This window comes from Rhodobacteraceae bacterium M382, from assembly GCA_025141015.1.
In the GTDB taxonomy this organism is placed as follows: Bacteria; Pseudomonadota; Alphaproteobacteria; order Rhodobacterales; family Rhodobacteraceae; genus Aliisedimentitalea; species Aliisedimentitalea scapharcae.
The window spans coordinates 4,378,771-4,436,441 of record CP081098.1; the positions used below are offsets into that span (position 1 = coordinate 4,378,771).

Consider the following 57,671-nt stretch of genomic DNA (forward strand, 5'->3'; position numbering starts at 1 on the left):
CCGACGCGGTCAACGCCTGGCTGCCCGCCACACCTCAGGACTCTGGCCCGCTTGACTCTGGCCCGCTTGACTCTGACGCCCAATCGGCGTAACGCCTGCCCAAACATCCGGAAGTGAGAAACCTTCCGGTCCCTGACATGCGTTCAGGGATCGCCCCCCACCAGCGAGTTTCGCCCGTGGGGGCAAAACTGTATGGTTTGCCTCCACAGTCCAAATTGGGCGGGGCGGCAATTGTGAATTGAACCCCTGCTTCCTACATTGGAAGCGCCCCAGATGAACCGGCGAAGGAGCCCGCAGGCATGTTTGAAAATCTATCCGAACGCCTCTCCGGCGTCTTTGATCGCCTGACCAAACAGGGCGCCCTCTCCGAAGAAGACGTCAAAACCGCCCTGCGCGAAGTCCGCGTTGCCCTGCTCGAGGCCGACGTCTCGCTGCCGGTGGCACGCGAATTCATCAAAAAGGTCCAGGATCAGGCCACCGGCCAATCGGTCACCAAATCGGTCACCCCCGGCCAGCAGGTCGTCAAGATCGTGCATGACGCGCTGGTCGACACGCTGCGCGGCGACGAAGACCCCGGCAAGCTGAAAATCGACAACCCACCCGCGCCGATCCTGATGGTCGGCCTGCAGGGCGGCGGTAAAACCACCACCACCGGCAAACTCGCCAAACGGCTCAAGGATCGCGACGGCAAAAAGGTCCTGATGGCTTCGCTCGACATCTACCGCCCCGCCGCGATGGACCAGCTGGCCGTGCTCGGTGCCCAGATCGGCGTCGATACCCTGCCCATCGTCAAGGGCCAGAAACCTGTCGACATCGCCAAACGCGCCAAACAGCAGGCCGCGCTGGGTGGCTATGACGTTTATATGCTCGACACCGCCGGGCGCCTGCACATCGACGAAATCCTGATGCAGGAGGTCGAAGACGTCCGCAATGTGGTCGACCCGCGCGAAACCCTGCTGGTGGTCGATGGCCTGACCGGTCAGGTCGCGGTCGAGGTCGCCCAGGAATTTGATGACAAGATCGGCATCTCCGGCGTGGTCCTGACCCGGATGGACGGCGACGGGCGCGGCGGTGCTGCGCTGTCGATGCGCGCCGTCACCGGCAAACCCATCCGCTTTGTCGGTCTGGGCGAAAAGATGGACGCCATCGAAACCTTTGAGCCCGATCGCATCGCCGGTCGGATTCTGGGCATGGGCGACATCGTGGCGCTGGTCGAAAAGGCCCAGGACACCATCGAGGCCGAACAGGCCGAACGCATGATGAAGCGCATGATGAAGGGTCATTTCAATATGAATGACCTGAAAATGCAGCTCGATCAGATGCTCAAGATGGGCGGCATGGAAGGCATGATGTCGATGATGCCCGGCATGGGCAAAATGGCCAAACAGGTGCAGGACGCCGGCATGGACGACAAGGTCATCCAACGTCAGATCGCCCTGATCCAATCCATGACCAAAAAGGAACGCGCCAACCCCGCGTTGCTCCAGGCATCGCGCAAAAAACGCATCGCCGCCGGTGCGGGCCAACAGGTCAGCGACCTGAACAAATTGCTGAAAATGCACCGCCAGATGTCCGACGTGATGAAAAAGATGGGCAAGATGGGCAAAGGCAAGATGCTGAAACAGGCCATGTCCGGCATGTTCGGCGGCAAGGGCGGCCCCTCGCCCGAAGAGATGGCCGCAGGCATGGACCCCAAGGCGCTGGAGGCCGCGGCCAAGGCGATGGGCGGCGGACGCGGTATGCCCGGCGGCCTGCCCGGTTTGGGCGGCGGCATGGGTCTGCCCGGTGGTCTCAGCGGGTTCGGGAAAAAGAAATAATTCCATGCTGACTCTCGACATCCCCACCCTCAAAACCGACCGTCTGGTGCTGCGCGCACCGGTTGCAACGGATTTTGAAACCGTGGCCGCATTTTTTGCGGATGCGGATCGGTCGTGGGGATTCGGCGGACCGTTGGACCGCAACAACGCCTGGCGCTGGTTCGCCAGCCTGATCGGCCATTGGGCGCTGCACGGCTTTGGCTTCTGGATGGTCGACACCCGCGACGGTGACCCGGTTGGCTTTGTCGGTCTCTGGGCCCCCGAAGGTTGGCCCGAGCCGGAACTGGGCTGGGTCATGTTCGAAGGCGCCGAAGGCAAAGGGTACGCCCGCGAGGCCGCGATTGAGGCCCGCCGCTATGCCTATGAGGTGCTGGAATTCGACACGCTCTCCAGCAACATCTTTCCGGGCAACGCCCGCTCCGTCGCGCTGGCCGAACGTCTGGGTGCCTGGCACGAACGCACCTATGAAAATGTCAGCCACGGGACCGAAATGGTGTACCGCCACCCGGCCCCGGCTGACCTGACAACAGGTGCCGCATGACATTGGACATCAACATCCCCCGGCTGGAAACCGAACGCCTGATCCTGCGCGCCCCCTGCGAGGCCGATCTGGACGCCGAAGCCGCCTTCTTTGCCTCCGACGCCTCCAAATTCGTCGGCGGCCCGAAACGGCGCGACGAAACATGGCGGTCCATCGCCATGCTGCTGGGCCATTGGGTGATGCGCGGCTATGGCTTCTGGGCGCTGGATGACAAGGAAACCGGCACGTTCCTCGGTCACGTCGGCCTGTGGGGGCCCGAAGGCTGGCCCGAATCGGAAATCGGCTGGACCCTGATGAACGGCGCCACCGGCAAAGGTTACGCAACCGAAGCGGCGCTGGCCGCGCGCGCCTATGCCTATGACATTCTGGGCTGGCCCACCGCGATCAGCCTGATTGATCCGGCCAACACCCCCAGCCAACGGGTGGCCGAACGCCTCGGCGCGACATTCGAATCTGAATACGAACACCCGGCCTTTGGCACCACCCATGTGTGGCGCCATCCGGGACCTGACGCTGTGGTCAACGGCGGCATGGAGGCCTATGCCTGATGCCCAAGAATATCCCCGTCATCGAAACCAAACGTCTGGTCCTGCGTGGCCCCGAAGCCGAGGATTACCCGGATTTCAAGGCCACGTTCAGCTCTTACCGCTCGCGTTTTATGGGCGGGCCTCTGAACACCTATGAGGCCTGGATGCTCTATGCCGCCGAAATCGGCCACTGGCAGGTGCGCGGCTTTGGCATGTGGATGATCCACGACAAGGTGACGGATGAAACCTATGGCATGGCCGGGGGCTGGATGCCTGCGGCCTGGCCCGAACGTGAAATCGCCTGGATCATCTGGCCCGATGCCGCCGGTCACGGCTATGCGCTCGAGGCGACCCATGCGGCACGCAATTATTTCTACACCCAGATGGGTTGGGAGACAGCGGTCAGCTATCTCGACCCCAAGAACCTGGATTCGATCCGGTTGGCCGAACGGCTGGGTGCAAAAAAGGACAATGACGCCCAGACCATCGACGGCAACGACGCGGTCTATCGCCATCCCTCGCCCGCGCAGCTGACCGATTCTCAGCTGTCGCATGGCATCGACATGGAAATCAGCCACTACGCCGATCCGCTGTTCAAACCGAAAGGCTGGGCCATTGACTGAATGGACTGATATGTTCCGCCGTTTTTCGGGTGTTGATGCTGCGTCGCGGCGGTGCACGGGTGGTGCACGCGTGGTGCACGCATGTCACCCCCCGGTTTTTTTCGTTTTCCGCCCGTTCAACGCCGCAGTGCAGAGGCCCGCATGACTGATCCCGTGACCCGCGCAGCCGAGCTGCTGAAAGAACACCGCGAAAGCATCGACCGGCTCGATGCCATCCTGGTTTATACGCTGGGCGAGCGGTTCAAACACACCCAGGCCGTGGGCCGCCTCAAGGCGGAACATGACCTGCCCCCCTCCGACCCGAGCCGCGAAGCGACACAGATCGCGCGGCTCGAAGATCTGGCCAATCGGGCCGATCTGGACCCCGAATTCGCCAAGAATTTTCTGAATTTCATCATTCAGGAAGTCATCCAACACCACAAGAAACACCAAGAATAACAGGCCCTTGCCTGCTTACGCCATCTAAAGGAGATACACCCATGGCTATGAAAATTCGTCTCGCCCGCGGCGGCTCGAAAAAGCGTCCCTTCTATCGCATCGTGGCGGCCGACAGCCGCATGCCGCGCGACGGCCGCTTCATCGAAAAGCTGGGCACCTACAACCCGCTGCTGCCCAAAGACAGCGAAGAGCGCGTAAAAATGAACGCAGAACGCGTTCAGTACTGGCTGAGCCAGGGTGCCCAGCCCACCGACCGTATCGCTCGTATGCTCGAAGCAGCCGGCCTGCGCGAAAAGACCGAGCGTTCGAACCCGAAAAAAGGCACCCCAGGCAAGAAAGCCCAGGAGCGCGCCGAAGAGAAAGCTGCCAAGGCAGCAGACGCTTCTGCCGACGCGGAATAAGATTGGGATGACGCGGAACGCTGAATTCGATGATGAATTCCGCGATCAGCTTGATCTGCTGATGCGGCTCCGGCGCGATGTGCGCCGGTTCCGCACGGATCCGGTGGACGAGGCGGTGCTGACGCGCTGCCTCGACGCCTTTCGACTGGCCCCTTCGGTGGGGTTGAGCGAACCCTGGCGCGTGATCCGCGTGACCAGCGATACCGCCCGCGCGGCGGCGCTCGAGAATTTTGAAGCGGCCAATGCACAGGCGCTTACCGGATATTCTGGTGACAGGGCAGCGCGTTACAGCCGGCTAAAGCTATCCGGCATGCGCGAAGCTCCGGTGCAACTGGCGATCTACTGCGACGATGCCACCGCCAAGGGCCATGGGTTGGGCGCTGCCACCATGCCGGAAATGCGGCGCTATTCCGTGGTCACGGCCATCACCCTGTTCTGGCTGGCCCTGCGGGCCGAAGGCCTCGGGCTGGGGTGGGTGTCTGTTCTGGATCCCGACCAACTGAACGCCGATCTGGATGTACCAACTGCCTGGCAACTCATTGGCTATTTCTGTCTGGGTCATCCGGAAGACACGGCATTGACGCCCGAACTGGAAACCAAGGGCTGGGAAGACCGCCTGCCCGCGGTGCCGATCGAAACGCGGTAAACCCTGTCAGATCTTCCATCGAAACCTTGGCCTTTTGGTCAGGGACTTGTTTTACTGATCTTGCGAAAGATCACCGTATCGGGCACCCCTTTCTTTGGATTGACCCGAGTTCTGCGACGGAGATGAAACCATGAGTGACCTTATTTGTGTTGGCGCCGTGAGCGGATCTTATGGTGTGCGTGGCGAAGTGCGCATCAAGAGTTTCTGTGCCATCCCGGACGAAATCGAAACCTATTCCCCCCTGACCAACGAAGACGGCAGCCAAAGCTATTCGCTGCATCTGATCCGCGCGGTCAAAGGCGGGTTCACTGCCCGTCTGGGCGGAGTCGAAACCAAGGAACAGGGCGACGCGATCAAGGGATTGCGCCTGTTTGCGCGACGCGATCAGCTCCCCTCTCTGCCGGATGATGAATACTATCACGCCGATCTGATCGGCGTGGATGTGTATGACACCGGTGGCGCGCTGATCGGACAGGTAAAACAGGTGCTCAACCACGGCGCCTCGGATCTGTTGGATATTCAGGGCCCGGGCCTGAAGGAAGCGGTCCTGCTGCCGTTCACTTTGGCTGCGGTCCCCACTGTGGATCTGGACCAACGCCGCATTGTCATTGACCCGCCTGACGGGGTTTTCTGATGCGTCGGATTGTCGTTCATCCTGGATTTCACAAGACGGCGACAACCACGGTTCAAACTGCATTGGCTGCACAGGCCGACCTGTTGTCGCCCCATGTTCAACTGGTGTTTCGCGACGACATCCTGTCTGCTGCCCGTTCGGCCCAAGCCTATTCCAAGGACAAAGACCCCCTGACCCTGGCGGTTTTTCTGATGGAATTTGCCAGCGTCCTCGAAGCCTGTGACCCGGATGACCCCCGCCCTATGTTGATCTCGACCGAGGATCTGTGCGGATTTCTGGTCGGCCGCCATGGGGTCCGGGACTATTCTGCGGCACCGGCGCTGATGCAGGCGATATGCACCGCGATAACCGAAGTCATGGGGCCCTCTGTTGAATTGCTGTTTTATCTCTCCACGCGGCGCAGCGGTTGGCTGGACAGTTGTTATTGGCAATTGTTGCGCGCCGGGCGTCTGACGATCCCCCTGGACGCATTCGTGAAGCAATATGGCGCGGCCGCAGATTTATCCGGCCAGGTCGAAGCCATCCGACAGGCCATTCACCCGATTACAATTCGCGAAACCGCATTGGAGGACATGACAGGTCCGCTGGGTCCGCTGGGTCCGGTTTTTGATCTGCTCGGGCTGCCTGCACATGTGGTAGAGGCACTTACGCTCCCCGTCCGGAGCAATGTACAGGGCTCGCCTGATCTGCGCGATGAATTGCTCTCCATCAACCAGAGCACGATCAGCGACAGGGAGGCCGAGAGGCTACGCCGCCAGCTCCTGCGCAAAAGCTGGACCCGGCTGCCCAAAAGCTGACGTTTCCTTTTGCCCCGGCACGCGATAAGAGGCGAATATGTCCGACGATACGCCCCATACACCCGCACACGCACCCGCCAAATCCCATGGCCGCAAGGCAATCCGCCCCACGTTTCAACCGCGTGAGCTGATGACGCCGACGCCAGATCTGGTGGGCGTGTGGAAGGCCAAGATCATCACACTGTTCCCAACCGCCTTTCCCGGCGTGCTGGGAGAAAGCCTGACAGGCAAAGCGCTGCAACAGGGGTTGTGGCAGTTGGAGACCGTGGATCTGAGGGAATTCGGCGTGGGCAAGCATCGCAATGTCGATGACACCCCTGCCGGTGGTGGTGCGGGCATGGTTCTGCGTCCAGATGTTTTGGGCGATGCCATCGAGCACACGATGGCAGGTGTGCAGGGCCATTGGCCCATCATCTACCTGTCACCGCGCGGCCGCCCGATGGATCAAAAGATGATGCAGGGCCTGGCGCGCTGTGACGGCGTGACGCTGTTGTGTGGCCGGTTCGAAGGGGTCGATGAGCGGGTGCTGGAACATTATGGCATTCAGGAAGTTTCCTTGGGCGATTTTGTAATGACCGGCGGTGAAATCGCCGCACAGGCGCTGATCGACGCTACCGTGCGACTGATTCCGGGCGTATTGGGCAACCAGGCTTCGACCGAAGAGGAAAGCTTTTCCTCCGGTTTGCTGGAACATCCGCAATACACCCGTCCCGCAGAGTGGAAGGGACGCCCGATCCCCGATGTGCTGATGTCCGGGCACCACGGCAAGGTCGCTGAATGGCGTCACGAGATGAGCGAAAAGATCACCCGGGAAAGGCGCCCAGACTTGTGGGATGTCCATAGCAGGAAGAAGCCCGACTAGGCCGCCCGGGTTCCCATTACGCTGACTTTCTGCATCCAGGCGTCGACGTCTTTGTCTTTTGGATGGCTGGCCTGTGCAAAATGCATCACCTTGACTGGTTTGAAGCCGACAAACCCAAGGATTTGTCTTTTCAGCTGCCAATACAGCGGACGGTTCAACAAGAACCGAAAATACCACCACGGGCTGTCCGAGGTCAGGATGACATGGGCGCTGCGCCCCGATAACAGCGGTTTCGGCAACCCTGTGCCCCTGGGATCAAACGTTCGCCCGGGCAAAAACGTCCTGTCGATCAACCCTTTGAGTTTCGCTGGCAACCCACCCCACCACATGGGGCTGGTCATGACGAAATGCTCGCACCACTCCAGAGAGTCCAGAAACGATTCAAGATCCGGTTCGAGCGGCTTTTGGTTTTTATACCCCCCAAACCCATAGTCGGGATCAAAATCCAGATCATGGAGCGCCACGATTCTGGCGTCATGTCCATTTTGTTTGGCCGCATCAAAATAGGTGCGCGCCAGCTGATGGGAAATCGAAGAGCGGGCTGGGTGCCCATCCAGAATCAGAATGCGTTTTCGTGTCATCACGTTCTCCATAATTGACCACGGTCATTTTAAATACCAGAATTTGACCGTGGTCAATTATACTTTTTGACCCCGGTCACATTTTGTGTAAAAACCCTCGCATGCCCGAAACACTCCAATCCCGCACGCTCAAAACCCGCGCCCGTTTGGTTGCGGCAGCCGAAGAGGTGATTTCCGAAACCGGCTATGGCGCACTGCGTGTCGAAGAGGTCGTGCGCCGCGCTGGTGTGGCCAAAGGAACATTCTTTGCCCATTTCCCCGACAAAGACGCGCTGATGGATCGTCTGATCGGGGCGCGGGTCGACGGAATTCTGGATGATCTGGCGGGACAGGACGCTCCGGGATCCCTCCAAAACCTGATTTCGGTGCTGACCCCTCTGATGCGGTTCATGGCGCATGAACGATATGTTTTTGATGTGATATTGCGCCATTCAGGGGCAGCCCAAAAGGATGACATCGGCCCTATCGCCATGACATTTGGCCGCTTTATCGAGATCCTCACACCGTGGCTGTGCGGTTCGGTCTTTCGAACAGATGCGTCGCCTGAAATCCTCGCCGAAGGTGTTCAGGCCTTTCTGATCAACACCATCGCCTTGCACTTTTGTGCGCTGCACAATGACAGACCAGCGTCCGCGCATTTGGAACGCTATCTTTCGCTGTGGCTGATGCCGCAATCGCCCCTTGATCTAAACGGCTGACCTGCCTATACACCGCCTGTCCGGGACTCGTCTGAGTCGTCTGGGCCTGTTTCGTTTTGACATACGCCCGGTTTTCTTCGACCGGTTGGTCAACGTGAACAGCAATGGAAAGCAACGACGGCTAATCTCTGGCGGGCGCGACACGCGGACCCGATGAAGGCTCAGAGCTCTTGGACGGCGAAAACCTTTGCGGAACAACCGCAAGCAGTTAGGAGATGATCAGATGAACCTGATCGCAGAACTGGAGGCGGAACAGATTGCCGCCCTGGGGCATAACATCCCCGATTTCAAAGCTGGCGATACCATTCGCGTCGGCTTTAAGGTGACCGAAGGCTCGCGCTCGCGTGTGCAGAACTATGAAGGTGTCTGCATCAGCCGTAAAAACGGCAGCGGCATTGCCGGTTCGTTCACCGTTCGCAAGATTTCCTTTGGCGAAGGCGTAGAACGTGTGTTCCCGCTGCATTCGACCAATATCGACAGCATCACCGTCGTTCGTCGCGGTCGTGTTCGTCGTGCCAAGCTGTACTATCTGCGTGCACGTCGTGGTAAATCCGCACGTATCGCCGAAGACGCACACTACAAGCCCAAGAAAGCCTGAGGAGCGGTATCATGAAAAAAGACACCCATCCCGAATATCACGTCATCAACGTCAAGATGACCGACGGCACCATGCTGGAAATGCGCTCCACCTGGGGCAAAGAAGGCGACACCATGGCGCTGGACATCGACCCATCCGTGCACCCCGCATGGACCGGTGGCGGTGCGCGCCTGATGGACACCGGTGGCCGTGTGTCCAAGTTCAAGAAAAAATACGAAGGCCTGGGCTTCTAAGCTTCCCAAGCCGGACCAAAACACCAAAGGCTGCCTTGGTTCGAGGCAGCCTTTTTTGATTTCTCTTCTCCCTCCTCTGCGTGGCCTTGCCACGAGAAAGCCGCTCCGTCGTGAAACAAGCCCTTGCCGATGCGCTGCAACAGCGTGGTTATGAAACCCTGACTCCGGTGCAGACCGCCGTGACCGACCCAGATCTGACCGAACGCGATCTGTTGGTGTCGGCACAGACCGGATCGGGCAAGACAGTCGGGTTTGGCCTGGCATTGGCACCGACGTTGCTGGAAGGTGAAAAATTCGAAGCTGCGGACGCGCCGCTGGCCTTGATCATCGCACCAACGCGGGAATTGGCCTTGCAGGTCAAACGCGAATTGTCCTGGCTCTTTGCCAATGCGGGCGCAACGCTCGCATCCTGCGTCGGCGGCATGGACATGCGCGACGAACGCCGGGCGCTGGCGCGTGGGGCGCATATCGTCGTCGCCACGCCGGGCCGTTTGCGTGACCACATCATGCGCGGCACCATCGACCTGAGCCAGGTGCGCGGTGTCGTTCTGGACGAAGCTGACGAAATGCTGGACCTGGGGTTCCGCGAAGATCTGGAGTTCATTCTGGGCGAAGCCCCGGAAACCCGCCGGACCCTGATGTTTTCTGCCACCGTGCCCAAAGGTATCGCGGCGCTGGCGCAGAGCTATCAGAAGGACGCACAGCGTGTCACCACAGTGGCGGAAAAGGAACAGCACGCCGACATCGAATACAGGCTGATGCATGTCGGCCATCAGGACGCTGAAAACGCAATCATCAATGTACTGCGCTACTACGAAGCGCCCAACGCCATCGTTTTTGCCAACACCCGCGCCATGGTGAACCGGCTGACTACCCGACTGTCCAACCGCGGATTTTCGGTCGTTGCGCTGTCCGGTGAATTGAGCCAGACGGAACGGACCCATGCACTGCAGGCCATGCGTGATGGCCGTGCCCGTGTCTGTGTGGCCACAGATGTCGCGGCGCGTGGCATCGATTTGCCGGGGCTGGATCTGGTGATCCACGCCGAGCTGCCCAACAATCATGAAACCTTGTTGCACCGGTCCGGCCGGACAGGACGCGCCGGGCGCAAGGGTGTCAGCGCGCTGATCGCCCCCCCCAAGATGCGCTCGAAGGCGACGCGTCTGTTGCGGTGGGCCAAGTTGGACGCGCAATTCGGCGAAGCACCATCTGCGGATGATGTCCGTGCCCGCGATCAAGAGCGTATGTTGCAAGACGCCACCTGGCACGACGCCGTGACCGACGCCGAAACGCCGGTTGTTCAGGGCCTGTTGGATCAGTTTACGCCCGAACAGATCGCCGCCGCCTATTTGCGTCTGTATCACGCCCAACGCTCGGCCCCCGAAGAGCTGAGCGCAGCGGATTCCCGCCCGGAGCGTTCGGACAACAGGGCCGCATTTGGTCCCAGCGTCTGGTTTTCGATTGCGGGTGGACGCGACGCCGGAGCCGAACCGCGTCGGTATCTGCCCATGCTGTGCAAGGCCGGCAACACCGATCGCGATGTGTTTGGTGCCATCCGGGTGCAGGACACCGAAACCTTTGTAGAAATCAAGGAAACCGCAGTCGCGGCATTCCTGGAAGCCATTGGCGACAAGGGTGAAATAGAACCAGGAGCAGTCCTGAAGCGTCTGGACAAGGCCCCTGACCTGGGACAGGGCGGTCGCGCCAAATTCGGCAACAAGCCCAAACCCCGCGGTGACAAACCCAAGGCATACGGTGACAAACCCAAATCGTATGGCGACAAACCCAAGGCATACGGCGACAAGCCCAAACCCTATGGTGGCAAACCCAAACTCCATGGCGCGAAAGAACACCGCAAGGGCGAAGGTTGGTCGGAGAAACCCGATTACAATTCGGACAAGCCACGCTCTGCTGCCAAGAAAAGCGCGCCAAAGCCACGGACAGAGCAACCTGTCGAAGAGCCCAAGATGACCGTTACCCAGTTGAAACGGCCAACGCTCAAGGGGCCACAGCCGCCAAAAGGCAAGCCAAGCAGCAAGAAGAACAAAGCACGCAAGACCAGCGGCGGCGCACCCAAAGGCGGTGATGCCCGCCCAAAACGGCCCCCATCCAAGCCGCGCAAAAGTTAAAAAACAATCATGCATGGCCCGACATCCATCGGGCCGTGCGTCTTTCGTCATCCAAACGCTTTTCTTGAAGCGCGACACAACATATAGTCGCGTCAACTAAATCGTGCGGGTTTCGCATTGGCAGGGGAACGCAGGCAATGGCGCATATCATAGTCGTCGGCAACGAAAAGGGCGGCGCAGGGAAATCGACGGTGTCCATGCATGTCGCAACCACATTGGTTCGTCTGGGACACAAGGTCAGCGCGCTGGATCTGGACCTGCGTCAAAGATCGCTGGGCCGCTATCTGGAGAACCGGCAGGACTTTGCCACCAAGGCGGGATTGAACCTGCCGATGGTGGAATGCCACGATCTGCCCGAAATCGACGCATCCATTTTGCAACCCGGCGAAAACATCTATGACCATCGACTGTCCGCTGCGGTGGCCACGTTGGAGCCAGACAATGATTTTATCCTGATTGATTGCCCCGGATCACACACGCGGCTTAGCCAGGTGGCGCATTCGCTGGCCGACACCCTGATCACGCCGCTCAACGACAGCTTTGTTGATTTCGATTTGTTGGCGCATACCGATCAAATGGGCGAAAAGATCGTCGGACCATCGGTCTATTCGGAAATGGTGTGGAATGCCCGCCAGCTGCGGGCCCAGGCCGGGCTGAAGCCAATCGACTGGATCGTCGTGCGCAACCGTGTCGGTACCCAACGTATGGTCAACAAGGAAAAGATGGAACGCGCCATCACCATGCTGTCCAAACGCATCGGGTTCCGGGTCGCGCCCGGATTTTCCGAACGGGTGATTTTCCGCGAATTGTTCCCCCGTGGATTGACCCTGCTGGATCTCAAGGACATCGGGGTCAAGCAGCTGAACATTTCGAACATCGCTGCGCGTCAGGAATTGCGGGACATGATGAAAGCCCTGAACCTGCCCGGCGTCGAAATCGAGATCTGAGCCGCCGCCGGGGGTGTCACCCTTCGAAGATCGTGAACAATTCGATGGGCGCAGCGACGCCACGCAGCATATATCGCCCCAATGACACCAGATCATGGGAGGCAGGTTGCGCGGCGCGATGCACGTGTTCTGAAATGATAATGCTTTGCCCAACGGACCGGTGCATCCCCGAAATCCGCGAGGTCAGGTTCACAGTCGGCCCGATGACGGTGAAATCCAGGCGGTTTTCGGCACCAATATTGCCATAGAGAATCTCGCCAGCGTGCAACGCGAGGGTAAAGCCGGTGGTGGTCAACCCCTGGGCCTCGCGCGTCCGGTTCAGGTCACGGATTTTCACCTGAAGTTCGGATGCCGCATTCAACGCGGCAGTGGCATCCTCTTCGATGCTGCCCAGATCAAACATGGTCAACATGCCGTCGCCCATGAATTTGAGAATATTGCCGCCGTGGTTCTGGATTGTTGCAACCGCCAAGGCGAAATAATCGTTCAACATCTCGATCAGCTCGGTGCCCGGAATGCTCTCGGCAAGGCTGGTAAAATCCTTGAGGTCAAAATAGCAGATCACCGCATCAATCCGCTGCGAAGAGCCGCGCTGGATTTCGCCAGAGAGCACCCGTTTTCCCGCGTCCCGCCCCAGATAGACCCGTAACAGGTCGGCAGCCATCTGCCGATTTGACGATGACTTTAACGCCAGCCCCAAATACGGAAGGCTCCCGCGGATGATGTTCAGGTCGTCATCCTCAAACCCGCCCAACCGGTCAGTTGTCCAGGAAATCAAAACCCCTTCGGGCGCATGATTGGGGTCGATTTCACGGTCGTCCGGCTTTTCAAACCACAATCCGGTGGCGAAATACTCTGTTGCGCCCTGACCGCGCAGATCCTCGAGCAGCGGAAAAACACTGAAATCCTCGTTCACATCCAACCCGGCGCGAAACTCATCAAGGCCATTTGTCAGAATTTGATAAAATGGGCTGCGCACCCATTCGTCAAGGGGGGAGTCGCGGTGTTCGTAATGTTCATGCGACAGGCCATCCGCCCTGGTCCAACTAAACCCAAGGCCGCCGAATTTCGGATGAAACGCACGTTGTGCCAGATGCAGGCGCCACAGGGGCACCCCCATATCCTCGAGACGCTGGCAGTATCCCTGCAACATCTCTTGTTGGCCCGCACCTTGAAGCCCCTGTTGCATGAGCCAGGAGATCAGCGGCATTGCCCGGCCGGCCGATTCCAATGTCAGTGTTGGTTCAGCAACCATCCTCGGCCCCTTTGCGCATGTTACGATTGATATGGGTCTGGATTCGGAAATTTCGAGAGCCAGAGCAACAGTTTATTCCATCCCCGCGAGGCGTCTCAACATCATCCGCAGCAGGGCAACTTCGCCTTTGGTAAACTGGGCTGCCAGTTTCACATCATAGTCTTCGGCCACAGCCCGCAGATCGCGATAGGCGGTTTCTCCGGCCGAAGTCAGCGCCAAATGTTCGGACCGGCGGTCATATTCATCCCTGGTCCGTGATACGAATCGCTTTTGCGTCAGCTTGTGGACAGCTCTTGAGATCTTGGTTTTATGGATTTTTGCCCGATCACCAATTTCTTTGGCCGTCATCTGACCATAGATTCCCAGATGAAACAGGACCCGCCATTCGGTGCGCAACATCCCATAGCGATCCTTGTAAACCTGTTGAAAGGCAAGCGAACTTTCTTCGGCTGCCTGGTTCAGTAAAAACGGCAGAAATTCACGCAAGGCAAAGTCATCTTTTTGGGTCATTGTGATCTCCTTCCCCTTGTTAGTTACAAAATCAACTATTACCGAAGCAAGCAGTAAGTAAAAGGAACGCGCGAAATGAAACCTCAAATTGCCCCGCATCGGATGGTACAGGCCCCATCACTTGCCGGTCCGAATGAAGGATACATGCCCGGGTTCGGCAATGATTTCGAAACCGAGGCTCTGCCCGGTGCCCTGCCCCAAGGTATGAACAGCCCACAAAAATGCGACTATGGTTTGTATGGCGAACAGTTGAGCGGCACCGCTTTTACCGCTGACCCACCAGAACGGACCTGGTGCTATCGCATCCGCCCATCGGTCAAACATTCACATCGATACACCAAGATCGACCTGCCCCTGTGGACATCCGCGCCCTGCGTCGATCCGGATGTCATCAGCCTGGGCCAGTATCGCTGGGATCCGGTTGCCCATTCCGACGATGGCCAAACCTGGCTGACCGGTATGCGCACCATGACCACCGCAGGGGACGTGAACACCCAGGTCGGCATGGCCAGCCATGTATATCTGGTCACCGAGTCGATGGTAGACGATTACTTTTTCTCCGCTGATTCCGAACTGCTGGTCGTCCCACAGGAAGGCCGCCTGCGCTTTGCGACCGAGCTGGGGATCATTGATTTGGAGCCACAGGAAATCGCCATCATTCCGCGTGGTCTCGTGTATCGCGTCGAAGTTCTGGACGGCCCCTGTCGTGGGTTTGTCTGTGAAAACTACGGTCAGAAATTCGAACTGCCAGGTCGCGGGCCGATTGGGGCCAACTGCATGGCCAATCCGCGTGATTTCAAAGCCCCGGTGGCGGCGTTTGAAGACCGGGAGGTCCCATCGACTGTCACCGTCAAGTGGTGTGGCCAGTTCCATCGCACGGATATTGGTCAGTCGCCTTTGGATGTGGTGGCATGGCACGGCAACTATGCACCCGTGAAATATGACCTCAAAACGTACTGCCCTGTGGGTGCGATCCTGTTCGACCACCCGGATCCATCGATCTTTACCGTGTTGACGGCGCCATCGGGTGTACCGGGCACGGCAAATATCGATTTTGTTCTGTTCCGGGACCGCTGGATGGTGGCTGAAAACACCTTCCGCCCACCGTGGTACCACAAGAACATCATGTCCGAACTGATGGGCAACATCTACGGCCAGTATGACGCCAAACCACAGGGCTTTGTTCCAGGTGGCATGAGCCTGCACAACATGATGCTCCCACATGGACCTGACAAGAATGCGTTCGAGGGCGCGTCGAATTCAAACCTGGGGCCGGAAAAGCTGGAAAACACCATGTCGTTCATGTTCGAAACCCGCTTCCCGCAACATCTCACCGCATTTGCAGCCAATGAAGCACCGCTGCAAGATGACTATATCGATTGCTGGGCCGACATCGAAAAGAAATTCGATGGTACACCCGGATTGAAATAAGGCCAACGGTGCGTGCAAGCACGCACCCTACGGCGCATCGACACAATGTAGGGTGTGTGCTTGCACGCACCTCCCGACAAAGGAAAACCAATGCCCTTGATGACAAGCTGGGTGACATCGGCAAATGATGCCAACCACCCGTTCCCGCTGAACAACCTGCCGTATGGCGTGTTTTCAACCGATAGCGACGATGCCCGTTGCGGGGTCGCCATCGGTGACTTGATCCTTGACATGCAGGCCGCTGAAGACGCCGGGTTGATCACGCTTGCAGACTATGCCCTGTTCGAGCTGCCCATCTGGAACGACCTGATGGACGAAGGGCCTGCCGTTTGGGCCGCCCTGCGTGATCGCCTGATTGCTCTGCTCTCCGATGGGGCCGCCGAACGCGACAAGGTCGAACCGTTGCTGGTTCCAATGGCCGATGTCACGCTGCACATGCCTTTTGGTGTCAGCGAATACACCGACTTTTATGCCGGCAAGCAGCACGCCCAGAACATGGGGGCCATCCTGCGCGGCTCTCCGGATCTGCCCGCCAACTGGCTGCATATTCCGATCGGTTACAATGGGCGCGCCTCGTCAGTTGTGGTTTCGGGCACCCCGATCCACCGCCCCAATGGCCAGACCAAGGCACCGGACGCAGATATGCCGTCCTTTGGCCCCTCCAAGCGGCTCGACATCGAGCTGGAAATGGGCGCGATTGTCGGCACCGGTTCGGAATTTGGCCAGCCCGTGACGGTGGATCAGGCCGATGCCATGATCTTTGGCTATGTGTTGCTGAACGACTGGTCAGCACGCGACATTCAGGGCTGGGAATACCAGCCGCTCGGCCCGTTTCAGGGCAAGGCGTTTGGCACCTCGATCAGCCCATGGATCGTGACCGCCGCCGCGCTGGAGAGCTTCCGCGCGCCCACCCCGCCGCGGGACAAGGAATTGCTGCCTTATCTGAACGGCAGCAAAGACGGCCTGTATGACATCGAGCTCGAAGTTTTGATGCAACCAAACGGCGCTGACAGTGCGTCGGTTATCTCGAAAACCAACTACAACCGCATGTATTACTCGGCGGCCGAACAGCTGTGCCATCACGCGATTGGTGGCTGCGAGATGAACGCCGGCGACCTGCTGGGATCGGGCACGATTTCTGGCCCTGTGCGCGAGGAATACGGCTCTCTTATGGAGCTCAGCTGGGCCGGGCGCGAACCCTTCACGCTCGACACCGGGGAAACCCGCGGCTTTATCGAAGACGGAGACACGCTGACCCTGCGCGGCAATGCCCGCGGCGATGGGTTCACTATTGGATTTGGCGATTGCGTGGGCACCATCCTGCCCGCCGTGACATGGCCCGCAGAATAAGGATCTGACAAATGGCAAAAGCATTCGCGTCCCAAGGGGACATGACAGAAAAGAAAATCACCTTCGACGAAATCGGAGACGGCCTCTATGCGTTCACGGCCGAAGGCGACCCAAATTCGGGCGTAATCATCGGTGACGACAGCGTCATGATCGTCGAAGCCCAGGCCACACCGCGTTTGGCCAACAAAGTCATCGAGTGCGTGCGTTCGGTTACCGACAAACCGATCAGCCATGTGGTCCTGACCCACTATCACGCTGTCCGCGTGTTGGGGGCCTCGGCGTTCGATGCGCAGCAGATCATCATGGGCGACACCGCCCGTGCAATGGTTGTCGAACGCGGCCAGGAAGATTGGGACAGCGAATTCCAACGGTTTCCCCGCCTGTTCGAAGGTCACGAAAGCATCCCAGGCCTGACATGGCCGACCACGACCTTCTCCGAAGACATGACCGTCTATCTCGGCAACCGCCGTGTGGACCTGATGCATCTGGGTCGTGCCCATACAGCAGGTGACATCGTCATTCATGTGCCGGATCAGAACGTCATGTTCACCGGTGACATCGTCGAAGACCATTCCGCCTGTTATTGCGGTGATGGACATTTTGGCGACTGGGGCAGCACATTGGACAACATAGCGGCCTTTGACGTGGACGCGATTGCGCCCGGTCGCGGTGGTGCATTGATCGGCAAAGAGGCTGTGAACCGCGCCATCGAAAGCACCCGTGACTTTGTCGAAAGCACCTATCGCCCGGCTGCCAAAGTGGCCGCCCGCGGTGGATCGCTGAAAGAAGCCTGGGACGCGGTGCGCGCCGAATGCGACCCCAAGTTCGCCGATTATGCGATCTATGAACACTGTCTGCCATTCAACGTGGCGCGCGCCTATGACGAAGCACGCGGGATCGACACACCGCGGATCTGGACTGCCCAGCGCGATCTGGACATGTGGGCCGCCCTGCAAGGCTGACCCAAAACGGCCGCCCGGGGCACCTTGATCCAGATCGTGTTGCCCCGGTCCAATCGATGAGACCATGAAACCATCCTCCCGGCGCAGACCCGTGCCGGGACACAGAGAAGATGTGCCCATGGCACAGCCCGAATTCAGGAGGAGAACAGATGAACAAGATTTTTGAAGTTCCCCTGTATCCGTATGAACGCCATGCGGATCAGGATGCATCATCCCCAGCACGTCACAAGGTGATCGTCGTCGGCGCCGGCCCCATCGGCCTGGGCGCGGCAATTGATCTGGCCCAGCAGGGTGTCGAAGTGCTGGTGCTGGACGACAATGACAAGGTCAGCTTTGGCTCGCGCGCTGTGTGTTATGCCAAACGCCCGCTGGAAATCCTGGACCGTCTGGGTTGTGGCCAGCCGATGGTCGACAAGGGTGTGAAATGGAACATCGGCAAGGTCTTCTTTGATGACCGGCAGGTCTATGATTTCAACCTGCTGCCCGAAGAGGGCCACCAGCGTCCCGCCTTTATCAATCTGCAGCAATATTATTTCGAAGAATACATGGTAAACCGGGTCCGCGAATTGCAGGCCGAAGGGGCACCCATCGAAATTCGGGGCCGCAACAAGGTCGAAGCCATTGGCACCCATGATGATCACGTCAAGGTCGAAGTGGAAACCCCTGAAGGGTCCTATACCGTCGAAGCCGATTGGCTGATCGCCTGTGATGGGGCCGGATCCCCGATCCGCGCAATGATGGGCAAGGATTTTGTCGGCCGCGTGTTCGAGGACAACTTTCTGATCGCCGACGTGATCATGGAGGCCGAATTCCCAACCGAACGTTGGTTCTGGTTTGACCCGCCGTTCAACCGGGGTCAGTCCGCTCTTTTGCACAAGCAACCCGATGGGGTCTGGCGTATTGACCTGCAATTGGGCTGGGACATCGACAAGGAACGCGAAAAGCGGCCCGAAAACGTGATCCCGCGGCTCAAAGCGATGTTGGGCGAAGAGGTCGAGTTCGAACTGGAGTGGGTGTCGATTTATACCTTCCAGTGCCGCCGGATGGAGCAGTTCCGTCATGGTCGGGTGGTCTTCGCTGGCGATGCCGCGCATCAGGTCTCCCCCTTTGGTGCCCGTGGCGCAAATTCGGGCCTGCAGGACACCGACAACCTGTGTTGGAAACTGAAACTGGTGATGGACGGCAAGGCGCCCGAAAGCCTGTTGGACAGCTATGATTACGAACGTGTGTACGGCGCGGACGAGAACATTCTGAATTCATCGCGGTCGACCGATTTCATTACGCCAAAATCCGATATGTCCCGCGTCCTGCGCGACGCGGTTCTGGACCTGAGCGAACAGTATGAATTCGCCCGCCCATTGGTGAATTCGGGCCGTTTGTCGGTGCCTTGCACCTATGACGGGTCGCCATTGAATTCGGCCGATGCGTTGGATGGTCCCGCCCGCACCCGGCCAGGATCACCTTGCCCGGACGTCCCGTTGGGGGATGAGTTCCTGTTGCCGAAACTTGCTGACAAATTCACTCTGCTGACCATCGACGCCGATGCCCCCGATCTGATCGAAGAGGACGGCATCGAAGTCACCCGCCTGGCATTGTCGGTAAAGGACGACCCGACGTTGGCGCTCAAGGCGCGGTACCTGGGGGACAATGACAGCGGTGTCTATCTGATCCGCCCGGACCAGCACGTCGCCGCCCGTCGACCCAGCTTTGATGAAAACCAGTTCCGGCACGCGATCCGCCGGGCAACAGGCAAGGAGTAACACCCATGTCCGATCTAAACCTGACCCCAAACATCAACGGCGCAGATGATTTCTATGCCGAACTTTTGTCTGCCCACGAAGGTCTGGAGAAAACCGACAGTGACGCGCTGAACGCCCGGCTGATCCTGGTGTTGGCCAATCACATTGGTGATCGCACCGTGCTGACCCAGGCGCTGAAGGCTGCCGCTCTGAAAGAGGAATGATGAACATGAAAATCGAACAAATCCATCACGTTGCCTATCGCTGCAAGGATGCCAAGGAAACCGTTGAATGGTATGGCAAGATGCTGAACATGGATTTCATCCTGGCAATTGCCGAGGACCATGTCCCATCAACCCATGAACCCGACCCCTATATGCATCTGTTCCTGGATGCGGGGAACGGCAACGTGCTGGCGTTCTTTGAACTGCCGACCAAGCCGGAAATGGGGCGCGACCCCAACACACCGATCTGGGTGCAGCACATCGCATTCAAGGTCAAGGACCGCGCAACGCTGATCGAATTCAAAGAGCATCTGGAGGCCAATGGCGTCGATGTTCTGGGCGTGACCGACCATTCGATCTTCCATTCGATCTATTTCTTTGATCCCAATGGCCACCGTGTCGAGCTGGCCTGCCCGGATCCAGAGGAAGAAGCCATGCTGAAACGCATGGACGAGGTGAAGTGGGACATGCTGAATGAATGGTCCGTGACCAAAAAAGCGCCCAAACACGCCGACTGGTTGCACGCCAAGGAACTCAACAAGGACGCCTGATCCTGCTATCCTTTGCACATAGTCGCACTAAACTGATGACAACCGGCTCCTGCGAGCCGGTTGTTTGCCAACGGACAGGGGCACGAGATGACCGACACCATTCTATTTGATTATTGGCGCTCGTCCGCGAGCTATCGACTGCGCATTGCGCTGAATTTGGCCGGGATTGAATACAGGGCCATTTCGATTGATCTGACAAAGGGCGAACAGCGGTCTGGCGATCATCTGGCACGCAATCCACAGGGATTTGTGCCGGTCCTGGAGATTGACGGGCTGCAACTGACCCAATCCCTGGCCATTCTAGACTATCTTGACCAGACCCGTAATCTGGGGCTTGTGCCAACTGGTCCCGCAGAGAGAGCCAAGGTTCAGGCGCTGGCGCACTCTATTGCCGTGGATGTTCACCCGGTTTGCAACCTGCAAGTCGCCAAATATGCCACAGGGTTAAGCGGCGGTGCCGAAGGGATGCCCGGCGATTGGATGAAACATTTCATTCGCCCCGGATTGCAGGCCTTCGAAACCCTTCTGGCACAGTTTGACCAGTCGCCCTATTGTACCGGCGACAGACCGGGATTGGCCGATATCTGCCTGATGCCGCAACTTTACAACGCTCGGCGTTGGGGCGTCGAAATTTCAGACTTATCCCGTTTGCTGGGCGTAGAGGCGGCCTGTGCCGAACACCCGGCTTTTGTTGCGGCTTATCCGGATGCCGTGCAACCCGCGTGATCTGTGACCACGCCTAGGGCTGGCTCAGGGCCGCGATCAACTCTTCGAGCAGCTTGCGCCGCCGACGGGACGCCGAAAAACTGTCCGGCCAGGTCAGCCAATACCCTTCGGCGCAGGGCAGTGGCGGAACATCAATCAGGGTCAGCTGATCGGTTGCCAGAAAATGCCGGGCCAGCACACGGGAGCCCAGAACAATGCCTTGGCCCAACCGCGCCGCGCGCAAGGCATGCCCCATGGAATCCACGTTCAGCCCGCTGAAATGGGGCACCGGAAGGTTTAAGGCACGTGCCCATTCCTGCCATCCGGGGCGTTCGCCCCGAAGTTCGATCGCCGGGCGGAGTTTCCAGTCGTCCGGATCCCAGTGGGTGGGCATCATGGGTTGCAATACTTCGGGGTGCAACAGATGCGCCTGCCGCCCAGGCCAGGGTCCGCGACCATAGCGCAATTGCAAAGCTGTGCTTTCATCCGCAAAAGCCGACCGCAGTGGCACCGAATTGGTGACAAAACGCAGGTCCGGATAGGCGGCCAAGAACGGCACCACCCGTGGCAGAACAAGCGTATCCAGATGCGATGACAGGGCGGCCAACCGAATTTCACGGGGGCTTTTTCCAAACAGGTCAACCGTACCCTGTTCCAAGGTTCTGAGCGTCTCCTGGACCAGCGGCAAATAGCTTTCGCCATCTACGGTCAGGGTCACTCCACGGGCCCCACGCGAAAACAGCGGCCGTCCCAACCAGCTTTCCAAATTGCGGATTCGTTGGCTGACGGCGGCCTGCGTCGCCCCTTGTTCCTGGGCTGCTGCGGTGAAATTCCCGTGTCGGCCAGCTGCCTCGAACACACGCAACCAGTCGAGAGGAGGCAGCCCAGATTGCTTACGCGATTGAGGCATTAGTTTTTCCTGGCCTATTTACCAAAAAGAATTAATTCTTTTAATGTCATTTCACGGGTAGATGCGCAACCAGAACCAGGCAAATCGGAGACCCAGTCATGTCCAGTTCCGTTCACGTCGATGCTTCAGGCACCTTCCTCACCCTTGTTGATGGCACGTCCCGCCCCTTGCGGTTTCATGCCGTCTGGCTGCGTGACAATGCATTGGATGACCAGACCCGCGCGCCGGGAAACGGTCAGCGTTTGATCACCATCGGAGACATCCCCGCAGATACCCGCATTGCCACGGCTTCGGTCGCGGCAGAGACCCTGAGCGTGACCTTTGCGCCTGAAGACAAAACCGTTGCCTTCCCCATCAGCTGGTTGGTCAACAATGCCTATGACCGGGACCAAACCGCACCGTTGGGCTGGCTGGCCGGGAACGTGACAACCTGGGACGGCACCCGGACCGCACCCAGCTTTGACTGGACGGCGGTACAATCCAATTCTTCGGCAAAGCGAGACTGGCTGGCCGCGATTGCGGAATTGGGTTTTGCCAAGCTGACCGCAGGCCCCACAACCGAGGGTGCGCTGATCCAGGTCGCTGACCAATTCGGTTATGTGCGCGAAACCAACTATGGCCGCCACTTTGAAGTTCGCACCGAAGTGAACCCTACGAATCTGGCCTATACTGGATTGGGTCTGCAGGCCCATACTGACAATCCCTATCGTGACCCTGTTCCGTCCCTGCAGATCCTGTATTGCCTGGAAAACTCCGCCGAGGGTGGCGAGAGTATTGTCGTTGATGGCTTTCGCGTCGCCGAACGTCTGCGCGCAGACAATCCCAAAGGATTTGCCCTGTTGTCCGGATATCCGGCCCGGTTCGAATACAAGGGAACGGATGGCGTGTGGCTGCGGTCACGACGCCCGATGATCGAATTGTCGCCGGATGGGCAGCTGATTGGCATCCGGTTCAACAATCGGTCTTCGGCCCCTTTTGTAGACATCCCCTTTGACCAGATGGAAGCCTATTACGCGGCGTACCGCCAAATGGGGTCCTACATCGACGACCCGGACATGGGCGTGGCATTCAAGCTGGAACCGGGCGAGAGCTTTATCGTCGACAACACACGGGTGCTCCATGCCCGCAAAGGCTACTCTGGCGCGGGATCGCGTTGGCTGCAAGGATGCTATGCTGACAAGGATGGCCTGTTGTCGACCCTGACCGTCCTGTCTGAATTCAAGGAAGCTGCAGAATGAACGCGCCTGATTTTTCGACCCTGACCCAGACGAACATTGTCGCCTTTCTCGGGGATATCTTTGAGCGGCGCGGCGGTGAAGAATACCTGGGTGAACCCGTGACCATGGCCGAACACATGCTGCAGGGCGCAGCCATCGCAGAACAGAATGGCCAGGACGAAATCATCATCGTCTCGGCGCTGTTGCACGACATCGGCCATTTCACATCGGAATTTGGCACCTTCACCATGAACGACACCGAAGACCGGTACCACGAAGAGGCCGGTGCCAAGGTTCTGGAACAGTTCTTCCCGACCGTCGTCACCGATTGCGTGCGCTACCATGTGGCCGCAAAGCGGTATCTGTGCGCGACAAAGCCGGAATATTTCAACCGCCTGTCCGATGCCTCGATCCACTCTCTGAACCTTCAGGGCGGGCCCATGACACCCGAAGAGGTGGAGGTTTTTCAACAGAACCCCAATCTCAAGCAAATCATTGCAGTGCGCTATCTGGATGAGGCCGGAAAACGCGCGGATATGGACACGCCGGACTATTGGCATTTTGCACCGATGGTCCAACGCATCGTTGACCAGCATTTCGCCTAACGGGCAGGTTTCCCCGGCACGACAAACCCGTGCCGGGGAAAAGCGTCAGGCGACTTCGACACTCTGCTCTACGGACAGTTTTTCGATGTCCCCGGACTCTCCCACGGTGATCATTTCGCCGTGGGTCAGCTGTTCGAGACCGGAACAGGCCACCAGCATCATGACCTTCTTTTCACGAGCAACGATTGCCATGTGGCTGAGCCACCCACCAACCTGACTGAGCACGGCTCCAGACCGTTGCACCCATGGCAACCATGCTGGATGGACCATCTGACAGACCAGAATGTCTCCGTCCTCGAAACCTTCAAACAGCGCTTCGGGGTCGCCGTCGTCCTGGTCGACCCAGAACACCTTGCCGGACTTTTGGCCTTCGCCGGACACGCAGGTTCCCGACAACGCCGACTCCGCATGGGCCGTGGATTTGAGACCCATCGACAAAAGTTCGCAATCGCGCAAGGTCAGCGAGGCCGCTTTGGGAGCAAGTTTCCTTTTGATCTCGGCCTCTGCCTTTCTGAGTTCTGCCATTGCCACAAGGTCCGCCGTGTCGCTCCAGTCTGCCTGGGTGATCTCCCCCAGGCGCAATTGGAAAATCAGATCGGACAACTTGCTGACCTCCCCCAGGGCCAGAAATGCCCGGCGCAGCTCTGCATAGATTCGCAAGGCTTCGTGTTTTGCCTGTTCCTTCAGATCCTGCAAGGCAATCGCCAGATCGATGGTTTTCTCCAAGTCCGCAGGAAGGTTCGCCGGAACCTGTGGGTCCGGCCCCAGAGTGTGGACAGAGGTGTTGAGCAACGGCCACAACAATTCAGTCGCCTCCCCATAGCGCGGGCTGCTCAATTCATAGTCGAACAGGGCCCGGTGCCCCATCAGGCGCAGCGCCTGGGCCTTGCCCTGCGTGGCACCCAATGCGGCACACCGTGCCATAATGCTGCTGGGCGCATGCGGAAGTTCGGCCTGCATGAGATGGCTGTTCAGACTCAGATCTCCGGTTGCGGCTGTCCGGGCTTCGGTCATGGTGAAACCAGCCAGGATATTGATCTTTTCCGCTTCGACATAAATGTCATGCACCAACAGATCATGAAGCTCGGCAATGCTGTGCACGATCCGATCCACAGGCAACTTGGCGTAATCCACCGCCTGATAGAACGACAGCGCCTCCGCCAACCGCGGGATTGTATTCTGCCGAAACTCCTGCGGATAGGTTGATGCCTTCTTGCGCAGCTTGCGTGCTTGGGACTCTGTCAAATGCAGGGTCATGCTTTCTTTCAGCTTGGCATCAACAAATGTCTTGCCAAACAGGTGGACCAGATGTCCGTCGCCACCTTCGGGCAGCTTATAGGGGACACCCAGGTCGCGGCACGCCAGATCAACGCTGCCACCCGGAGCCCACAAGGTCGCCATGACGGAATAGGACAACGGTGTCGGGCGCGGCAGAACTTCGGACATTTCATCCTGTTCCAGAATTGCGGCCCCCGGGGTCGAACCTGCAAAGCGTGTCAGGATTCGCGCCCATTCCCGGACCCGGACCTGTTCAAGAGCCGAACCCGCGGACAAGGTGGTAATGTCACGGCTTTGAACAATTTGAAACCGCCCATTGGCATAAGCCCATTCGATATCCTGCGGCCCCCCAAAGATCTTCTCGATACGCTCACCCAACGCCAGCAAGGGCCCAAGATCAATTTCACCAGGGTCACCGTCGAGCAACTCTCTGGTATAGCGACCAAATCGCAGGCTGATCGGGGTCACGCGACCGGAAACCAGATCCTCACCGCACCCCGCAACCATTTCGACCATACACATGCCCGGTGCCAATGGGTCCTGGGTGAACAGCACTCCGGCATATTCTGCGTCTACCATCTGCTGGACCAGAACATTGCCATCCGCTGCGCCTTCGCCCTCATAACTCAATGCCCGGGCAGACTGGAACGAAGCGATGACATGATCCAGAGCATCAGCCATACCATCCTCTTGCACATCCAGAACACTCTCGAAGACACCGGCGAAACTTTGGCTCGCCCCATCTTCGTTGGCCGCAGAACTGCGCACTGCGCAGGGATGCCCACCAGCAAGAGACCACACCCTGTTGGAAAACCGACGCCGATCTGCGCCAGTCAGGGCGCTGAAATCGGTCAACGCAGACTGCCGCAACACGACGCCGTTGGGCACCTGGATGCCAGCCTTGGTCAGCACCGATAGGCGATACGCCTTGTTACCGGCACCAATCAATGCCTCGGTGTCGCTCAGCGGGATCAAGCCGCGCGGCAGCCGGGTTCGGAAAACCTGATGCACAAGCCCCCGCCCCAATGTCAGCGCACGCGCCAGATGCCCGGTAACATAGGCCCGCTGAAGCAGGAGCAGCACCAAGGCAGAACACAGATACAGACCGGCCGCTGCATTCAATCCAAAGACCAGAAAGAACAGCCCAGCGCCGCCAAAAATCGCCCATAGCCATGCCTGACGGCGGGTTTTGGCGATCGCCCAGCACAAATACACAACAGCCAAACCTGTGAACAACAAAGGCACTGCATAGCTGGAGTCAGGTACCCCCAATTCGTCCAGCCACAAGAACGAAGCCTGTGTCCGTTCCCCCGCCTGCTGCGCAGCGGAGACCCCCAACATAGTCACCGGCAGGAACAACAGAGCTATCAGGTTACGCCCCGGCGTCAGTCCTTTGTCCTTGTAGAAGGCCTGAATGGCCCGGGCTTTGCGCACAGGATCGTTTCGCAGCCGGTCCTTGATGTCGGACATCTCGTCTGATGATGCCGATGTGATCATCTGGTCCTTCTCGGCTTTGAGCGCGACGGGAAGGATAAGAAGGCGCGTGATCACCGACAGACCTATGAGCGCCAGGATCAGATGGCTTTTGTCCCCAACCCAGACCAGCGCCGAAGCCAGATAATCAATCGCCCGAGACCACAGGGTCTTTTGCTGATCTGCGAGCCAGTTTTGCACATGCTGTTTTGGTGCCGGGGGAATAAAATAGTCCCAGGGCGTGGTATAGCGTCCCCTGAAGTCCAACCCGGCACGGGTCAACTCCAGCCCCAATACCTGGGCCATAAAGCAACTTCGCCGGTCATAACACGCGGCCACCGTCGGCAAATCGCTGCGCAAGGCAGCAATTCTGGACTGTAGTTCGCTGGTTGGCAAAGCCCGGATCGGAATATTGACCGCACCTGGCAGATGCCCGGCCTCAAAATCCCCCGGGTACCTTGTATCCACCACCTGCACGTCTCCCTGTTCCAGAAGACCCTTGAATTTGCTGGTGCTAATCAACACCGATTTGTTTGGGTATTCCGGGATGGCACGCAGATCTGACAGGCTTTCGACCTCGGCATCCGAAAATGGTCTCCCCTCGACGATCCATTTTTCAATCCCTCCGGCAATAAACCTACAGTCAATACCCTGTGCTGCCAGCGCCTCGCATGTTTCCGAGCTTCGATTCCCGTTGTGGCAGAACAGAACTACACTTTGTCCCGGCTCCAGCGGTGTGCTCTGGAGAAAATCCGGGAACCGAACATGGGTCGACCCCGGCAGGGTTCCCATCTCGTTCTCGCCGGCTTCACGAATATCATAGAACAAAGAGGTCGATTCTCCCGCAGGCGTGCTCAACAATTGCGCTGCCCTGTCTGTCGAAATTGCCAAGGGGTGCTCAACCTGAGCCGAAAACCGCTTTTCCTTAAGCGTCTCGTCTTGGATCTTGGTTCCGGAAAAGCTCGCCGGTCGTACCAGTGTCGCCTGCAATCTGTCCTGTTCAGATTGTTGAGCCGTTTGATATTGCCAGACGTTCAAACCGATCAACCCTGCGATCATCACGGCGAGCGCCCATTTGACAGAGCTGGGCACTCGTCTCGTCTTGTTGGAAGACCGAGGCTTTATCCCCAATCGACCAAACAGCATGGCGCCGACACCCGATACCGTTGCGATTGCAACTGTAAGGATCTGGGAGAGAGACGAAACTGAACCGATAACAAGTTCCGGGGATGGGATCGCCGCAACAGGCGTCGACAGGAAGACCGAAAACAACCCTCCAAAGAGCACAAACAGCACTGAGTGCAACACGGTGCGGCTGACAGATTTGATCACGTTATGTTCCGCCTATACTTAAAGTTGTGCCTCAACTTTTATTTCAATCTCATTAAAAAACTCGGAAAATCCTACGGAATGGTTAACGCCACCAAGGAATCTTCGCCTGAGTCAAATCAGGTAAAACCCGGGTGGGTTAACGAAATATTTTGATCCCATCAGGCACAGTTGGTGAACGCGCGCCCTTATGCGGTGCCAGCTTTGAACCACGGAGGGATCCGCAATGCGTAACAAAACCGCGACTTTCACACGGGGCAGTGGGTTGAGCATCACCTTCGCCCGCCTGCTCCATCTCGCGATCTTACTCTCGGTTTTGATGTTTCCGAACCTGGGTCGGGCGGAACTCAATTTGGTTTTTGGGACTTACGCCGCGGACAAGCCGACCGAAACTGTCCGCAAATACGGCCCCTTTCTGGCGTTTTTGTCGGATCAGCTCACCACGCGATTGGGTCAGCCGGTAAATATAAAGATGAAAATCGACAAGGATTACGATGCCGCTATCGAGAATCTGGCAAACGGATCTGTCGATTTTGCGCGATTTGGTCCCGCATCCTATATCAAGGTCAAGAACCTGAACCCGGACGTTCAGATCATTGCCATCGAAGCCAGGAACGGGACCAAACGGTTCAATGGCGTCATTGCCGTTCGCACCGACAGCGAATTTGAAACCCTGGCTGATCTGAAAGGCCAAAGCTTTGCGTTTGGCGACGAACTGTCCACGATCGGACGATACCTCGCACAAAGCCATCTCCTGAATGCGGGAATCTCAGGTAATGACCTGAGTTCCTACACTTTTCTGGGGCGCCATGACATCGTGGGAGAGGCCGTCGGTGCCGGGAAGTTTTCGGCTGGCGCCCTGAAGGAAAGCACCTTCCTAAAGCTCGTCGCCAAGGGTGTCCCGATCCGTGCTCTTTTCAGGTTTGAAAACGTCACCAAGCCTTGGCTTGCGGCAGCTGGACTATCCAATGAGATTTCGACGCATATTGAAGAAATCATGGTTGATCCGCAAAACGCCGACCATGTCATGAAGGTCGCCAAACACGGTTTTTTGCAGGGCAGCGATGCCGACTATGACTTTGTTCGTCGCGCGATCGAACACTCCACTTCCTTTTAAGACAGCAAATACGGACGACAACGATGAAGCGTGCAAGCATCCTGGTTCAAATCGTTGGATCGCTGCTTATCGCAGCAATTGGTGTTGCCGTTGCGGTTGGACTGATTGAGCGCAGGATCGAAACCCAACGGCTCGAGGCCCAATTGACCTCACAAGCTGACCTGACGGTGTCACTGCTCAGCGGCTTGATGCTCGAAGCGATACTCGTCGAAGATACCCCGGTCCTGGAAACCGCGATGCAGGAGGCTGTCACACGAAACATCAATCTTGTTTCCATCTCCCTGCTGAACACCAGCGGGAAAGTCGTCGCTTCTGCACAAAGTCATATCGAAAGAACCCCCGAAAGTGTCGCAGAATTCAGGCGCCACATCGAGTTGGAGGGAATGAACTTTGGCACAATGATTGTCGAATGGTCGACACGCAAAGGCGAAGAAATGATCCGCCAGAATGTTACACAGGCGTTGTTGACGACCCTTGTAACCGTAGCAACACTGTCCCTGGTTTTTTTGTCTCTCACTCATGTTTTGGCCATGCGCCCGTTGCACTTGATCCACGAACGGATGTCACATGCAATTGCAGGAGCCATCCCCCCGACAAAAACGCTCCCCTGGTTCGCCTCTCATGAATTTCAGGCGTTGAACATGTCTGTTGGCGTCCTTGAAGATACATTTGCGGAAAGAGATGAGCGTGAACATGCGCTAATGTTGGCCCGCAAGACTGCTGATTCAGCAAACAGAGCGAAATCCGACTTCCTCGCCAATATGAGCCACGAAATTCGAACGCCAATGAATGGCGTCATCGGTATGGCGGAACTGATGCTTGAAACAGATCTGAATGAAGATCAGCAAATGTATGCCGAAACGATTTTCAAATCCGGCTCTGCGCTTCTCGCGATCATAAATGATATTCTCAATTTTTCCAAAATTGAGGCAGGAAAGCTCAAGCTGGAAAAGGCACCGTTCAATTTACAAACCGCCATCGAGGATGTTGTCACCCTTCTGTCCCCAAAAGGAGCTGAAAAGGGTGTTGAAATCACAATGCGCTATGACCCAACGCTTCCAATTGCCTTTCTGGGAGACGTTGGGCGCATACGTCAGATTCTGACGAATATCGCGGGGAATGCAGTGAAATTCACCCTTGAGGGATATGTCTTCATCGACGTCTCGGGGGAACAAACCGGTGAAGCCTACGACATCAAAATAAACATTGTCGATACAGGCATCGGCATCCACAAAGATATGATCCGGCAAATCTTCGGTGAATTCGAACAGGTGGAATCCACTGCTACCAGAACATTTGAGGGAACAGGTCTGGGACTCGCGATATCTACTCGTCTCACTGCGCTGATGGGCGGGAGTATTTCGGTCAAATCAGAACCCAATGTTGGCTCGGAATTTACGCTCACTCTTCCTCTGATCCCCTGTGCGATCCCCGTGTCACCTCCCTGTGATACAGGGGTAGATTTGAAGGGCAGACGTATATTGGTTATCGATGATTTGTCTCTGAACCGTCAAATTCTTTTTGAACGGCTTTCCTCGTGGGACATGCGGCCGACTTTGGCGTCTTCCGGCAATGACGCCTTACGCTTGATTGACGAGTGCTCACCTGAAGAGCCTTTTGAAATTATTATCCAGGATTATCAAATGCCCGGCCTTGATGGCTTGGGTCTTGCCAAGAAACTTCGTCAGATTGAAGCACTGAAGAGCGCTCCGCTGATTATCCTGTCGTCCACCGACACCACGTTGGATCTGGTCACGAAAAAGGAACTTGGCATTGACGAAATGGTCTTGAAGCCAATCAGATCAAATCACTTGATGTCGGTTTTGAAAAGAAGCTTACTTCCCCCCAAAGGACCAAAGAGTGATACAGCCCCCCTCCCGCCGAAGGACAATTTGGACCTTTCAAATTTGAGCATTTTGGTGGCCGATGACAACAGAACCAACCAGATCGTTGTAGAAAAGATGCTGAAATCGACTCTGGCATCTGTATCATTTGCTGAAAATGGACGGGTGGCAGTGGACCAATTCGAAAGATTATCACCCAATATCATCCTGATGGATATGTCCATGCCAGACATGGACGGGATTGAGGCCACAAGATCCATTCGAGAGATAGAAAAGAACTTGAGCTTGGAGAGATGCCCCATTGTGGCCTTGACGGCCAACGCGATGCCTGCAGATCAAAAGAAATGTCTACAAGCCGGCATGGATGACTTCCTGAGCAAACCGGTCAGAAAAACGGAAATACTGGAAAAGATTGCAAAATGGCATCGCCAATAGCCAAGTCTCCGGACAGTTTCTTTGCTCCAGCAGATCTTGTTCACATCTGTCACGGTTAGAATTGAATAAAAAGTATGCCGGGAGGCTCGACAATAGGGAAGATGCACTGCCGCAGCTGACCCTCTGCCGCAACCAAACCTGGCCACCTCACACATTGGCCGGATTGATGTCCCACCATTCGGGACGGCGGCGCGGCGACCTGCTGCGATATCCGAATACTCCACACAAAATCGTCTTCAGCCCGGTCAAGCAAGCATCACATCTGTCGTGTTTTGTGAGAGTGTTCGAGGGTCAACATGTCGTGGTCGGTCTCGATGTTCACAAGACGACTTATTCGGTTACGTTGTTGTCAAACATAGGTGGGCCGGTGATGAGTTTCACCTGTCCATCGGGAGAAACCGGGCTGGCACATCAACGTCTTGACCCGGGCTGAACTCTGAGCATGTCGGTTAGGCTTCCGGTCCAACCGGCTGTGCATTGGCCCGAGTGCTTGCGCACACAGGCCGGTCGCTGCAGCCGTGCGGATTCCACATGGACATGCCGCTGTGGCGACGAATGAAAGCTGGGTGCGGTCAAGCGAGAAATCTATTTGCGCATGGCCTCTTGTGGTCTATCGCCCTCCCCACAGTCAAACAAGAAGGGTTTCGGGCCTTGGAGCAGCGGCGCAAGCGGATTTTAGCAGACCGGACAAAGGACCTCTTTAGCCGGTATTTTTCAAAGCTGTGATCGGGCCAAAGACCATCCTGTTCGTCACTCACAAAACCGCAATCAAACTTTGGTGGCTGGCAGCGGACCCACGGCCGACGGAGGTTCGAGCGCCGCCGGAGCAAATGAACTCGGAAACCAATTACAAATGTCGGCAATCGCCCACATAAAAAAGCCCCGCCGCAAGGCGGGGCAGTTTAGTGCCACGTGACAGGCCACAGGCACCGGCGGTGTTCTTGTTTACGAGGTATTTTTGATCAGTTTCGCATTTCTGCGCGAATTTGCTGGCGCAACACGTCGATTGGTACCGTTTTACCATCACGTTTGAAGCACCAGTAGGTCCATCCGTTGCACGAAGGGGCGTTCTCCAGCGCGGCACCAACCTGGTGGATCGATCCCCTCACGTCACCTCCAATCAGCGTGCCATCCGCGCGAACCTTGGCCTTGTGCCGTTGGTTCATCGAGAACAGCTCTTCGCCAGGACGCAACATGCCGCGTTCGACCAATTGCCCAAAGGGAACGCGTGGTTCGGCCCGTTTGGACGTGCTCACCTGCAGCGCGTCTCGGTCAAATTTTCGCACTTTGGAGATCCGTTTTTTTGCAACCTTGCGGTAGCTCTCCTCGCGTTCGATACCAATGAAATCCCGTCCCAGCATCTTGGCGACGGCACCGGTTGTTCCAGTTCCAAAAAAGGGATCCAGAATGACGTCACCAGGATTCGTCGAGCCGACAAGAATCCGGTGCAACAGGCTTTCCGGTTTTTGTGTCGGATGTGCCTTGTCGCCGTTTTCATCTTTCAGGCGCTCATGCCCGGTACAGATCGGCAACACCCAATCCGAACGCATCTGAATTCCTTCGTTCAGGGATTTCAGTGCTTCGTAGTTGAATGTGTATTTGGCCCCTTCTTCTTTGGAGGCCCAGATCATCGTCTCATGCGCATTGGTAAACCGTTTGCCACGGAAATTTGGCATCGGATTTGATTTGCGCCACACGACATCATTGAGAATCCAATAGCCCTGATCCTGCAGGGCAGATCCCACCCGAAAGATGTTGTGATACGATCCGATCACCCAGATCGCGCCATTGGGTTTCAGCAGGCGACGCGCCGCCTTGAGCCATGCGCGGGTGAAATCATCATAGACCTTGAAGCTCGCAAACTGGTCCCAATGGTCGTCAACAGCATCAACCTGGCTGTTATCGGGGCGGTGCAATTGCCCTTTGAGCTGGAGGTTATACGGGGGATCCGCGAAAATCAGATCGACCGAATTCGCGGGCAGACTGTTCATCACTTCGATGCAGTCCCCGTCAAGAATCGTGTTTAATGGGAGCGCAGTTGCGCTCTGGGTCATGGTCTTTGTCATCACTCTGCCTCTAAACCGCGGCGCATTTTTGCGCTCATTTGGTTAATGACAGGATGAGTCAAAGGCGAATCAGGGTCAATTTCTTTTTTGAAACAAATGCTTACGGTTCACTCTTGATACAAGATATTGTGTATGGGCTTGAATGAACGTCTATGATGTGGGGTTACCCCCAGATTTTGCAGTGCCTCACGGTGCTGTTTGGTGGGATAACCAACGTTCTTTTCCCATCCATATCCTGGATACTGTTGCGCCAAATCCACCATCATCCGATCGCGACACATTTTGGCCACAATTGAAGCTGCCGAAATCGACACGCAACGCCCATCTCCGCCGATGACAGTTTCGGCGGGCCGCTCCAATCCCCGCGGCAGCAAATTGCCGTCAATCAACAGGAAATCCGCTGCCGGTTGCAGAGCAGCAACCGCGCGCATCATCGCCACATGCGAAGCTCTCAAGATATTGAGTTCGTCGATTTCTTCGACGCTCGCCTCGCCGATCCCAACCTTGGCGAGAGCAAGGATTTCAGCCTCCAGCGCGATCAGCCGCTTGTGCGACAGTTTTTTGGAATCGTTCAACCCATCCGGTATCGCATCGGGATCCAGAATGACCGCCGCAGCCACGACAGGGCCGGCCAATGGACCCCGCCCGACTTCATCAACCCCCGCGATGTGCAAGAATCCTTGCGCCTGCAAATGGGTTTCCATCTCGAAATTCGGTAAATTCATACCCTTCTGAAAACCAGAAAACACCTGTTCAACACAAGGGAAAAGAGGCAGGCACACCGCCCACCTCTTCCCGCCCCCTTGCAACGTGGGGCCTGCTCGAGCCCGCACTTAGCGGCGGGTGATCCGATATCCGCGTTTCTTCAAGCAACGAGCAACGTAGCCGGTGCGATGCTTGTGCCCCGTATCCACCGTGACACGACAGGCCTGGGGCAATGAACCGACATAACTGTAATTGTTCTTCAGACAACGCAAACCAAGAATCCGCGTTTCCCCAGCCCCGGGAAACGTCCTGACACAATGACGGGGCAAGTCATACCGGGCCACACGCGGCGGCAAATTCCGCGGCCCGCCATGTTTGGGTTTGTATGGGTCGACGTGGACTGGATTTCGGGTGACGACCTCTGCCTTGTCCTTGCGGCGCTTTTCAACTGCAACCCCGATGAGAGCAATCGCGGCCAGCCCCGCCAGAATTTTACCCAGGTCATCACCGGCACGGGCAGGAGCGGCCGTAAACCCGGTCACAGCAACAGATGCAGCAAGCACGATGGCAATATACCGGCGATGCAAAGCAGGGCGGTTGGATTGGGAGGAAGCAAGAGACATCGTTTTTCCTTTCAGGTGTGATCCGTTTTCTGTTCGCCCAGCCCGGTTTTTTGTTTGAACCATCGGCGAACGCGGCATGACCTGAACCTGGTGTTTCTCGGCTCCGACAGGCAATATCGGGGCCTTGTTATCGAATATCAGCTCGCTCAAATCCCTGTTGTTATTGAATAACCGCCCCAACCAGCGCAGGATACCGACATGAAACACATGCTCATGATCTCCGCCCTGGTCGGCCTTTTGGTCGGCCTGTTGCCTGCGCCTTCCTTTGCCGACGCATGCTATGCCGACTACAAGGCGAAACAGGATAATCCGTTGCGGCTCCATTACGGTGTCGCGCAATTGAATGGTTCTTGCGACAAGGGATCCGCCAAATCCGAGATCTCGCCCCGGCTGTCGGCGGCAGGATGGACATTGCTGAATGTTCTCTCCGTCTTTGGCCCCGAAGGATTGCAACAAAGGAAGGCCAATGCCGGAACCTACTATCTCCGTTTCTGAAACACGCAGATCCGGCACCCGTATTGTCGCCTATGGAATGGCCGCGATCGTCGCCATTCTGATTGTGGCTGGAACGGTCCTGTTGGCAACCTTGCCCGATGCCAATGCGTTCAACGCCCGCGTTGAGCGGCTGTTCATTGAAAGCGATCTGACGACCCAGGCCGAAATCAAGCTGCTCGAAATTCTGGCACAATCCGGCACGGCATTTTCAGACACGCTGGTCAGCTATCGGATGGTGATCTTTGTTCTGTTGATATTCGCCACCGCCATGTTGGTTGCGGCCTTGGTGTTTTTGGTAATGTTGGTCACGATGAACCGTCGCATGGCGCAAATCGAACGATCCGGCATCCAAGTCACTGAACTTCTGATCAGCCGTGAAGAAAACACCGTCTATCTGAATTCGATGGGATTCAAGCTGACTGCGGCTGCGATGGAGACATTGTCCGTTCTGGCCGAGGCCCGGCTGGACGACGATGTCCTGTCCGGTGTCGAAATCGAAGCGATGATCTCGGGCCGCGATACTTCGGACTGCGACGAAGCGGCGGGCGCAACTCGCATCAAACGGCTGCGCGATACCCTAGGCAATCAACTGGTCAGTGAACTTCTGGTCAAGAACATCGCCCGTCGCGGTTATGTGCTGGCGATCAACAAGAACGTGATTCAAATGATCTGAGCGGAGCGCGGATTCACTGTGCAACCGCATTGCGGGCCCTGCTCCGCAATGCCATGCCCAACGGGCGGCAGGACATCCAGGATGTCCTGCTGACGGGCGGGAGCCTCGCGGACATTCTTCGCATCACTGTTGGAATTTTGCCCTGTACTCCCCACATGATACAATACCAGGTGCCCACTGCAGGACCCGCGCGCTCATGAACATTCACAACTCATCTTCTCCTTCCCCTGGCTACGGAATTGAAATCCGATCCATGAAGGGGCGCGTGACGATCCGCCACCACGGACAGGTGCTTGCCTCCAGCACCCGAGCCAAAGTGATGTTCGAAACCAGGCTGAAACCGGCGCTCTATTTCCCACCTGACGACATTCAGGCCGACCTGACCAGCCCCACTGCCCTTCAGACCTTTTGCCCGTTCAAAGGCACCGCGGGATACCGCAATATGGTCCTGGCCGACCAGCAGATCGAAAACGCTGTTTGGATGTACGACACCCCCATGCACGAAGCCGAAGACATTCGCGGCTACATCGGTTTTATGCCCGATGCATTCACGGACGTCGATCTGGACGGCAATGATCTCACCACCCCCGATTACGGCAATATCAGTGGTCCGGTCATAGATTGGCTCCTGCGTGACGCGGCCTTCCTGCCAACTCCCGAAGACTTCACCGCCGCCCTGGCTGACAAGCTGGTAGAACACGGCGTATTTCTGTCGCGTCTGTCTGTCATGGCCTGGTCCCTGCACCCCTTGATCGCGGGTAAAAACTTCATTTGGCAGCGCAAGGCCGAAGAAATCACAACCTACGCGCCGTCTTATGAGATCTACGACCACCCCGCCTATATCAACAGCCCATTGCGTCATGTCTCGAATGGGTTGGGCGGCGTACGTCACCGGATCAACAGTGCCTCCGCACCAGAAGCGTTTCCAATCATCGACGACCTGCGCAAGGAAGGGGCAACCGATTATGTTGCCATGCCGTTGCGGTTTTCTGACGGCAGGATCAATGTTCTGACATTGACCAGCGACCACCCCGACGGGTTCTCGACTTCGAATCTGGGGCTGATTTTTGAATGTTCGTCGGTCATCGCCCGCTACTATGAAGTCTTCATGCAGCGCGAAAACGCGCAGGTATTGCTCGAAACTTATGTCGGAAAACGATCAGGCGCGCGTGTATTGGGCGGCGAAATTCGACGGGGCGACGGAGATGACATAGATGCCGCAATCATGTTCTGTGACCTGCGCATGTCGACCCGCCTGGAGGAAGAACTGGGGCGCGTTCCCTATATTCAATTGCTGAACCAATTTTTTGAAACCACATCGACTATTATTCACGATCACGGTGGCGAAGTGCTCAAATTCATTGGCGACGCGGTTCTGGCCGTCTTTCCCGCCGACACCGACCCGGGACAGGCGCGGATCAATGCCCTGACCTCGGCGCGTGAAATCGTCACCCATCTCGACCAGGCGGATCACGGCTCGGGCGGGCGACGGAGCGAATGTGCCATCGGCATTGCCTATGGGTCAGTCACCTACGGCAATGTTGGCTCGCGCGAGCGGCTGGACTTCACCGTTATCGGCAGCGCTGCCAATACAGCTGCCCGGCTAGGTGACTATGGCAAGAAAATCGACCGCCCCATCGTGGTCAGTCATGAGTTTTCAGAAATTTGCCCCGATGCAGAACCTTTGGGAGCAATAAACCTGCACAATATTTCACATCCCGTTCTGGGATTTGCCATCCCGACATCTCAGGCGGCCTAGGTTTACCAGGTCGGGCACGTTCCGCTTCATTCATCGCTACCATCAGAACTGCTGATATCGGTCGGGATGGCGCTTGCCGTAGGTGTGCTCTGGATTGACCTAACATTCGAACCCACAGATATTGCCGTCGCCTTGGGCATGTGCGGGCCCCACAAACAGGGACAGCACCTGGTCGAAATCCCAATAGCCGACTTTCACGGCCTACTGTGGATGCTTCTCGATGTGGACACCTCAGTTTCTACGCATCCAGGTTGCTGGTGCGGCGCTGGATGTCCCCCAAAAACGCGGGCGACCTTTGCCGAACGGCCACAGCACACACGACCCCGAACGCGGCTGAATAGTCGAGAACGCGTTATCCCGGTTTGCAATGCAGCAGGTGTTCCGGGATATTCACGGGCAGATCCAACAACACCTGAGCGAAGCTTTTGGCCTGAGAGTCATTGCGCAAACTTGACACCCCGCCTCCGCCCAGCGCCTCATGCAACAGGATGTTCATCGAAACCGACCCGGGCAGGTAAAACCGCTCAACCGGCCCTTTGATTTCTCCCTTGAACCTGCGCGTCACGACATGCGGCGTCAAACTCTTCCAAATCCAGGGCATATAATCAGGGTGGCGCGCGATCACACCGATATTGGCCTTGTCTCCCTTGTCCCCGGATCTTGCCCAGGCGAGCTCCTCCAACCGGCACGTCACGGTCGGACCGGCCTGACCATCCACGTCATGTGGCACGCAACGATCCATAGAGGTGTCTGTGGAAGGGCCATGGGCACGGTGCGCAGGCCGCTCCATACGGCCTTCGATCTCAATACGCTGGTCCAAAATCTCGCTATCGACCAGAAACGAAAACAACGCCACGACGGGAGACGGCTTTGGACGTCCTGCGCCGGTAAATCCGTGTAATCCGGGTGGTGTCGCCAAAGCGGCCCCTATCAATTCCTTCAAAAACAGACCCACAGCCCGCGGATCTTGGTGACGCACAGCGGCCTTTAGCGCAATCTCCTCATACGGGCCGTCTCCCGGTCGGCCGCCAAAGGTTTCTATACTGACGTCGGAATAGTCCCCTCCCCCCATCTTGCGCAGTGCTTTTTGGGCCCGGTCCAATCCGATCCGTGCAAAATTCTGCGCCTTGCGCCGGGCGTTTACGCCATTGAACTGAAACAGATATCCGGCGCGATACCCATCTAACCAAGTGACCGAAACTTTGACCTGCCCTGTCGGCGCGCGCCCCTTGGCGCCCCGTACGGCAACCCGTTCGGACCCGACCTGTTCCAACACGACTTGCGAAAAGTCACAGATCACATCGGGCAAAACATATGCCTGCGGATCGCCAATCTCGTATAACATCTGTTCGCAGACCGCTGCGGGAGACACGATACCCTGGGTACCCGCTGGTTTGGTCACAGTCATGTCACCACAGCCCTGGATCTCGACCACAGGATACCCAATTCCGGCCAAATCTCCCGCCAATTGCCAATCGGTAAAATTGCCGCCGGTCGACTGGGGCCCGCATTCCAACAGGTGCCCCGCCAATGAGCCCGCTGCCAGTTGATCATATGCATCGCTCTCCCAACCAAAGCGATGAATGCATGCAGCCAGGGTCAGCGCACTGTCGACACAGCGCCCGGTTATCACGATATCAGCTCCTGCATTCAACGCGGCAACAATGGGCCAAGCCCCCAAATAGGCATTCATTGACAAAATGCGGTCCGCACCCGGCATTGGCGCACCGGAAAACATTTCGGTTTTGTCAGCAAACTCTGCAGAGCGGCCCATCAGGTCATCGCCTTCGACAACCGCCACTTTCAACGACAGTCCCTTGTCCTTGATCAATGCTTGGACAGCCCGCGCACAGGCCTTGGGATTCACCCCCCCGGCATTGGACAAGACCCGAACACCCTGTTTGGCAATCTCGTCCAGACTGTCGGCCAGAACGCCGCCAACAAAATCCGTTGCATACCCCCGTTCCGGGTTTTTCTGTCGCGCACGGGCCAATATCGACATGGTTATTTCGGCCAGGTAGTCATATACCAGCACATCGACCCCATCGCCTGCCAGCAATTGGGGCGTGGCCATAGCCGTTTCCCCCCAAAAGCCGCAGGCCCCGCCAATTCGCAATGCTTTCGTCACATCAGGTCTCCGCTTGTCTCATGATCCACGTACAAACAGACCACACGTTCTGTTTGTACGCATCATAGATCACATCTGACAAGCACAGGTATCCCGGCACGTTGCGTCCTGCGGTTGACGTCGGATTTTTTACAAAGCAACTTCGATGGCGATCCCCTGTTCAATTGCCAGATCGACAACGGCCGACGCCACAGCCAGGTCCTGCAACCCGACACCTGTTCCGTCAAACAATGTAATATCCTTGGCCGTTTGCCGCCCGGCTTGCGTCCCATTGATCACAGCGCCAATCTCCGTGATCTGCTCTGCGTCGATCAACCCTTGGCCAACCGCGTGCTGCGCTTCACCAATCGTGATCGACTGTGCAATTTCGTCAGTAAACACCCTGGAACGGGTCAACAATGAAGCCTCCACTTCCTGTTTGCCCTTTGTATCCGTCCCCATGCACGCCAAATGCGTGCCTGGCCTGACCTGTGCATCCCGCAGGCTTGGCGCGAAGCTCGACGTGATCGAAATGATAACATCTGACTGTGCGCCCAACTCATCCAGGCTTACGGCTTCAAAGGGAAGACCGACCTCATTGGCAACATCTTCAAGGCGGCTCAACATTTCGGGATGCAGATTCCAGCCGACGATCTTTTCAAAGTCGCGCTGCTCCACTGCGGCCCGCAACTGAAACGCCGACTGATGGCCCGCACCGATCATGCCCAGAACCCGCGCATCGGCGCGAGCCAGGTGTTTGATCGACACGGCCGACGCTGCCGCTGTCCGCAAGGCCGTCAACAGGTTGCCACCGACGACGGCCTTGGCCTGACCTGTGTCCGCATCAAACAGAAACACAGTCGATTGGTGATTGGTCAGCCCCCGCGCCTCATTGCCTGGCCAATAGCCACCCGATTTCAACCCCAATGACAATCCGGTCCGATCAAAGCCGCTTTTGAAACCATATAATGCATCGGCGTGACCAATCGACTCGCGGATGACCGGAAAATTATAGGCATCTCCCCGGGCCATCGCGGCGAACACGGCCTCGACCGCATCAAAACTCTCCTGCCGCCCCAGCAACCCGGCGATTTCAGCTTCGGGTACAATCCACATGGCTCTATCCTTGTCCTGCGCAGCCGGCCAGCACTCGGGTTGATCCAAGGCACTGACCTGCAGCTTCTTTCTGGTAAAAAATACCTCCGCCGGAGGCACCGCGCGTTAGCGCGGTCAATAGGCCTTTCCGCGTGCCGAAACCGGCCACAACGTTTCGACTTTGCCGCCGCGCACCCCCACATACCAATCGTGTACGTTACAGGTCGGATCGCAATGCCCAGGCACCAGTCTCAGCTTGTCATTGACCGTCAGAACGCCTTGTGGATCACCGACAACACCATGCTCATCCGAACACTTCAGATACTCCACATCATCGCGCCCAAAAATGACAGGCAGACCACTGTCCATTGACTGTGCCTTGAGACCGGCATCCACAATTGCCTTGTCCGCCTTGGCATGGCTCATCACCGAGGTCAGGATGAACAACGCATTTTCCCATTCCCCCTGATCAATCCTCTGGCCTTGGCTGTCCAGAATTCGACCATAATCAGCATCCATGAACGCATAGGATCCGCATTGAAGTTCATTGAAGACACCGGAATTACTCTCAAAGTAATACGATCCCGTGCCGCCTCCCGATACCAGCTCAGGCTCCAACCCGGCCGTCTTCAACGCCGCGACTGCCTCTTTGACCTGGGCAATGGCGAGGTCCAGTTTGGTCTTGCGATCAGCATAGCTATCCATGTGCTGCATGGCACCTTGATAGGCCTGAACACCCTTAAATTTCAGCGCCTCCGCGGTATCAGCTGCCTGGGCAATCTGGACGACGGCCTCGGCAGTGGTCACGCCACATCGGCCCGCCCCACAGTCGATTTCGACAAAGACTTCCAATTCGGTGCCGTGCGACTTCGCCGCCGCTGACAGATCAGCAATATTGTCGATGTCATCCACGCAGACAATGATCCGTGCCCCCAGCTTGGGCAACTGCGCCAGCCGATCGATCTTGAACGGGTCGCGCACCTGGTTGGACACCAACACATCCTTGATCCCACCACGCGCGAACACTTCGGCTTCGCTGACCTTTTGACAACAAACACCCACTGCGCCGCCCAGCTTTTCCTGAAGTTTGGCCACATCTACCGATTTGTGCATCTTGCCGTGCACCCGATGGCGCATTCCGTGCTCACGCGCATAGTTGCCCATTTTGCTGATGTTGCGTTCCAACGCATCCAAATCCAGGATCAGACAGGGCGTCTGGATGTCTGCTTCGTCCATGCCGGGCAAGGCAGGAACGTCAAAACCCACTTCCAACTCGGCGATATCTACGTGTTTCATCTATCCCTCCATCCAGGGCAGCTTGCCCAAATCTACATTCCCGCCGGTCACGATCACCCCGACCCGTTTGCCCCGGAACAGCTCCGGGTGTTTCAGTACACAGGCCAAAGGCACCGCCGATGACGGCTCGGCCACGATTTTCATGCGCGCCCACATAAGGCGCATGGCATCAACGATTTCCTGTTCGGTAACTGTCAGAATGTCGGTCACATGGGTGCTGACAAAATGCCAGGTCAGTTCCTTGAGAGGCACCTTGAGCCCATCTGCCACGGTCACAGGCGCATCATCCGCTATGATATGTCCCGCCCGAAATGAACGCGCCGCATCGTCTGCCTGTTCGGGCTCTGCCGCAAATACTTCGATCTCCGGTGCGAGATTGGACAGTGTCAGGCAGGTTCCGGAAATCATCCCTCCGCCGCCAATGGGTGCGATCACCGCATCCAATCTCGCAACCTGTTCCAACAGCTCGGCGGAACAGGTTGCCTGTCCTGCAATCACGCGAGGGTCGTTATAGGGGTGTACAAAATCCGCACCAGTCCGGGCCTGGACGTCAGCGAACACCGCTTCTCGTGATGATGTGGATGGCGCGCATTCGGTTATCTCACCACCATAGCCGACAACCGCGTCCTTTTTGGCCTGAGGTGCCGTGCGCGGCATCACCACGTGACAGGGAATCCCCCGCCGACCCGCCGCATAGCTGAGGCTGAGCGCGTGGTTGCCGCTGGAATGTGTGGCAACGCCCCGCGCCGCCTCTGCGTCAGTCAGACCAAACACCGCATTGCAGGCACCGCGCACCTTGAACGCCGCCGCCTTTTGAAAGTTCTCGCACTTAAAGAACAGTTCGGCTCCGGTCAGATCATTGATAAAGGATGACGTGAGAACCGGCGTCACATGTACATGTGGCTTGATCCGTTCCCGGGCGGTTTGCATATCCTCGATTGTAGGAATGATCATTGGTGCATCCTTCATCACGCTGCGGCCCGGACCGGGTGCGCAGCGGTGGCCCGATAGACCTCTTGTGCAGCCGCAACCCCTGATCCCAATTGGATGTCCAGCCCCAGATCAGCCATGCACATTTCAGCCGTCGCAATTCCCGACAAAGCCATGACGTCGGTGAGCATCCCCAGGTGTCCAATGCGAAAGACCTTGCCAGCCACTTCGCCCAGGCCGACGCCAAAGGCGACGCCATAGGTGTCGGCCGCGTGGGTCACGATATTGGTGGCATTGAACCCATCGGGCGTGCAGATGGCGCTGACGCTGTCCGAGTAGAGATCAGCGGATGCCGCACACAAGCGCAGACCCCAAGCATGGACCGCGGCCCGGATCCCATCAGCAATCCGCCGGTGACGGGCAAAGACGTTCTCCAGTCCCTCGGCTCTCAACATGCCACAGCTTTGGTTCAGCCCATTCAACAACCCCACAGCGGGGGTGTAAGGATAGCCATTGGCTGCATAGGACTTTCCCATGTCTCGAATGTCAAAAAACGTCCGTGGCAACGTCGCCGTTTCAACCGCCTGCATGGCCTTTGGCGAGAACCCGACAATGGCCAACCCGGCTGGCAGCATGAATCCCTTTTGTGATCCTGTGACAGCGACATCAACGCCCCAGTCATCCATCCGGAAATCCATCGACGCGATCGAACTAACCCCATCGACATACAACATGGCCGGGTGGTTGGCGGCATCCAACGCAGCACGGATGGCTGCAATATCGGATTTCACCCCCGTGGCCGTTTCATTGTGTGTCGCCAGCACCACCTTGATCTCGTGGCTTGTGTCAGCCGTCAGGATTTCACAGAATCTGTCCGCCGGAATGCCTTCGCCCCATGGCGTCTCGACAACCTGCAATACGAGCCCATGCCGTTGGCACATATCAATCCATCGGTGACTGAACATACCATTGCGGGCTGCCAGCACCTTGTCACCCGGGCTGAGCGTATTGGTCAGAGCAGTTTCCCACCCCCCTGTGCCAGTCGAGGGAAAGAAGAAGATCTCAGCGGTTGCACTCTTTAAGACGTGCTTCACGCCCTTGCGCGCCGGATGAAGTATTTCGGCAAACAGCGACGACCGGTGATCCAAGGTCGGCATATCTACGGCCCGACGCAATGCTTCTGGCATATTGGTCGGTCCGGGAATGAAAACCGGGTTCTGAAAGCTCATCTTTCTGCCCTCCTGTGCAGGTGTCACACAGAACCTGACAGGTAGACTTCACAGTGGCAATTTTTTTGAAAAAGATTTTCATAATATGTAATTTTGCATTTAACTGTTTATTTTCTAAGATTTACATTTTTTCATTGATAGAAAAAATATTTCATGACAATGTTCACCATTGTAGTTCAGAACCGAAAGATGTGTTCATGTCCTCTTCTAGCCGCCAACGCGGGCGCCCCAAGGCGTTTCATGATCAATCTGAAAAAAACCGCATCCAATCCCTGGATCGGGCGCTGGATGTGCTTGAACAACTGGCCCATGGCAACGGACAGACGTTGACAGAAATAGCCACCGCGTTGGATCAGTCGCCTGCAACGATCTATCGCATCCTGACCACTTTGGAATTGCGCGGTGCCGCCGAAATGGATGCCGGTGACCAGACGTGGCATATTGGGGCTACAACCTTTCGACTGGGATCTGCATTCCTGCGCAAAACCAGCGTTGTAGAACGGGCCCGCCCCGTGATGCGCGCGCTGATGGAGGAGACAGGTGAAACCGCGAATTTGGGGATAGAAAAAGGCAGCGAAGTCTTGTTCCTTTCCCAAGTCGAGACCCACTTTTCGATCCGGGCCTTTTTCCCGCCGGGCACATTATCTCCGCTCCATGCCTCCGGGATTGGCAAGGCGCTCTTGGCTTGCGCTCCCGAAAACCGCATTGATTCACTCGTTAAACGTGGCTTGTCCAATTTCACGCCTCATACTCTGACCACAGAACATGCCTTGCGCCGGGACTTGTCGGACATCCGATCCCGCGGGTATGCCGTAGATGATGAAGAGCGCACCGAAGGCATGCGATGCATCGCGGCCCCCATATTGAATGTCTATGGTGAGGCTGTGGCTGGGATATCGGTCTCGGGACCCACACACCGGGTCACCAAGCCCATGATCGCGGATTTTGGTGCTCGGGTGCGGGATGCCGCAGAATCCTTGTCGCAATCCATCGGCGGCCCGCGTTTGGGGCTCCGAAGCCTGTCATCCGGTTAGACCCGTCAGCCCAAACTTTGGACCCGACGACATCCTGCCCGACTGTGACAGGCGATCACCGGCCGCTCCCCGGTGGGCCCTTCCTCAAATCGGCGTCCCTGAGCTGCACCCCAACTGGCCTGTCAATTCGTGCATCTACAAGACCGAATTCATGGCATGCCTTACCGAACTATAAACTCGGCATGCAACGCACCTGCAGCTTTCAAGCTCTTCAGGATGTCGATCATGTCTCGCGGAGATACCCCCAAGGCGTTCAATCCGGAGACAACCTGCGACAGGCTGGTGCTTTCTGGAACTTCTGCCAAAGCGATTCCTTCTTCCTCATCAAGCGCGACACCGGTTCTCGGCACGACAACGGTTCGTCCTTCCGCAAACGGATTGGGCTGTACGACGACTGGCGCTTCTTCGACCCGCAATGTCAGGTTTCCTTGAGAGACTGCCACCCGCGACAATTGTACATCTGCGCCCATGACAATCGTGCCGGATCGTTGATCAACCACAACTCTGGCTTTCCGCTCTGGCTGAACCAGGATGTTCTCGATCCTCCCGATGGCATGCGCCGGAGAAATTTCCCGAGTGGCATTGATATCCAATTCGACCGTCCCGGAATCCCGCATAATGGCAATGCTCCGGCCGAACTCACCATTGACCGCACGTTCAATGCGTCCAGCGGTGGTAAAATCCGGATCACGAAGCGCCAATCGCAGTGTGGTCAGAGACGAAAGGTCAAATTCGATTTCACGTTCCACCCGTGCACCAGACGGGATCACCCCGGCGGTAGGTACACCCTGGGTAATCGTCGCAGCATCCCCTTCTGCCACGGCGCCACCGGCAAGAATTGTTCCCTGGGCGACCGCGTATATTTGACCGTCTGCCGCATTCAATGGCGTCATGATCAATGTGCCGCCCAACAAACTCTTTGAATCCCCGATCGCAGAAACCGTAACGTCAATCTGACCACCCACTCTGGAAAAAGGAGGCAGCGTGGCGGTGACAAAAACAGCAGCCACATTTTTCGGCCGGAACTGTTCGCCCGTCACATTGACACCAAGACGTTCCAGAATGTTGGACATGATTTCTTCGGTAAAGGGCGCATTCCGCAGCCCGTCCCCGGTTCCGTTCAACCCGACGACCAACCCGTATCCCACCAGATCGTTGCCCCGGACGCCATCAAATTCCACAAGATCCTTGAGCCGGATCGGAGCCGCATACAGGAACGCCGGCGCGACCAACAAGAATACGAAGATGCTAAGAAATTTCATCACAAATAGCTCAACAATGACAGACGGGACGAGCGCGCCGTAACAGAATAGAGGCTTTCGAGCTGAAATTGAGTTTCCTGCAATTTGACGGCTGTCTCGTAGGGGTCCGCTGCCAGGAGCTGATTGCGTGCAAATTCCAGGCTGGTCTGTGCGGCTGTATTTCTGGTGTTTACCTCTTCGATCCGCGCCTCTGCAAATCCTAGATCAGCCCGGACTGCTGTTATGTGGCCTTCGCTGTTCATGGAATCATCTAGCGCGCTGTGGATCAGACCAGTCTGGACCGAACTGGAAAACCCCAAGTCGGCTTCCATTGCTAACACCGGCAATACCAAAGTCTGCAAGATCTCGCGAAACTCGGCGTCATCCGCTTTGATCGACATTGTGACGCTTTCATTGGCCCCGATCTGCATGGCAGCCAACGGTTGATCCGACCCTTGATACATCATGGCATCAAATCCGCTTGGGTCGGAAAACCAATCCTTCACAGCCTGGCGGATATCCGTCGTTGTGGTCAGACCGGCGACCTCGGCTTTCAGCTCAGCCAACAGGGTTTCGGTATCCTGCAAGGGCGGTTGATCCGTTGCCGTCCCCGAAAACAACCGACGACCACCGATTGACCCGTTCAATGTGGCAATTGCCTTGTCCAGGCCAGACTTGGCCTCAAGCGCCGCATGTTCTCGTGCCGAAGGTTGCGTGCTTTGTCTGGTGGTTGCCAACGTCGCTGAAAACCCGGACATCAGATCCTGTAGCTGTTCCAGATGCTGTTGTGCAGCCCCGGTAAACAGCGCCGCTTCGGACGCCGCAAGCCCATAGCTGTTGAGCAGAGATACGTTCCGTTCGATATCGGACAGATACGAAAAATCGCCCCCCGTTCGAGAACCGGCATCTGTGATCTGCCCAGTCGCCAGTTCTTCGGTCAGTGTTGATATCTGTGCCTTGAGGCTGGTGCTTTGCGTACGCAACATCAGACTGTGTGCAAGATCGCCTATTGAAGTCATGTTCATTGGTTACAGCCTCAGCAAAGTTTCCATCAGTTCATCTACGGTTTGCAACATCCGTGCGTTGGCGGCGTAAGCCTTTTCGACCAACATCAGGTTCTGCAGTTCGGCGTCCGTATCCACGCCCTGCTCCTGTTCTATCCGTTGGGTTTCAGTCAGCAGAACAGAGGCATACCCGAGCGACTGTTCTGCACGGCCATCCAACGAAGCAAAATGAGAGAGCAAACTGTTCGCCACAGCGTCTGCGCTCATGGAACCTGGCCCCAACAGCATGGACCCCATGAGACGAGGCGCATCCAGAGCAGCACCAAACGCCTGAAGCAACCGTGCCTCACCTGGATCTCCCGGGTCGCTCGCGCCCAAACCCGCGCGCAGGCGCCAGCTTTCTCCGCCTTGTGCCGGATCCACAGCCGCATTCACCGAAATCCGATTGGAAATCCCAACCTCGTTTGCAGGATCAAACGCCGCTCCATCATCTGAAAACAAACCCGCTGCCCCGACCGAAACGGTGGAATCCAGCGCTGCGTCCTGGAAACGTTCGACCAAATCCCGGGCCGCCGCGTCCAAAGCGTCCTGAGCCGACACTGCCAACTCATCTCGAATTTCGAATTGAGCAGCCAGAGTACCCCCGCGAATTGCTCCGCGCATATTGTCGGTACGAACAGGGCGTTCATTGATTTCCAGACCAGACAACAACCCGTTGTCGACCGACATATGCGGCATCGTATCCCGCGTCGCGGTGAACTTTAACTCGGCGGCTTGACCATCCAACAGGATGGCCCCTCCATCCGAATACAATGCAACCTGGCCAAAATCTCGGGCAACCACTTTGACAGGAACCATGACGTTGATGTTATCAATCAACATGTCGCGTTGATCCATCAATGCCGCGGCATCATTTCCACCGGATTGCGCGGCCGTAATTCGAACGTTCAGCTTCTGAACTTCGGCAAGGGCTGTGTTCAACTTGTCCACTTGGGTTGCGATGGATTGGTCAGCCTGTGTACGCATATTGCGCAACCCCTCGGCTGCATCCGAAAGAGACGAAGCGAGATCATGTGCCTGCGCGACTGCCTGATCCAGGCGTTGCGGTGAATGTGGCAGTGACGCCGCTTCGATGAGCGCCCCATCGAAAGCAGCAAGGCGGCTGCCGATGGAGGTCGCAGATGTCGGGTCTCCGACCAATGTTGCCATCCGGTCAAAGAACTGTGCCTGTGCCGTCGCGCCGCCAAGTTCCGCTTCAGCACCCCTTCGGGACGATACGACGGCGGGATCAACATTGCGCACCACCCCGGCGACGCGAACGCCGGGGAACAAATCGCCCTGCGACACCAGTTCGGTTGTTCGCCGCGCATACCCCGGCGTCAACGCATTGGCCAAATTGTCGGAGATGGTCAATGCAGACCGACGCGCGGCTGAAAGACCGCTCAACGCAGTATTGTATGTCGATGTGATACTCATCCCGAGCCCTCCCCGAAATCAGGCGCGAACCCGATTACCGCTTGATATTGGTGGTTTCCTGCAGCATTTCATCGACGGTCTGAATGACCTTCGCGTTCGAGGAATAGGCCCGCTGTGTCTGGATCATGGCGGTCAGTTCCCCCGCGACATCGACGGCAGACTCTTCGCGTGCGTAGGATACGATATCCCCGGTCGGTCCTTCACCCGCGTCCCAAAGGAAGAATGTCCCGCTGTCGGTCGATGGCATATAGGTCTGCTGATCCAACGCCACCATCCCGTTGGGATTGGGCATGTCGATTAGGGGCACCTTGTAGATCGTCCGGGTTATGCCTGTGTCAAAATTGGCGTGCACAAACCCGTTGGCGTCCACTTCGACACCAATCATGTTGCCCACTGGCGACCCATCCTTGGTGATGGAAACTGGTGCAAAGCTGTCGGACAGTTGGGTGATCCCGTCACTTTCCCCGATCTGACCAATGTTGATCTCCATCGGTCCACCCGCGACGTTGACCAACATGGTCCCAGAGGTCGCATCATAGGCCCCGCCCGAGACCGTCGTGACCGACGCCAATGTCCCACCCGAAGTTCGGGAGTCATCAAACGTCAGTGTATATTCACCGACAACGGTGCCTGGCGATGCCGTATCGCGCAAAGTCATAGTCCAGGTATTGGACGAACCCGTCGCGGGAATCGTTGGCGCAAATTCGACTTGAATGTTCTCGGATCGGCCCAGGTTGTCAAAATACTCGACCGATAGCTCCTGCGCCACTCCCGCGGAACCCGCTTCGGTATCAGTTGCTGGCAGGTTCACTCCCAAAGTCATGCGTGTCGTGGGCTCGCCCGAAAACTGGTTCACGTTGATCTGAATGGGTTCCAACCCATCTGACGTGTCCCGTGGAAACGGCGGAATGGTTCCATCGGCCTGCGCAGGCCACCCCATCAGCACCAGACCGGATTCCGAAGTCAGAAACCCGTCGGAATTGGTTCGAAACGATCCGGTTGTGGTCAGCAACATCTGGGGGGATCCATTCCCGCTGTTGACGTCGCTCAACGTCGCGACAGGCAGCAACCCACGTCCACGAACCGCCAAATCGGTGGCATTCGACGTGGACACCAACGACCCGCTTTCGCTGATCAGTCGCTGTGTCGTTGCACGGGTCCCGCCGGCAGAATACGACCCGCCGCTGGATGACATGACAAGTGAATGGAAATCTGTCTGAACGCGTTTGTACCCATAGGTTGACGAATTCGCGATATTGTCTGAAATCGAAGCCAATCGGGAAGCATTTGCGGACAAGCCCGAAATACCCGCGTTCAGCGAAGAAGAAATGGTCATGGACACGCCTTTCTGCTGCATCATTAAATCTTGATGCAACAGCTAGCGTGCGACCGCTTAATACGGAGCTAACAGATAAAATCCTTTGTAATTGCCAGCGCCAAAGCACTGATTCAATTGCGTAACAAAGTGATTTCGATACGATTGTTCCGGGTCGCCATCGGGTTGTTCACTGCGGGCTTGCGATCAGCATGTCCCGTCACCCGATGAATTCTTCGCGGCTGGACCCCGTTAGATTCGAGAAGCTCACGGGTCTTCCCAGCCCTGGTAGTAGACAATGCCCAAACCGGATTTTCTGCGAGAACCACAGGATGGGATTGCGTGAAACCATTGACCGCAATTGCATTGGTCACCCTTTGCGACAATTGCGCAACCACACGCGTCAGCGACTGATACAACTCAGTCGGCCTGGAGGTATCCTTGTGGAACAGCCGGGCATCATCGGTGTCAAACAATTCGATAATCAACCCTTCGTCCGTCACACGCGTCACAATGTGTTTGGCCATCTCGGTGCTGATCAGGCTTTCGCCTCCGCGCCCCTGCAGGGCCTCTTCAATGGTCTTGAGGTCCTTTTCAAGCGCGAGTTCCTGCCCCTCGCGCAACACGCCAAACTGCCCCTGAGATTGGTTCGACACTGTTGGATTGCGATCGGACGCCCCGGTCCCCATCTGGGTCTGGATGTCCTCAGCAAACGGGCTGGTTCCACCAAAGGCACCGTCCCCGCCTGCCGATGTTCGACTGATCGGTATGTCCGGCGAAAAATAGTCCGCCAGACCTTTTCTTTGTTTTTCCGTCGTTGCGTTCAACAGCCACATCAACATGAAGAATGCCATCATGGCCGTCACAAAGTCCGCATAAGCGACTTTCCACGCGCCACCATGGTGACCATCGCCACCACTGACCTTTTTCCTCTTGATGATGATGGGCGCCGCATTGCTTTGCGCGCTCATACTCCACCACCTTTATATTCACCCAGGATCAGGGATATCAGCGGTGATGTTAAACAGGGCTTAACAGATAAACTTGTCAGAAACTAAGGGGCGGCGCGGACAGGCATCAGCCGAACGGAACCAATCCGCACCGTTTGATCACGCTTTGACCAGAACATCCCCGAACTGTTCGCGCAACTTGTTCTTGAGCACTTTTCCGGTCCCCCCAAGCGGTAGTTCGGACACAAAAATCACCTTGTCCGGAACCTGCCAACTGGCGACTTTCCCGTCATATATGGCAAGAACCTCTGCCTCACTGACCTCTTCTCCGGCCGCCTTGACCGCAATAATCACAGGGCGTTCGTCCCATTTCGGGTGTTTTGCAGCAATCGCGGCCGCGTTGGCGATCTTGGGGTGGCCAACGGCGATGTCTTCCAATTCAACGGTCGATATCCATTCACCTCCGGACTTGATGATGTCCTTGGACCGATCACGGATAATCAGATACCCATCGGCGTCAATCGTGGCCACATCGCCCGTGTCAAACCAGCCATCATCAGTCAAAGCGCTGTTTTCGGACTTGAAATAGGTATCGACAATCCAATGACCCCGGATCTGTAGATTGCCCTGGGTTTCGCCATCTTCCGGCAGGGTTGTACCGGCATCATCCACCAGTCGCAGCTCGACTCCATAGGGCGGACGTCCCTGACCTTCGCGGATCGCGCTCCGTTCCGCCACGCTCAGATCATCGTGTTTCTGCAGCAACTGGTTCAATGTGCCCAACGGGCTGGTTTCCGTCATTCCCCAGGCGTGGATCAGCTCGACCCCGTATTTGTCGCGGAAGGTCGGAATCATCACGGTCGGCAACGCGGAACCACCGACAATCGTGCGTTCCAGGCTTTCGGCCTTGGACCCGGTCTCCTCCAGTCCCTGTAGAAGTCCCATCCAGATGGTCGGAACACCCAGCGACACAGTAACCTGTTCGGAATCGATCAGATTTGCCAGGCTGACCCCATCCAGATGCGGACCCGGCAGGACAACTTTGCAGCCGACAGCTGCCGCAACATAGGGTGCACCCCAGGCATTGGCGTGGAACATCGGCACAACCATCATCACGGTGTCGCGCGCAGCCAGCCCCAAGCCATCAGGTTGGTTGCCGCCCAATGTATGCAGGACATTGGTTCGGTGGGTGTATTGCACGCCTTTGGGGTGGCCTGTTGTGCCAGACGTATAACACAGGCTGGACGGCAGATTTTCGTCAATCTCGGGCCAGATGCAATCATCAGGCTCGCCCGCAAGCAGTTCATCGTAAAACAATAACCCGTCGATCTGCTGGGCCGCTGTATCATCCCGTGCCCCCATCAGGATCACATGACGCAGATTGGGTAAATGCGGCCTGAGCTTGGCCACCGCTGGAACAAAGGTCGCGTCAATAAACAACACCTTATCTTCGGCATGATTGATGATGTAAATCAGCTGTTCGGGAAACAGGCGTGGATTGATCGTGTGACAAATGAAGCCGCCGCCAGCGACGCCAAAATAGATTTCCAGATGGCGCCGATTGTTCCAGGCAATCGTCGCTGCACAATCCTGCTGCGCTAACCCCAGTCGTTTCAGCGCCGACGCCAATTTACGCGCATTCGCTTCGACTTCGCCCCAGTTGGAGTGGACCGTTTCACCAGATGTTTCGACCGACGTCACCGTCGTATCTCCATGATAGCGACCGGCATGTTCCAATAGCGAACTGATCGTCAGCTGTTTGTGCATCATCTTGCCAAGCATGTATTGTCTCTCCCCTTTGTTTTTGTGCGCCTGGTTTCTACCAAGTCAGGTTCCCCGGATCAGGTCTGCTGCCTTTTCGGCAATCATGATCGTCGGCGCATTTGTATTTCCCCCGACCAGGCGAGGCATGACTGACGCATCAACCACGCGCAGCCCATCCATTCCACGCACCCGCAATTCAGGATCGACAACGGCCATGTCGTCGCGCCCCATTTTGCAGGTTCCGACAGGATGATAGATCGTATCGGCCCGTTGTCGAATATGGGATTCGAGTTCAGTATTGTCCGGTTCCCCCTTTACGAACAGCTCTTTGTGCAACCGGGATGCCAACGGCGCGGCCTGCATGATCTGGCGCGACAGGCGCACTCCTTTGACAAGGGTGTCCAGATCTCTTGGGTCGGACAAGTAGTTCGGGTCGATTTGCGGCGATGCCTGCGGGTCCGCCGAGCTTAGACCCACACGCCCGCGGGAGTGTGGGTAAAGCACACAGGTGTGACAGCTGATCCCGTGGCCCAGATGCAGCTTGCGCGCATGGTCATCTACGATTCCGATGACGAAATGCAGCTGGATATCGGGACGTGCCAGATCGGGTGACGTTTTCAAAAATGCTGCCCCTTCGGCAAACGGGGTCGCCATCAACCCGGTACCATTGCGACGCCAGGTCAGTAGGTGACGGATCATCTGCAGCCCAGCGCCTGGTGTCAGGCCAAAGGTGTCTTTGTCTCTGCTCTTGTAGGCCAGGATGAAATCCAGGTGATCCTGCAGGTTCTGCCCAACACCTGGCAGATCATGAACCATGTCGATTCCGTGCGGCGTGATATCTTCGGGCCGCCCGACACCGGACAATTGCAGCAGCTGTGGCGAATTGAACGCACCGCCACACAGGATCACTTCGCCGGTGGCTTCCACTTGTGCCTCTCGGCCGTTGTGTCGATAGGCGACACCTGTCGCGCGTTTGCCATCAAACAGGATACGGGTCGCATGGGCCCGGGTCAGAACCGTCAGATTGGGCCGGTTCATCACGGGATGCAAAAAAGCCGCGGCCGCTGAACATCGTTCCCCATTGCGCGCCGGATCATGAAACTGAGTGACCTGGAACAGGCCGATGCCTTCTGTGTCACCTGCGTTGAATTCGCGGCGATACGGGATCTGGAGAGTCTGCCCGGCCTCGACAAAAGCTTTTGAAATCGGGCGGGGGGATTTCTGATCGCTGACCTGCAGTGGCCCGGTCACACCATGCGCGTCGCCTGCGCCCCAGGCATTGTTTTCCGATTTAAGAAAATAGGGCAGCACATCATCCCAGCTCCATCCGTCACAGCCGAGATCCGCCCAGGCGTCATAATCATCGCGATGCCCGCGGACATACAACATCGCGTTTATCGCACTGGAGCCCCCCAGCGCCTTGCCGCGCGGTTGATATCCACACCGCCCGTTCAACCCGGCCTGTGGCACGGTCTGATAAGCCCAATTGTTGATTTTGGGTCGCCCCGGCAGCATCGCGATGACTGCAGCCGGCAGGCGCACCATCAATCCGTCTCCACGCCCACCCGCTTCGAGCAGGCAAACCGAAACCTTCGGGTCTTCGCTCAGCCGACTGGCCAGCGTGCACCCCGCCGAGCCACCGCCAACAATGACATAGTCAAATCGCATGTCGCCCCCAATCCCTAGGGCGACAGACGACGGGGTTTTCGAAAATCTGTCCAGCCTAACGGAACGTCATCGAATGATGGTCTGTGGTCAGGTCGCCAACCGTCGCGCACCCAGGCTGCTGAGCCCCACCATCGCGGCCGCTATACCCAGACACAGAGGCAACCCGCCCAGTTGATAGGACAGGCCGGACAGCACCGTCCCCAGCAACCGGCCAGCTGCGTTCGCCATATAATAGAACCCGACATCCATTGTGACTCGTTTGTCGCTGGTAAAGGCCAGGATCAAAAACGAATGCAGCGCCGAATTCACGGCAAAGAGCGCCCCGAACACCAGCAATCCGCCGACCAGTACCAGCGTCAACCAAAGCGTCGGTTCCCCCGCCCACCACACAAGAACAGCCAACGCTGCTGGGACAATCGCCAACATGGCTGCCCACCGCGCAGCTTCGGGGACCATCGCAGCAACACCACGTTCGCGCACGCGCAGCACCTGGGGCGTTGCGGCCTGCACTGCGCCGTACAGGATGATCCACACCGCCATGAAACTGCCAATCAAAAAGAATGTCGTTCGGTTGCCGGCCTCGCTCCCGTCTGACAGTGCCGCATAAAAATATATTGGAATGCCGACCACAAACCACACATCACGCGCCCCGAACAGGAACACCCGGGCAAAACTGAGCCAGTTCACATTTGGGTTTCTGGAAAACACCTCTTTGAACTTGGCATCCTTGCGCCTTGTCGACAGACCGCCCGGCATTCGCAAGACCACGATGACCAGGATGACCCCCAGAACAGCGGCCATCGCCAGAATTCCAGGCACAAACCCGGCCACCGCCAACAGCCCGGCACCCAGCAGAAACCCCAACCCTTTGACTGCGTTCTTGGACCCGGTCAGCAGAGCGACCCAACGAAACAAACCGTCACCTTCTGATGGGGCCAACAGCTTGACTGCGGATTTCGAGCTCATCTTGGCCAGGTCTTTGGCAACGCCCGATGCGCCCTGGACCAACATCACAAAGATCACCGAACTTGCGACGGCCCATTTCGGATCCAGCTGCGCCAGCGCCAGCAGCGCTGCGATCTGCAAACCAAGCCCGGCATAGAGCGTCGAGGTCAACCCAAACCGCGCTGCGATCCAACCGGCGCTCAGGTTCGTTACGACTCCGGCGATTTCATACAGGACGAACAAATAGGCCAATTGTACCGGTGAAAAGCCCAGTGTGTGAAAATGCAGCAAGACCAACATGCGCAATGCGCCGTCGGTCAGCATGAAGGCCCAATAGGCGGCGGTTACGGCGATATAGGCCGAAAGGCCCTCAGGCGGCGTGGGATTATTTTCGGTCATGGTTCCAAATCAAAGAGTTGCAGGGGCAGAAGCAGGGTCAGACCTCTGCACGCCCCATAGAGGAACCAGGGGGGAGAACGCCCTGTGTTCCATACCTCTCGCCTCCTGCGTATCCGTTTTCACAAACTTCGGAGGCCTTGCAGATAGTCGCCCCTGCGCAAACTGTCCTCTCGGGTCAGAGGCTGTCGCCTACCATCAGGGCCACGTCTGCCAGCCGATGTGCATACCCCCATTCGTTGTCATACCAGGCGTAAATCTTTACCTGTGTACCGTTCACGACCATGGTCGACGGCGCGTCAATGATCGTCGAACGCGCGTCATTGACATAATCACAACTGACCAGCGGCCGGGTCTCATACCCCAGAATGCCTTTCAATGCGCCTTCGGATGCCACCCGGAACAGCTCATTCACTTCTTCGGCAGTGGTTTCGCGCTCGACCTCGAACACACAATCGGTCAGCGAAGCGTTCAGCAGCGGCACCCGCACAGCATGACCGTTCAGCTTGCCAGTCAGTTCCGGAAAGATCAGCATGATCGCGGTGGCTGATCCGGAGGTTGTCGGGATCAGAGAATTCATCGCTGATCGGGCCCGGCGCAGGTCCTTGGCGGGGCGATCGACGATGGTTTGCGTATTGGTCACATCGTGAATCGTGGTCATGGACCCATGTTTGATCCCTAACCCTTCGTGCAACACCTTGACCACCGGGGCCAGACAGTTGGTGGTACAGCTGGCAGCGGTTACGATCCGATGTTGCGCCGGGTTATAGATGTCTTCGTTGACCCCCATCACGATGTTCGCCGTCGGACCGTCCTTTACCGGAGCCGAAACCACGACCTTTTTTACACCAGCGGTAAAATACGGTGTCAGCTTGGCTTCCGTCTTGAAGGCACCCGTGCAGTCTATCATCACATCCACACCATCCAGCGGCAGATCCTCCAACCTGTCGGTCCGGCACACTGGGATGCGGGCACCATTGATTGTGATGCTGTCTGCGTCATGGCCGAACTCGGCATCCCAATGCCCATGCACAGTGTCGAATTCCAACAACAAAGCGTGCATTTCCGGATCACCCATCGCGTCGTTGATGAACGCAATCTTGGCACCGCGTTCCAGCAGCGGCCGAATGGCCAGCTTGCCCATCCGGCCCATTCCGTTGATGGCATAGGTTGTCATCTTTTCAATCCTTGTCTTTGGCAAGATCGTCTACCCTGTACTGCAAGGACGATCTGTCGAGTGTTTCAAATGGCAATGCGGCAAAGGCCTGAATCCGATGGCGCAACATGGCAAAAGCATTCTGAAAGGCGAGCGCCCGTTCGGCCTCGGACCCGGAGGCAGTGACCGGGTCCGGCACCCCCCAATGGGCGCTGATCGGCTGTCCTGACCAGGGCGGGCATTCCTCGTTTGCAGATTCGTCACATACAGTGAACACAAAATCCAACTCAGGCGCATCTTTGGCCTGATAGACGTCTATATTCTGCGACCTCAGGTC

The 57,671-nt window shown here is 57.1% G+C and carries 54 protein-coding genes (2 of these 54 only partly in view); 31 read left to right on the top strand and 23 right to left on the bottom strand.

The window, feature by feature from the left end:
* From K3727_20295 to trmD, 11 genes are all read left to right on the top strand, one after another.
* Nucleotides 1-92, top strand: the 3' end of a protein-coding gene (locus tag K3727_20295; GenBank protein ID UWQ91053.1) for a hypothetical protein. The gene continues 448 nt to the left of window position 1, outside the view; only the last 92 of its 540 coding nucleotides appear in the window; its start codon lies beyond the left edge, outside the window; its stop codon occupies nucleotides 90-92.
* Between the two features lie 207 nt (nucleotides 93-299).
* A complete protein-coding gene (gene ffh, locus K3727_20300) occupies nucleotides 300-1,817 on the top strand; it encodes a signal recognition particle protein (protein UWQ91054.1) in 1,518 nt (505 codons plus the stop codon).
* Between the two features lie 4 nt (nucleotides 1,818-1,821).
* Nucleotides 1,822-2,358, top strand: a complete 537-nt coding sequence (locus K3727_20305; protein ID UWQ91055.1) for a GNAT family N-acetyltransferase — start codon at nucleotides 1,822-1,824, stop codon at nucleotides 2,356-2,358.
* On the top strand, nucleotides 2,355-2,906 hold the full coding sequence (locus tag K3727_20310; protein ID UWQ91056.1) for a GNAT family N-acetyltransferase: 552 nt from the start codon (nucleotides 2,355-2,357) through the stop codon (nucleotides 2,904-2,906). Before K3727_20305 ends, K3727_20310 begins: the two co-directional genes overlap by 4 nt.
* Nucleotides 2,906-3,508, top strand: coding sequence for a GNAT family N-acetyltransferase (locus K3727_20315; protein UWQ91057.1), 603 nt, complete (start codon nucleotides 2,906-2,908; stop codon nucleotides 3,506-3,508). The genes K3727_20310 and K3727_20315 overlap by 1 nt, the downstream gene beginning before the upstream one ends.
* A gap of 141 nt (nucleotides 3,509-3,649) precedes the next feature.
* The gene (locus K3727_20320; protein UWQ91058.1) at nucleotides 3,650-3,946 is read left to right on the top strand and encodes a chorismate mutase; all 297 of its coding nucleotides are present in this window, start codon (nucleotides 3,650-3,652) and stop codon (nucleotides 3,944-3,946) included.
* A gap of 41 nt (nucleotides 3,947-3,987) precedes the next feature.
* Nucleotides 3,988-4,347: a 30S ribosomal protein S16 gene (gene rpsP, locus K3727_20325; GenBank protein UWQ91059.1), complete on the top strand. Its 360-nt coding sequence runs from the start codon at nucleotides 3,988-3,990 to the stop codon at nucleotides 4,345-4,347.
* Between the two features lie 7 nt (nucleotides 4,348-4,354).
* Complete coding sequence (gene bluB, locus K3727_20330) at nucleotides 4,355-4,993, top strand: 5,6-dimethylbenzimidazole synthase (GenBank protein ID UWQ91060.1); 639 nt, start codon at nucleotides 4,355-4,357, stop codon at nucleotides 4,991-4,993.
* A 130-nt stretch (nucleotides 4,994-5,123) separates the two neighbouring features.
* Nucleotides 5,124-5,627 carry a ribosome maturation factor RimM gene (gene rimM, locus K3727_20335; GenBank protein ID UWQ91061.1) on the top strand — a complete coding sequence of 168 codons (504 nt, stop codon included), beginning with the start codon at nucleotides 5,124-5,126 and terminating at the stop codon, nucleotides 5,625-5,627.
* Nucleotides 5,627-6,424, top strand: coding sequence for a hypothetical protein (locus tag K3727_20340; protein UWQ91062.1), 798 nt, complete (start codon nucleotides 5,627-5,629; stop codon nucleotides 6,422-6,424). The genes rimM and K3727_20340 overlap by 1 nt, the downstream gene beginning before the upstream one ends.
* Nucleotides 6,425-6,461: 37 nt before the next feature.
* Nucleotides 6,462-7,286, top strand: a complete 825-nt coding sequence (gene trmD / locus K3727_20345) for a tRNA (guanosine(37)-N1)-methyltransferase TrmD (GenBank protein ID UWQ91063.1) — start codon at nucleotides 6,462-6,464, stop codon at nucleotides 7,284-7,286.
* On the opposite strand, the gene K3727_20350 is transcribed toward trmD, so the two are convergent.
* Nucleotides 7,283-7,867: an NAD(P)H-dependent oxidoreductase gene (locus K3727_20350; GenBank protein ID UWQ91064.1), complete on the bottom strand. Its 585-nt coding sequence runs from the start codon at nucleotides 7,865-7,867 to the stop codon at nucleotides 7,283-7,285. The two genes, trmD and K3727_20350, sit on opposite strands and share 4 nt — an antisense overlap.
* A 101-nt stretch (nucleotides 7,868-7,968) precedes the next feature.
* Here K3727_20350 and K3727_20355 point away from each other — a divergent pair, with 101 nt between their 5' ends.
* The 5 genes from K3727_20355 (at nucleotide 7,969) to K3727_20375 (ending at nucleotide 12,472) form a co-directional block, all read left to right on the top strand.
* Nucleotides 7,969-8,565 carry a TetR/AcrR family transcriptional regulator gene (locus tag K3727_20355; protein UWQ91065.1) on the top strand — a complete coding sequence of 199 codons (597 nt, stop codon included), beginning with the start codon at nucleotides 7,969-7,971 and terminating at the stop codon, nucleotides 8,563-8,565.
* Between the two features lie 223 nt (nucleotides 8,566-8,788).
* Entirely contained in the window at nucleotides 8,789-9,163 is a 375-nt protein-coding gene (gene rplS / locus K3727_20360) for a 50S ribosomal protein L19 (protein ID UWQ91066.1), read from the top strand.
* Nucleotides 9,164-9,174: 11 nt separating this feature from the next.
* Nucleotides 9,175-9,396, top strand: a complete 222-nt coding sequence (gene rpmE, locus K3727_20365; GenBank protein UWQ91067.1) for a 50S ribosomal protein L31 — start codon at nucleotides 9,175-9,177, stop codon at nucleotides 9,394-9,396.
* Between the two features lie 110 nt (nucleotides 9,397-9,506).
* Nucleotides 9,507-11,525: a DEAD/DEAH box helicase gene (locus K3727_20370; protein ID UWQ91068.1), complete on the top strand. Its 2,019-nt coding sequence runs from the start codon at nucleotides 9,507-9,509 to the stop codon at nucleotides 11,523-11,525.
* Between the two features lie 137 nt (nucleotides 11,526-11,662).
* Complete coding sequence (locus K3727_20375) at nucleotides 11,663-12,472, top strand: division plane positioning ATPase MipZ (protein UWQ91069.1); 810 nt, start codon at nucleotides 11,663-11,665, stop codon at nucleotides 12,470-12,472.
* 16 nt (nucleotides 12,473-12,488) lie between these two features.
* On the opposite strand, the gene K3727_20380 is transcribed toward K3727_20375, so the two are convergent.
* Nucleotides 12,489-13,727 (bottom strand): adenylate/guanylate cyclase domain-containing protein, encoded by a 1,239-nt coding sequence (locus K3727_20380; GenBank protein ID UWQ91070.1) that lies wholly within the window; start codon nucleotides 13,725-13,727, stop codon nucleotides 12,489-12,491.
* Between the two features lie 72 nt (nucleotides 13,728-13,799).
* Nucleotides 13,800-14,237, bottom strand: a complete 438-nt coding sequence (locus K3727_20385) for a MarR family transcriptional regulator (protein ID UWQ91071.1) — start codon at nucleotides 14,235-14,237, stop codon at nucleotides 13,800-13,802.
* A gap of 102 nt (nucleotides 14,238-14,339) precedes the next feature.
* Here K3727_20385 and hmgA point away from each other — a divergent pair, with 102 nt between their 5' ends.
* The 7 genes from hmgA (at nucleotide 14,340) to maiA (ending at nucleotide 21,220) form a co-directional block, all read left to right on the top strand.
* Nucleotides 14,340-15,668, top strand: a complete 1,329-nt coding sequence (hmgA, locus tag K3727_20390; protein UWQ93473.1) for a homogentisate 1,2-dioxygenase — start codon at nucleotides 14,340-14,342, stop codon at nucleotides 15,666-15,668.
* 90 nt (nucleotides 15,669-15,758) lie between these two features.
* A complete protein-coding gene (gene fahA / locus K3727_20395) occupies nucleotides 15,759-17,018 on the top strand; it encodes a fumarylacetoacetase (protein ID UWQ91072.1) in 1,260 nt (419 codons plus the stop codon).
* An 11-nt stretch (nucleotides 17,019-17,029) separates the two neighbouring features.
* On the top strand, nucleotides 17,030-17,980 hold the full coding sequence (locus tag K3727_20400) for an MBL fold metallo-hydrolase (protein ID UWQ91073.1): 951 nt from the start codon (nucleotides 17,030-17,032) through the stop codon (nucleotides 17,978-17,980).
* Nucleotides 17,981-18,129: 149 nt separating this feature from the next.
* Nucleotides 18,130-19,740 (top strand): FAD-dependent oxidoreductase, encoded by a 1,611-nt coding sequence (locus tag K3727_20405; protein UWQ91074.1) that lies wholly within the window; start codon nucleotides 18,130-18,132, stop codon nucleotides 19,738-19,740.
* 5 nt (nucleotides 19,741-19,745) lie between these two features.
* Nucleotides 19,746-19,943 carry a DUF2783 domain-containing protein gene (locus K3727_20410; protein ID UWQ91075.1) on the top strand — a complete coding sequence of 66 codons (198 nt, stop codon included), beginning with the start codon at nucleotides 19,746-19,748 and terminating at the stop codon, nucleotides 19,941-19,943.
* A 5-nt stretch (nucleotides 19,944-19,948) separates the two neighbouring features.
* Entirely contained in the window at nucleotides 19,949-20,494 is a 546-nt protein-coding gene (locus tag K3727_20415; protein ID UWQ91076.1) for a VOC family protein, read from the top strand.
* Between the two features lie 87 nt (nucleotides 20,495-20,581).
* Entirely contained in the window at nucleotides 20,582-21,220 is a 639-nt protein-coding gene (gene maiA / locus K3727_20420) for a maleylacetoacetate isomerase (GenBank protein UWQ91077.1), read from the top strand.
* Nucleotides 21,221-21,233: 13 nt separating this feature from the next.
* Here maiA and K3727_20425 read toward each other — a convergent pair whose 3' ends face one another.
* Complete coding sequence (locus K3727_20425; protein ID UWQ91078.1) at nucleotides 21,234-22,109, bottom strand: LysR family transcriptional regulator; 876 nt, start codon at nucleotides 22,107-22,109, stop codon at nucleotides 21,234-21,236.
* Nucleotides 22,110-22,207: 98 nt separating this feature from the next.
* Here K3727_20425 and K3727_20430 point away from each other — a divergent pair, with 98 nt between their 5' ends.
* Together K3727_20430 and K3727_20435 are read left to right on the top strand one after the other, a co-directional pair.
* On the top strand, nucleotides 22,208-23,347 hold the full coding sequence (locus K3727_20430; GenBank protein UWQ91079.1) for a TauD/TfdA family dioxygenase: 1,140 nt from the start codon (nucleotides 22,208-22,210) through the stop codon (nucleotides 23,345-23,347).
* The gene (locus K3727_20435) at nucleotides 23,344-23,931 is read left to right on the top strand and encodes an HD domain-containing protein (GenBank protein UWQ91080.1); all 588 of its coding nucleotides are present in this window, start codon (nucleotides 23,344-23,346) and stop codon (nucleotides 23,929-23,931) included. Before K3727_20430 ends, K3727_20435 begins: the two co-directional genes overlap by 4 nt.
* A 45-nt stretch (nucleotides 23,932-23,976) precedes the next feature.
* Here the strand turns inward: K3727_20435 and K3727_20440 are convergent, their stop codons facing one another.
* Nucleotides 23,977-27,990 (bottom strand): YidC/Oxa1 family membrane protein insertase, encoded by a 4,014-nt coding sequence (locus K3727_20440; protein ID UWQ93474.1) that lies wholly within the window; start codon nucleotides 27,988-27,990, stop codon nucleotides 23,977-23,979.
* A 247-nt stretch (nucleotides 27,991-28,237) separates the two neighbouring features.
* Between K3727_20440 and K3727_20445 the strand changes: the two genes are divergently transcribed.
* Together K3727_20445 and K3727_20450 are read left to right on the top strand one after the other, a co-directional pair.
* Nucleotides 28,238-29,128, top strand: a complete 891-nt coding sequence (locus K3727_20445; GenBank protein ID UWQ91081.1) for a PhnD/SsuA/transferrin family substrate-binding protein — start codon at nucleotides 28,238-28,240, stop codon at nucleotides 29,126-29,128.
* A gap of 23 nt (nucleotides 29,129-29,151) precedes the next feature.
* Nucleotides 29,152-31,407 (top strand): response regulator, encoded by a 2,256-nt coding sequence (locus tag K3727_20450; protein UWQ91082.1) that lies wholly within the window; start codon nucleotides 29,152-29,154, stop codon nucleotides 31,405-31,407.
* 962 nt (nucleotides 31,408-32,369) lie between these two features.
* Here K3727_20450 and K3727_20455 read toward each other — a convergent pair.
* The 3 genes from K3727_20455 to K3727_20465 all read right to left on the bottom strand — a co-directional run bounded on the left by K3727_20455 (nucleotide 32,370) and on the right by K3727_20465 (nucleotide 34,801).
* Nucleotides 32,370-33,473 (bottom strand): site-specific DNA-methyltransferase, encoded by a 1,104-nt coding sequence (locus K3727_20455; protein UWQ91083.1) that lies wholly within the window; start codon nucleotides 33,471-33,473, stop codon nucleotides 32,370-32,372.
* Between the two features lie 107 nt (nucleotides 33,474-33,580).
* Entirely contained in the window at nucleotides 33,581-34,198 is a 618-nt protein-coding gene (locus K3727_20460; GenBank protein UWQ93475.1) for a ribonuclease HII, read from the bottom strand.
* A 108-nt stretch (nucleotides 34,199-34,306) separates the two neighbouring features.
* A complete protein-coding gene (locus K3727_20465) occupies nucleotides 34,307-34,801 on the bottom strand; it encodes a hypothetical protein (protein ID UWQ91084.1) in 495 nt (164 codons plus the stop codon).
* Nucleotides 34,802-34,999: 198 nt separating this feature from the next.
* Between K3727_20465 and K3727_20470 the strand changes: the two genes are divergently transcribed.
* The 3 genes from K3727_20470 (at nucleotide 35,000) to K3727_20480 (ending at nucleotide 37,728) form a co-directional block, all read left to right on the top strand.
* On the top strand, nucleotides 35,000-35,296 hold the full coding sequence (locus tag K3727_20470) for a hypothetical protein (GenBank protein UWQ91085.1): 297 nt from the start codon (nucleotides 35,000-35,002) through the stop codon (nucleotides 35,294-35,296).
* Nucleotides 35,268-35,969, top strand: a complete 702-nt coding sequence (locus K3727_20475; protein ID UWQ91086.1) for a hypothetical protein — start codon at nucleotides 35,268-35,270, stop codon at nucleotides 35,967-35,969. The genes K3727_20470 and K3727_20475 overlap by 29 nt, the downstream gene beginning before the upstream one ends.
* A 196-nt stretch (nucleotides 35,970-36,165) precedes the next feature.
* The gene (locus K3727_20480) at nucleotides 36,166-37,728 is read left to right on the top strand and encodes a DUF427 domain-containing protein (GenBank protein ID UWQ91087.1); all 1,563 of its coding nucleotides are present in this window, start codon (nucleotides 36,166-36,168) and stop codon (nucleotides 37,726-37,728) included.
* 352 nt (nucleotides 37,729-38,080) lie between these two features.
* Here the strand turns inward: K3727_20480 and K3727_20485 are convergent, their stop codons facing one another.
* The 5 genes from K3727_20485 to K3727_20505 all read right to left on the bottom strand — a co-directional run bounded on the left by K3727_20485 (nucleotide 38,081) and on the right by K3727_20505 (nucleotide 44,385).
* Nucleotides 38,081-39,856: a DUF1446 domain-containing protein gene (locus K3727_20485; protein UWQ91088.1), complete on the bottom strand. Its 1,776-nt coding sequence runs from the start codon at nucleotides 39,854-39,856 to the stop codon at nucleotides 38,081-38,083.
* A 129-nt stretch (nucleotides 39,857-39,985) separates the two neighbouring features.
* Nucleotides 39,986-40,951, bottom strand: coding sequence for an ornithine cyclodeaminase family protein (locus K3727_20490; protein ID UWQ91089.1), 966 nt, complete (start codon nucleotides 40,949-40,951; stop codon nucleotides 39,986-39,988).
* Between the two features lie 114 nt (nucleotides 40,952-41,065).
* Entirely contained in the window at nucleotides 41,066-42,226 is a 1,161-nt protein-coding gene (locus K3727_20495; GenBank protein UWQ91090.1) for a DSD1 family PLP-dependent enzyme, read from the bottom strand.
* Entirely contained in the window at nucleotides 42,227-43,195 is a 969-nt protein-coding gene (locus K3727_20500; protein UWQ91091.1) for a pyridoxal-phosphate dependent enzyme, read from the bottom strand.
* Entirely contained in the window at nucleotides 43,195-44,385 is a 1,191-nt protein-coding gene (locus K3727_20505; GenBank protein ID UWQ91092.1) for an aminotransferase class V-fold PLP-dependent enzyme, read from the bottom strand. The genes K3727_20500 and K3727_20505 overlap by 1 nt, the downstream gene beginning before the upstream one ends.
* A 197-nt stretch (nucleotides 44,386-44,582) precedes the next feature.
* Between K3727_20505 and K3727_20510 the strand changes: the two genes are divergently transcribed.
* Nucleotides 44,583-45,419, top strand: coding sequence for an IclR family transcriptional regulator (locus tag K3727_20510; GenBank protein UWQ91093.1), 837 nt, complete (start codon nucleotides 44,583-44,585; stop codon nucleotides 45,417-45,419).
* Between the two features lie 161 nt (nucleotides 45,420-45,580).
* Here the strand turns inward: K3727_20510 and K3727_20515 are convergent, their stop codons facing one another.
* The 10 genes from K3727_20515 to K3727_20560 all read right to left on the bottom strand — a co-directional run.
* The gene (locus K3727_20515) at nucleotides 45,581-46,681 is read right to left on the bottom strand and encodes a flagellar basal body P-ring protein FlgI (protein UWQ91094.1); all 1,101 of its coding nucleotides are present in this window, start codon (nucleotides 46,679-46,681) and stop codon (nucleotides 45,581-45,583) included.
* Nucleotides 46,681-47,646, bottom strand: a complete 966-nt coding sequence (locus tag K3727_20520; protein ID UWQ91095.1) for a flagellar biosynthesis protein FlgL — start codon at nucleotides 47,644-47,646, stop codon at nucleotides 46,681-46,683. The genes K3727_20515 and K3727_20520 overlap by 1 nt, the downstream gene beginning before the upstream one ends.
* 42 nt (nucleotides 47,647-47,688) lie before the next feature.
* Nucleotides 47,689-49,140, bottom strand: a complete 1,452-nt coding sequence (gene flgK, locus K3727_20525; protein ID UWQ91096.1) for a flagellar hook-associated protein FlgK — start codon at nucleotides 49,138-49,140, stop codon at nucleotides 47,689-47,691.
* 34 nt (nucleotides 49,141-49,174) lie between these two features.
* On the bottom strand, nucleotides 49,175-50,497 hold the full coding sequence (locus K3727_20530; GenBank protein ID UWQ93476.1) for a flagellar hook-basal body complex protein: 1,323 nt from the start codon (nucleotides 50,495-50,497) through the stop codon (nucleotides 49,175-49,177).
* Nucleotides 50,498-50,589: 92 nt separating this feature from the next.
* Nucleotides 50,590-51,426, bottom strand: a complete 837-nt coding sequence (locus K3727_20535) for an OmpA family protein (GenBank protein UWQ91097.1) — start codon at nucleotides 51,424-51,426, stop codon at nucleotides 50,590-50,592.
* A 138-nt stretch (nucleotides 51,427-51,564) separates the two neighbouring features.
* Nucleotides 51,565-53,187 carry a long-chain-fatty-acid--CoA ligase gene (locus K3727_20540; protein UWQ91098.1) on the bottom strand — a complete coding sequence of 541 codons (1,623 nt, stop codon included), beginning with the start codon at nucleotides 53,185-53,187 and terminating at the stop codon, nucleotides 51,565-51,567.
* A 45-nt stretch (nucleotides 53,188-53,232) separates the two neighbouring features.
* Complete coding sequence (locus K3727_20545) at nucleotides 53,233-54,837, bottom strand: GMC family oxidoreductase N-terminal domain-containing protein (GenBank protein UWQ91099.1); 1,605 nt, start codon at nucleotides 54,835-54,837, stop codon at nucleotides 53,233-53,235.
* An 87-nt stretch (nucleotides 54,838-54,924) separates the two neighbouring features.
* Nucleotides 54,925-56,181, bottom strand: a complete 1,257-nt coding sequence (arsJ, locus tag K3727_20550; GenBank protein UWQ91100.1) for an organoarsenical effux MFS transporter ArsJ — start codon at nucleotides 56,179-56,181, stop codon at nucleotides 54,925-54,927.
* A gap of 175 nt (nucleotides 56,182-56,356) precedes the next feature.
* Nucleotides 56,357-57,355 (bottom strand): ArsJ-associated glyceraldehyde-3-phosphate dehydrogenase, encoded by a 999-nt coding sequence (locus K3727_20555; protein ID UWQ91101.1) that lies wholly within the window; start codon nucleotides 57,353-57,355, stop codon nucleotides 56,357-56,359.
* A 4-nt stretch (nucleotides 57,356-57,359) separates the two neighbouring features.
* On the bottom strand, nucleotides 57,360-57,671 hold the final stretch of the coding sequence (locus tag K3727_20560) for a helix-turn-helix domain-containing protein (GenBank protein ID UWQ91102.1). Its footprint extends 504 nt past the window's final position; 312 of the gene's 816 nt are visible here — the last part of the coding sequence; its start codon lies off the right edge, out of view; the stop codon is at nucleotides 57,360-57,362.

What these genes read in the sequence shown, in the direction of transcription:
- ffh (UWQ91054.1), top strand. Translation starts at nt 300, where the DNA reads ATGTTTGAAAATCTATCCGAACGCCTCTCCGGCGTCTTTGATCGCCTG.
- K3727_20305 (UWQ91055.1), top strand. Translation starts at nt 1,822, where the DNA reads ATGCTGACTCTCGACATCCCCACCCTCAAAACCGACCGTCTGGTGCTG.
- K3727_20310 (UWQ91056.1), top strand. Translation starts at nt 2,355, where the DNA reads ATGACATTGGACATCAACATCCCCCGGCTGGAAACCGAACGCCTGATC.
- K3727_20315 (UWQ91057.1), top strand. Translation starts at nt 2,906, where the DNA reads ATGCCCAAGAATATCCCCGTCATCGAAACCAAACGTCTGGTCCTGCGT.
- K3727_20320 (UWQ91058.1), top strand. Translation starts at nt 3,650, where the DNA reads ATGACTGATCCCGTGACCCGCGCAGCCGAGCTGCTGAAAGAACACCGC.
- rpsP (UWQ91059.1), top strand. Translation starts at nt 3,988, where the DNA reads ATGGCTATGAAAATTCGTCTCGCCCGCGGCGGCTCGAAAAAGCGTCCC.
- bluB (UWQ91060.1), top strand. Translation starts at nt 4,355, where the DNA reads ATGACGCGGAACGCTGAATTCGATGATGAATTCCGCGATCAGCTTGAT.
- rimM (UWQ91061.1), top strand. Translation starts at nt 5,124, where the DNA reads ATGAGTGACCTTATTTGTGTTGGCGCCGTGAGCGGATCTTATGGTGTG.
- K3727_20340 (UWQ91062.1), top strand. Translation starts at nt 5,627, where the DNA reads ATGCGTCGGATTGTCGTTCATCCTGGATTTCACAAGACGGCGACAACC.
- trmD (UWQ91063.1), top strand. Translation starts at nt 6,462, where the DNA reads ATGTCCGACGATACGCCCCATACACCCGCACACGCACCCGCCAAATCC.
- K3727_20350 (UWQ91064.1), bottom strand. Translation starts at nt 7,867, where the DNA reads ATGACACGAAAACGCATTCTGATTCTGGATGGGCACCCAGCCCGCTCT.
- K3727_20355 (UWQ91065.1), top strand. Translation starts at nt 7,969, where the DNA reads ATGCCCGAAACACTCCAATCCCGCACGCTCAAAACCCGCGCCCGTTTG.
- rplS (UWQ91066.1), top strand. Translation starts at nt 8,789, where the DNA reads ATGAACCTGATCGCAGAACTGGAGGCGGAACAGATTGCCGCCCTGGGG.
- rpmE (UWQ91067.1), top strand. Translation starts at nt 9,175, where the DNA reads ATGAAAAAAGACACCCATCCCGAATATCACGTCATCAACGTCAAGATG.
- K3727_20375 (UWQ91069.1), top strand. Translation starts at nt 11,663, where the DNA reads ATGGCGCATATCATAGTCGTCGGCAACGAAAAGGGCGGCGCAGGGAAA.
- K3727_20380 (UWQ91070.1), bottom strand. Translation starts at nt 13,727, where the DNA reads ATGGTTGCTGAACCAACACTGACATTGGAATCGGCCGGCCGGGCAATG.
- K3727_20385 (UWQ91071.1), bottom strand. Translation starts at nt 14,237, where the DNA reads ATGACCCAAAAAGATGACTTTGCCTTGCGTGAATTTCTGCCGTTTTTA.
- hmgA (UWQ93473.1), top strand. Translation starts at nt 14,340, where the DNA reads ATGGTACAGGCCCCATCACTTGCCGGTCCGAATGAAGGATACATGCCC.
- fahA (UWQ91072.1), top strand. Translation starts at nt 15,759, where the DNA reads ATGCCCTTGATGACAAGCTGGGTGACATCGGCAAATGATGCCAACCAC.
- K3727_20400 (UWQ91073.1), top strand. Translation starts at nt 17,030, where the DNA reads ATGGCAAAAGCATTCGCGTCCCAAGGGGACATGACAGAAAAGAAAATC.
- K3727_20405 (UWQ91074.1), top strand. Translation starts at nt 18,130, where the DNA reads ATGAACAAGATTTTTGAAGTTCCCCTGTATCCGTATGAACGCCATGCG.
- K3727_20410 (UWQ91075.1), top strand. Translation starts at nt 19,746, where the DNA reads ATGTCCGATCTAAACCTGACCCCAAACATCAACGGCGCAGATGATTTC.
- K3727_20415 (UWQ91076.1), top strand. Translation starts at nt 19,949, where the DNA reads ATGAAAATCGAACAAATCCATCACGTTGCCTATCGCTGCAAGGATGCC.
- maiA (UWQ91077.1), top strand. Translation starts at nt 20,582, where the DNA reads ATGACCGACACCATTCTATTTGATTATTGGCGCTCGTCCGCGAGCTAT.
- K3727_20425 (UWQ91078.1), bottom strand. Translation starts at nt 22,109, where the DNA reads ATGCCTCAATCGCGTAAGCAATCTGGGCTGCCTCCTCTCGACTGGTTG.
- K3727_20430 (UWQ91079.1), top strand. Translation starts at nt 22,208, where the DNA reads ATGTCCAGTTCCGTTCACGTCGATGCTTCAGGCACCTTCCTCACCCTT.
- K3727_20435 (UWQ91080.1), top strand. Translation starts at nt 23,344, where the DNA reads ATGAACGCGCCTGATTTTTCGACCCTGACCCAGACGAACATTGTCGCC.
- K3727_20445 (UWQ91081.1), top strand. Translation starts at nt 28,238, where the DNA reads ATGCGTAACAAAACCGCGACTTTCACACGGGGCAGTGGGTTGAGCATC.
- K3727_20450 (UWQ91082.1), top strand. Translation starts at nt 29,152, where the DNA reads ATGAAGCGTGCAAGCATCCTGGTTCAAATCGTTGGATCGCTGCTTATC.
- K3727_20455 (UWQ91083.1), bottom strand. Translation starts at nt 33,473, where the DNA reads ATGACAAAGACCATGACCCAGAGCGCAACTGCGCTCCCATTAAACACG.
- K3727_20460 (UWQ93475.1), bottom strand. Translation starts at nt 34,198, where the DNA reads ATGAATTTACCGAATTTCGAGATGGAAACCCATTTGCAGGCGCAAGGA.
- K3727_20465 (UWQ91084.1), bottom strand. Translation starts at nt 34,801, where the DNA reads ATGTCTCTTGCTTCCTCCCAATCCAACCGCCCTGCTTTGCATCGCCGG.
- K3727_20470 (UWQ91085.1), top strand. Translation starts at nt 35,000, where the DNA reads ATGAAACACATGCTCATGATCTCCGCCCTGGTCGGCCTTTTGGTCGGC.
- K3727_20475 (UWQ91086.1), top strand. Translation starts at nt 35,268, where the DNA reads ATGCCGGAACCTACTATCTCCGTTTCTGAAACACGCAGATCCGGCACC.
- K3727_20480 (UWQ91087.1), top strand. Translation starts at nt 36,166, where the DNA reads ATGAACATTCACAACTCATCTTCTCCTTCCCCTGGCTACGGAATTGAA.
- K3727_20490 (UWQ91089.1), bottom strand. Translation starts at nt 40,951, where the DNA reads ATGTGGATTGTACCCGAAGCTGAAATCGCCGGGTTGCTGGGGCGGCAG.
- K3727_20495 (UWQ91090.1), bottom strand. Translation starts at nt 42,226, where the DNA reads ATGAAACACGTAGATATCGCCGAGTTGGAAGTGGGTTTTGACGTTCCT.
- K3727_20500 (UWQ91091.1), bottom strand. Translation starts at nt 43,195, where the DNA reads ATGAAGGATGCACCAATGATCATTCCTACAATCGAGGATATGCAAACC.
- K3727_20505 (UWQ91092.1), bottom strand. Translation starts at nt 44,385, where the DNA reads ATGAGCTTTCAGAACCCGGTTTTCATTCCCGGACCGACCAATATGCCA.
- K3727_20510 (UWQ91093.1), top strand. Translation starts at nt 44,583, where the DNA reads ATGTCCTCTTCTAGCCGCCAACGCGGGCGCCCCAAGGCGTTTCATGAT.
- K3727_20515 (UWQ91094.1), bottom strand. Translation starts at nt 46,681, where the DNA reads ATGAAATTTCTTAGCATCTTCGTATTCTTGTTGGTCGCGCCGGCGTTC.
- K3727_20520 (UWQ91095.1), bottom strand. Translation starts at nt 47,646, where the DNA reads ATGTTGCGTACGCAAAGCACCAGCCTCAAGGCACAGATATCAACACTG.
- flgK (UWQ91096.1), bottom strand. Translation starts at nt 49,140, where the DNA reads ATGAGTATCACATCGACATACAATACTGCGTTGAGCGGTCTTTCAGCC.
- K3727_20530 (UWQ93476.1), bottom strand. Translation starts at nt 50,497, where the DNA reads ATGCAGCAGAAAGGCGTGTCCATGACCATTTCTTCTTCGCTGAACGCG.
- K3727_20535 (UWQ91097.1), bottom strand. Translation starts at nt 51,426, where the DNA reads ATGAGCGCGCAAAGCAATGCGGCGCCCATCATCATCAAGAGGAAAAAG.
- K3727_20540 (UWQ91098.1), bottom strand. Translation starts at nt 53,187, where the DNA reads ATGCTTGGCAAGATGATGCACAAACAGCTGACGATCAGTTCGCTATTG.
- K3727_20545 (UWQ91099.1), bottom strand. Translation starts at nt 54,837, where the DNA reads ATGCGATTTGACTATGTCATTGTTGGCGGTGGCTCGGCGGGGTGCACG.
- arsJ (UWQ91100.1), bottom strand. Translation starts at nt 56,181, where the DNA reads ATGACCGAAAATAATCCCACGCCGCCTGAGGGCCTTTCGGCCTATATC.
- K3727_20555 (UWQ91101.1), bottom strand. Translation starts at nt 57,355, where the DNA reads ATGACAACCTATGCCATCAACGGAATGGGCCGGATGGGCAAGCTGGCC.